Source organism: Micromonospora sp. BL4, from assembly GCF_003667505.1.
Lineage (GTDB): Bacteria > Actinomycetota > Actinomycetes > Mycobacteriales > Micromonosporaceae > Micromonospora.
Genome location: NZ_RCVJ01000075.1, coordinates 1 through 55,082 on the forward strand (window position 1 = coordinate 1; position 55,082 = coordinate 55,082).

Annotated in this window: 55 protein-coding genes and 1 pseudogene (1 of these 56 running past the window's edge); 28 read left to right on the forward strand and 28 right to left on the reverse strand. The window is 71.4% G+C overall.

Features of this window, described 5'->3' with window-relative positions; all coding sequences use genetic code 11:
* The 3 genes and pseudogenes from EAD89_RS05695 to katG all read left to right on the forward strand — a co-directional run.
* Window positions 1-383: pseudogene (locus tag EAD89_RS05695) on the forward strand (pectate lyase); the annotation flags it as partial.
* Between the two features lie 204 nt (window positions 384-587).
* Complete coding sequence (locus tag EAD89_RS05700; RefSeq protein WP_121655279.1) at window positions 588-1,016, forward strand: Fur family transcriptional regulator; 429 nt, start codon at window positions 588-590, stop codon at window positions 1,014-1,016.
* Window positions 1,017-1,039: 23 nt separating this feature from the next.
* Window positions 1,040-3,316, forward strand: coding sequence for a catalase/peroxidase HPI (gene katG, locus EAD89_RS05705; protein WP_121674983.1), 2,277 nt, complete (start codon window positions 1,040-1,042; stop codon window positions 3,314-3,316).
* 89 nt (window positions 3,317-3,405) lie between these two features.
* On the opposite strand, the gene EAD89_RS05710 is transcribed toward katG, so the two are convergent.
* From EAD89_RS05710 to EAD89_RS05715, 3 genes are all read right to left on the reverse strand, one after another.
* Window positions 3,406-3,654 (reverse strand): hypothetical protein, encoded by a 249-nt coding sequence (locus EAD89_RS05710; protein ID WP_147457430.1) that lies wholly within the window; start codon window positions 3,652-3,654, stop codon window positions 3,406-3,408.
* A gap of 15 nt (window positions 3,655-3,669) precedes the next feature.
* A complete protein-coding gene (locus EAD89_RS31225) occupies window positions 3,670-3,798 on the reverse strand; it encodes a hypothetical protein (protein WP_255421258.1) in 129 nt (42 codons plus the stop codon).
* Between the two features lie 73 nt (window positions 3,799-3,871).
* The gene (locus EAD89_RS05715; protein ID WP_147458762.1) at window positions 3,872-4,312 is read right to left on the reverse strand and encodes a TetR/AcrR family transcriptional regulator; all 441 of its coding nucleotides are present in this window, start codon (window positions 4,310-4,312) and stop codon (window positions 3,872-3,874) included.
* Window positions 4,313-4,374: 62 nt separating this feature from the next.
* Between EAD89_RS05715 and EAD89_RS05720 the strand changes: the two genes are divergently transcribed.
* Together EAD89_RS05720 and EAD89_RS05725 are read left to right on the forward strand one after the other, a co-directional pair.
* Window positions 4,375-5,136 carry a GNAT family N-acetyltransferase gene (locus tag EAD89_RS05720; RefSeq protein WP_147458763.1) on the forward strand — a complete coding sequence of 254 codons (762 nt, stop codon included), beginning with the start codon at window positions 4,375-4,377 and terminating at the stop codon, window positions 5,134-5,136.
* 77 nt (window positions 5,137-5,213) lie between these two features.
* Complete coding sequence (locus tag EAD89_RS05725; RefSeq protein WP_121674986.1) at window positions 5,214-5,942, forward strand: tetratricopeptide repeat protein; 729 nt, start codon at window positions 5,214-5,216, stop codon at window positions 5,940-5,942.
* A gap of 109 nt (window positions 5,943-6,051) precedes the next feature.
* Here EAD89_RS05725 and EAD89_RS05730 read toward each other — a convergent pair whose 3' ends face one another.
* The 3 genes from EAD89_RS05730 to EAD89_RS05740 form a co-directional block, all read right to left on the reverse strand.
* Complete coding sequence (locus EAD89_RS05730; RefSeq protein ID WP_121675029.1) at window positions 6,052-7,554, reverse strand: IMP dehydrogenase; 1,503 nt, start codon at window positions 7,552-7,554, stop codon at window positions 6,052-6,054.
* 129 nt (window positions 7,555-7,683) lie between these two features.
* Window positions 7,684-9,531 carry a glycoside hydrolase family 15 protein gene (locus tag EAD89_RS05735; protein ID WP_121655285.1) on the reverse strand — a complete coding sequence of 616 codons (1,848 nt, stop codon included), beginning with the start codon at window positions 9,529-9,531 and terminating at the stop codon, window positions 7,684-7,686.
* Between the two features lie 108 nt (window positions 9,532-9,639).
* Window positions 9,640-10,350, reverse strand: coding sequence for a DNA alkylation repair protein (locus EAD89_RS05740; RefSeq protein ID WP_121674987.1), 711 nt, complete (start codon window positions 10,348-10,350; stop codon window positions 9,640-9,642).
* A 179-nt stretch (window positions 10,351-10,529) separates the two neighbouring features.
* Between EAD89_RS05740 and EAD89_RS05745 the strand changes: the two genes are divergently transcribed.
* Entirely contained in the window at window positions 10,530-11,144 is a 615-nt protein-coding gene (locus EAD89_RS05745; protein ID WP_121674988.1) for a dihydrofolate reductase family protein, read from the forward strand.
* A 162-nt stretch (window positions 11,145-11,306) separates the two neighbouring features.
* On the opposite strand, the gene EAD89_RS05750 is transcribed toward EAD89_RS05745, so the two are convergent.
* The 6 genes from EAD89_RS05750 to EAD89_RS05775 form a co-directional block, all read right to left on the reverse strand.
* Window positions 11,307-11,882 (reverse strand): hypothetical protein, encoded by a 576-nt coding sequence (locus tag EAD89_RS05750; RefSeq protein ID WP_121674989.1) that lies wholly within the window; start codon window positions 11,880-11,882, stop codon window positions 11,307-11,309.
* Between the two features lie 19 nt (window positions 11,883-11,901).
* Complete coding sequence (locus EAD89_RS05755; RefSeq protein ID WP_121655289.1) at window positions 11,902-13,050, reverse strand: zinc-dependent alcohol dehydrogenase; 1,149 nt, start codon at window positions 13,048-13,050, stop codon at window positions 11,902-11,904.
* Between the two features lie 151 nt (window positions 13,051-13,201).
* Window positions 13,202-13,384, reverse strand: coding sequence for a hypothetical protein (locus EAD89_RS05760; protein WP_121675030.1), 183 nt, complete (start codon window positions 13,382-13,384; stop codon window positions 13,202-13,204).
* Between the two features lie 110 nt (window positions 13,385-13,494).
* On the reverse strand, window positions 13,495-14,289 hold the full coding sequence (locus EAD89_RS05765; RefSeq protein ID WP_233578224.1) for a protein phosphatase 2C domain-containing protein: 795 nt from the start codon (window positions 14,287-14,289) through the stop codon (window positions 13,495-13,497).
* Window positions 14,290-14,399: 110 nt separating this feature from the next.
* Window positions 14,400-14,744, reverse strand: coding sequence for a DUF1330 domain-containing protein (locus EAD89_RS05770; RefSeq protein ID WP_121674990.1), 345 nt, complete (start codon window positions 14,742-14,744; stop codon window positions 14,400-14,402).
* 59 nt (window positions 14,745-14,803) lie between these two features.
* Window positions 14,804-15,172, reverse strand: a complete 369-nt coding sequence (locus tag EAD89_RS05775) for a nuclear transport factor 2 family protein (protein ID WP_121655292.1) — start codon at window positions 15,170-15,172, stop codon at window positions 14,804-14,806.
* A 132-nt stretch (window positions 15,173-15,304) separates the two neighbouring features.
* Here EAD89_RS05775 and EAD89_RS05780 point away from each other — a divergent pair, with 132 nt between their 5' ends.
* Window positions 15,305-16,120, forward strand: coding sequence for a helix-turn-helix domain-containing protein (locus EAD89_RS05780; protein ID WP_121675032.1), 816 nt, complete (start codon window positions 15,305-15,307; stop codon window positions 16,118-16,120).
* Between the two features lie 135 nt (window positions 16,121-16,255).
* Here the strand turns inward: EAD89_RS05780 and EAD89_RS05785 are convergent, their stop codons facing one another.
* Together EAD89_RS05785 and EAD89_RS05790 are read right to left on the reverse strand one after the other, a co-directional pair.
* Window positions 16,256-18,499 carry a penicillin acylase family protein gene (locus tag EAD89_RS05785; protein WP_121674991.1) on the reverse strand — a complete coding sequence of 748 codons (2,244 nt, stop codon included), beginning with the start codon at window positions 18,497-18,499 and terminating at the stop codon, window positions 16,256-16,258.
* A 432-nt stretch (window positions 18,500-18,931) separates the two neighbouring features.
* Window positions 18,932-19,315 carry a DUF6223 family protein gene (locus tag EAD89_RS05790; RefSeq protein WP_233578226.1) on the reverse strand — a complete coding sequence of 128 codons (384 nt, stop codon included), beginning with the start codon at window positions 19,313-19,315 and terminating at the stop codon, window positions 18,932-18,934.
* Between the two features lie 276 nt (window positions 19,316-19,591).
* Between EAD89_RS05790 and EAD89_RS05795 the strand changes: the two genes are divergently transcribed.
* From EAD89_RS05795 to EAD89_RS05805, 3 genes are all read left to right on the forward strand, one after another.
* On the forward strand, window positions 19,592-20,710 hold the full coding sequence (locus EAD89_RS05795; protein WP_121674993.1) for a sensor histidine kinase: 1,119 nt from the start codon (window positions 19,592-19,594) through the stop codon (window positions 20,708-20,710).
* A complete protein-coding gene (locus EAD89_RS05800) occupies window positions 20,707-21,369 on the forward strand; it encodes a response regulator transcription factor (RefSeq protein ID WP_121655296.1) in 663 nt (220 codons plus the stop codon). The genes EAD89_RS05795 and EAD89_RS05800 overlap by 4 nt, the downstream gene beginning before the upstream one ends.
* An 85-nt stretch (window positions 21,370-21,454) precedes the next feature.
* Window positions 21,455-22,003: a hypothetical protein gene (locus EAD89_RS05805; RefSeq protein WP_121655313.1), complete on the forward strand. Its 549-nt coding sequence runs from the start codon at window positions 21,455-21,457 to the stop codon at window positions 22,001-22,003.
* Window positions 22,004-22,068: 65 nt separating this feature from the next.
* On the opposite strand, the gene EAD89_RS05810 is transcribed toward EAD89_RS05805, so the two are convergent.
* The 4 genes from EAD89_RS05810 to EAD89_RS05825 all read right to left on the reverse strand — a co-directional run bounded on the left by EAD89_RS05810 (window position 22,069) and on the right by EAD89_RS05825 (window position 25,599).
* Entirely contained in the window at window positions 22,069-23,205 is a 1,137-nt protein-coding gene (locus tag EAD89_RS05810) for a glutamate--cysteine ligase (protein WP_121655297.1), read from the reverse strand.
* A 183-nt stretch (window positions 23,206-23,388) separates the two neighbouring features.
* Entirely contained in the window at window positions 23,389-24,306 is a 918-nt protein-coding gene (locus tag EAD89_RS05815) for a manganese catalase family protein (RefSeq protein ID WP_121674994.1), read from the reverse strand.
* A 261-nt stretch (window positions 24,307-24,567) separates the two neighbouring features.
* Window positions 24,568-24,954, reverse strand: a complete 387-nt coding sequence (locus EAD89_RS05820) for an STAS domain-containing protein (RefSeq protein ID WP_158609819.1) — start codon at window positions 24,952-24,954, stop codon at window positions 24,568-24,570.
* A 243-nt stretch (window positions 24,955-25,197) separates the two neighbouring features.
* On the reverse strand, window positions 25,198-25,599 hold the full coding sequence (locus tag EAD89_RS05825) for a ChaB family protein (RefSeq protein ID WP_121655300.1): 402 nt from the start codon (window positions 25,597-25,599) through the stop codon (window positions 25,198-25,200).
* 234 nt (window positions 25,600-25,833) lie between these two features.
* Between EAD89_RS05825 and EAD89_RS05830 the strand changes: the two genes are divergently transcribed.
* The 5 genes from EAD89_RS05830 (at window position 25,834) to EAD89_RS05850 (ending at window position 31,695) form a co-directional block, all read left to right on the forward strand.
* Window positions 25,834-27,627, forward strand: a complete 1,794-nt coding sequence (locus EAD89_RS05830; RefSeq protein ID WP_121674995.1) for a thiamine pyrophosphate-requiring protein — start codon at window positions 25,834-25,836, stop codon at window positions 27,625-27,627.
* 134 nt (window positions 27,628-27,761) lie between these two features.
* Complete coding sequence (locus EAD89_RS05835; RefSeq protein WP_121674996.1) at window positions 27,762-28,295, forward strand: HPP family protein; 534 nt, start codon at window positions 27,762-27,764, stop codon at window positions 28,293-28,295.
* Window positions 28,288-30,723, forward strand: a complete 2,436-nt coding sequence (locus EAD89_RS05840; protein ID WP_121674997.1) for a molybdopterin oxidoreductase family protein — start codon at window positions 28,288-28,290, stop codon at window positions 30,721-30,723. The genes EAD89_RS05835 and EAD89_RS05840 overlap by 8 nt, the downstream gene beginning before the upstream one ends.
* A gap of 3 nt (window positions 30,724-30,726) precedes the next feature.
* Window positions 30,727-31,185, forward strand: a complete 459-nt coding sequence (locus tag EAD89_RS05845) for a hypothetical protein (protein WP_121655304.1) — start codon at window positions 30,727-30,729, stop codon at window positions 31,183-31,185.
* Window positions 31,186-31,290: 105 nt separating this feature from the next.
* Window positions 31,291-31,695 carry a four-helix bundle copper-binding protein gene (locus tag EAD89_RS05850; RefSeq protein WP_121655314.1) on the forward strand — a complete coding sequence of 135 codons (405 nt, stop codon included), beginning with the start codon at window positions 31,291-31,293 and terminating at the stop codon, window positions 31,693-31,695.
* Here EAD89_RS05850 and EAD89_RS05855 read toward each other — a convergent pair.
* The 3 genes from EAD89_RS05855 to EAD89_RS05865 all read right to left on the reverse strand — a co-directional run bounded on the left by EAD89_RS05855 (window position 31,688) and on the right by EAD89_RS05865 (window position 35,009).
* Window positions 31,688-32,647 carry a TIGR03557 family F420-dependent LLM class oxidoreductase gene (locus tag EAD89_RS05855; RefSeq protein WP_121674998.1) on the reverse strand — a complete coding sequence of 320 codons (960 nt, stop codon included), beginning with the start codon at window positions 32,645-32,647 and terminating at the stop codon, window positions 31,688-31,690. The two genes, EAD89_RS05850 and EAD89_RS05855, sit on opposite strands and share 8 nt — an antisense overlap.
* Before the next feature lie 84 nt (window positions 32,648-32,731).
* Window positions 32,732-33,580, reverse strand: coding sequence for an SDR family oxidoreductase (locus tag EAD89_RS05860; protein ID WP_199733419.1), 849 nt, complete (start codon window positions 33,578-33,580; stop codon window positions 32,732-32,734).
* A gap of 76 nt (window positions 33,581-33,656) precedes the next feature.
* Complete coding sequence (locus EAD89_RS05865) at window positions 33,657-35,009, reverse strand: metallophosphoesterase (RefSeq protein WP_158610715.1); 1,353 nt, start codon at window positions 35,007-35,009, stop codon at window positions 33,657-33,659.
* Window positions 35,010-35,174: 165 nt separating this feature from the next.
* Here EAD89_RS05865 and EAD89_RS05870 point away from each other — a divergent pair, with 165 nt between their 5' ends.
* Genes EAD89_RS05870 through EAD89_RS05910 form a run of 9 tightly spaced genes read left to right on the forward strand, consistent with a single transcriptional unit; the run spans window position 35,175 to window position 45,549 of the window.
* Entirely contained in the window at window positions 35,175-36,827 is a 1,653-nt protein-coding gene (locus EAD89_RS05870; RefSeq protein WP_121675000.1) for a carbamoyltransferase C-terminal domain-containing protein, read from the forward strand.
* Window positions 36,824-37,894, forward strand: coding sequence for a glycosyltransferase family 2 protein (locus EAD89_RS05875; protein WP_121675001.1), 1,071 nt, complete (start codon window positions 36,824-36,826; stop codon window positions 37,892-37,894). The genes EAD89_RS05870 and EAD89_RS05875 overlap by 4 nt, the downstream gene beginning before the upstream one ends.
* Window positions 37,891-39,480, forward strand: coding sequence for an HAD-IIIA family hydrolase (locus EAD89_RS05880; protein ID WP_121675034.1), 1,590 nt, complete (start codon window positions 37,891-37,893; stop codon window positions 39,478-39,480). Before EAD89_RS05875 ends, EAD89_RS05880 begins: the two co-directional genes overlap by 4 nt.
* Before the next feature lie 41 nt (window positions 39,481-39,521).
* Window positions 39,522-40,505: a glycosyltransferase gene (locus EAD89_RS05885; protein WP_121675002.1), complete on the forward strand. Its 984-nt coding sequence runs from the start codon at window positions 39,522-39,524 to the stop codon at window positions 40,503-40,505.
* Window positions 40,490-41,707: a glycosyltransferase gene (locus EAD89_RS05890; RefSeq protein WP_121675003.1), complete on the forward strand. Its 1,218-nt coding sequence runs from the start codon at window positions 40,490-40,492 to the stop codon at window positions 41,705-41,707. The genes EAD89_RS05885 and EAD89_RS05890 overlap by 16 nt, the downstream gene beginning before the upstream one ends.
* Window positions 41,707-42,465, forward strand: coding sequence for an SIS domain-containing protein (locus EAD89_RS05895; RefSeq protein WP_121675004.1), 759 nt, complete (start codon window positions 41,707-41,709; stop codon window positions 42,463-42,465). Before EAD89_RS05890 ends, EAD89_RS05895 begins: the two co-directional genes overlap by 1 nt.
* A complete protein-coding gene (locus EAD89_RS05900) occupies window positions 42,462-43,874 on the forward strand; it encodes a PfkB family carbohydrate kinase (protein ID WP_121675005.1) in 1,413 nt (470 codons plus the stop codon). Before EAD89_RS05895 ends, EAD89_RS05900 begins: the two co-directional genes overlap by 4 nt.
* Window positions 43,875-43,882: 8 nt before the next feature.
* Window positions 43,883-44,566 (forward strand): SDR family oxidoreductase, encoded by a 684-nt coding sequence (locus tag EAD89_RS05905; RefSeq protein WP_121656077.1) that lies wholly within the window; start codon window positions 43,883-43,885, stop codon window positions 44,564-44,566.
* Complete coding sequence (locus EAD89_RS05910) at window positions 44,563-45,549, forward strand: glycosyltransferase family 9 protein (protein WP_121675006.1); 987 nt, start codon at window positions 44,563-44,565, stop codon at window positions 45,547-45,549. The genes EAD89_RS05905 and EAD89_RS05910 overlap by 4 nt, the downstream gene beginning before the upstream one ends.
* A gap of 12 nt (window positions 45,550-45,561) precedes the next feature.
* Here the strand turns inward: EAD89_RS05910 and EAD89_RS05915 are convergent, their stop codons facing one another.
* The 5 genes from EAD89_RS05915 to EAD89_RS05935 all read right to left on the reverse strand — a co-directional run bounded on the left by EAD89_RS05915 (window position 45,562) and on the right by EAD89_RS05935 (window position 49,228).
* Window positions 45,562-46,272, reverse strand: coding sequence for a GAF and ANTAR domain-containing protein (locus EAD89_RS05915; RefSeq protein ID WP_121675007.1), 711 nt, complete (start codon window positions 46,270-46,272; stop codon window positions 45,562-45,564).
* A gap of 275 nt (window positions 46,273-46,547) precedes the next feature.
* Complete coding sequence (locus EAD89_RS05920) at window positions 46,548-47,057, reverse strand: anti-sigma factor antagonist (RefSeq protein ID WP_121675008.1); 510 nt, start codon at window positions 47,055-47,057, stop codon at window positions 46,548-46,550.
* A gap of 152 nt (window positions 47,058-47,209) precedes the next feature.
* The gene (locus tag EAD89_RS05925; protein ID WP_121656081.1) at window positions 47,210-47,509 is read right to left on the reverse strand and encodes a hypothetical protein; all 300 of its coding nucleotides are present in this window, start codon (window positions 47,507-47,509) and stop codon (window positions 47,210-47,212) included.
* 83 nt (window positions 47,510-47,592) lie between these two features.
* On the reverse strand, window positions 47,593-48,462 hold the full coding sequence (locus EAD89_RS05930) for a manganese catalase family protein (RefSeq protein ID WP_121675009.1): 870 nt from the start codon (window positions 48,460-48,462) through the stop codon (window positions 47,593-47,595).
* Between the two features lie 331 nt (window positions 48,463-48,793).
* On the reverse strand, window positions 48,794-49,228 hold the full coding sequence (locus tag EAD89_RS05935) for an STAS domain-containing protein (protein WP_121657046.1): 435 nt from the start codon (window positions 49,226-49,228) through the stop codon (window positions 48,794-48,796).
* Window positions 49,229-49,658: 430 nt separating this feature from the next.
* On the opposite strand from EAD89_RS05935, the gene EAD89_RS05940 reads away from it, so the two are divergent.
* Together EAD89_RS05940 and EAD89_RS05945 are read left to right on the forward strand one after the other, a co-directional pair.
* On the forward strand, window positions 49,659-50,399 hold the full coding sequence (locus EAD89_RS05940; RefSeq protein WP_121675010.1) for a GAF and ANTAR domain-containing protein: 741 nt from the start codon (window positions 49,659-49,661) through the stop codon (window positions 50,397-50,399).
* Between the two features lie 95 nt (window positions 50,400-50,494).
* Window positions 50,495-51,451: a nucleoside hydrolase gene (locus EAD89_RS05945; protein WP_121675011.1), complete on the forward strand. Its 957-nt coding sequence runs from the start codon at window positions 50,495-50,497 to the stop codon at window positions 51,449-51,451.
* A gap of 55 nt (window positions 51,452-51,506) precedes the next feature.
* Here EAD89_RS05945 and EAD89_RS05950 read toward each other — a convergent pair whose 3' ends face one another.
* A complete protein-coding gene (locus tag EAD89_RS05950; RefSeq protein WP_121657049.1) occupies window positions 51,507-52,172 on the reverse strand; it encodes a ThuA domain-containing protein in 666 nt (221 codons plus the stop codon).
* A complete protein-coding gene (locus EAD89_RS05955; protein WP_121675012.1) occupies window positions 52,169-53,359 on the reverse strand; it encodes an endo-1,4-beta-xylanase in 1,191 nt (396 codons plus the stop codon). The genes EAD89_RS05950 and EAD89_RS05955 overlap by 4 nt, the downstream gene beginning before the upstream one ends.
* Before the next feature lie 210 nt (window positions 53,360-53,569).
* Between EAD89_RS05955 and EAD89_RS05960 the strand changes: the two genes are divergently transcribed.
* Together EAD89_RS05960 and EAD89_RS05965 are read left to right on the forward strand one after the other, a co-directional pair.
* Complete coding sequence (locus EAD89_RS05960) at window positions 53,570-54,643, forward strand: Gfo/Idh/MocA family protein (protein WP_121675013.1); 1,074 nt, start codon at window positions 53,570-53,572, stop codon at window positions 54,641-54,643.
* 123 nt (window positions 54,644-54,766) lie between these two features.
* A protein-coding gene (locus EAD89_RS05965; protein ID WP_121675014.1) for a phytanoyl-CoA dioxygenase family protein crosses the window boundary here: on the forward strand, window positions 54,767-55,082 show its 5' end (the start). 419 nt of this gene lie beyond the right edge of the window; only the first 316 of its 735 coding nucleotides appear in the window; it begins with the start codon at window positions 54,767-54,769; its stop codon lies beyond the right edge, outside the window.

A 55,082-nucleotide genomic window follows, 5' to 3' on the forward strand; every position in this document is an offset into this window, starting at 1 on the left:
CCCCGCCACCGCCCAGCGGGACGAATCTCAGCCTCGGCGCCGGTGCCGACGGCTCCAGCAAGGCCGACGGGACAAGCTACGGCAACGTGCGGGACGGCAGCATCAGCACCTACTGGTCACCGGCCGGCTCGACCGGCTCCATCTCGATCAAGTGGGGCTCCGCCACCCGGGTGTCCCGAGTGATCATCCGCGAGCCGTCGGGCACCCAGAATTCCATCGGGTCCTGGCAGCTCATCAACCACGACACCGGGGCCGTCCTGGCCTCCGGCAGCGGCGCGGGTTCCATCACCTTCTCCGCCACCGCGCTGAGCAAGATCACCTTCAAGATCAACAGCTCGAGTGGTACGCCACGGGTCGGCGAATTCGAGACGTACGCCAGCTAACAGCCGGCACGGAGGGCGGGATCGGCAGGCGCCGCCGGTCCCGCCCCCTCGCGTGCGGGCAGGCTTCGGCCTGCCGGGCGCGGCGCCGGTGGGTGAGCGGTACCGTGTCTGTTATCGCGGGGTTTCGCCGTTTCGCTGGGCTCCTACCGGGTTGAGGCTGAGCCAAACTTGAACTATTCCAGAAGAGTGGACTATGTTCGGCACGTGGCGTCCGACTTCGAGGCTCAGCTTCGGGCGGTCGCGTTGCGCGTGACCCGGCCCCGGTTGGCGGTGCTCGCCGCGCTGCGCGACCATCCGCACGTCGACACCGACACGGTGATCCGGCTGGTCCGGACCGATCTCCCCGCGGTCTCCCACCAGGCGGTGTACGACGTCCTGCGCGCGCTCACCGACGCCGGTCTGGTGCGACGCATCCAGCCCGCCGGCGCCACCGCACGCTACGAAGCGCGGGTGGCGGACAACCACCACCACATCGTGTGCCGCTCCTGCGGTGCGATCGCTGACGTCGACTGCGCTGTCGGCCACGCTCCCTGTCTCACCGCCTCGGACGACCACGGCTTCGTGGTCGACGAGGCGGAGGTCGTCTACTGGGGCGCCTGCCCCGACTGCGCGACCGAACGCACCGCCCAGTGATCCGTCAGTTCGGAAGGAAGTACATGAGCGACACCCAGGACAACGCTCCCTCCAGCGCCCAGGGCGTGGACAAGAAGGCGGAGGCCGGCTGCCCCGTCGCGCACGACTCCGTTACCGCGCACGGCAGCGAGAGCGAGAACCCGGCGATCGACTCGCCGACCCCCAAGACCGGAGGTCGTCCGCGGACCAACCGGGACTGGTGGCCCAACCAGCTCGACCTGTCGGTGCTGCACGCCCACTCCTCCAAGGGCAACCCGCTGGGGGAGAACTTCAGCTACGCCAAGGAGTTCGCCAAGCTCGACGTCGAGGCGCTCAAGCAGGACATCGTCAACGTCCTCACCACCTCGCAGGACTGGTGGCCGGCCGACTTCGGCCACTACGGCGGTCTGATGATCCGGATGAGCTGGCACTCCGCCGGCACCTACCGCATCCACGACGGTCGTGGCGGCGCCGGCGACGGCGGGCAGCGGTTCGCCCCGCTCAACAGCTGGCCGGACAACGCCAACCTCGACAAGGCGCGCCGCCTGCTGTGGCCGGTCAAGCAGAAGTACGGCCAGAAGATCTCGTGGGCCGACCTGCTCGTGCTCGCCGGCAACGTCTCCCTGGAGTCGATGGGCTTCAAGACCTTCGGCTTCGGCTTCGGCCGCGAGGACGTCTGGGAGCCCGAGGAGATCTTCTGGGGTCCCGAGGACACCTGGCTGGGTGACGAGCGCTACGTCGGCGAGGCCGAGATGTCTCCCGAGGTCGGCTCGACCGAGATGGGCCTCATCTACGTCAACCCGGAGGGCCCGAACGGCAACGCGGACCCGCGGGCGGCGGCGTACTTCATCCGGGAGACCTTCGGCCGGATGGCGATGAACGACGAGGAGACCGTCGCCCTCATTGCCGGCGGCCACACCTTCGGCAAGGCCCACGGCGCGGCCCCCGCCGACAACCACGTGGGCCCGGAGCCCGAGGGCGCCCCGCTGGAGGCGCAGGGCCTGGGCTGGCTGAGCAGCCACGGCACCGGCAAGGGTCGGGACACGATCACCAGCGGTCTCGAGGTGACGTGGACCGACGTGCCGACGCAGTGGAGCAACCGCTTCTTCGAGATCCTCTTCGGCTTCGAGTGGGAGCTCACCACGAGCCCCGCCGGTGCGAAGCAGTGGGTCGCCAAGGACGCCCCGGAGATCATCCCGGACCCGTTCGACGCGTCCAAGAAGTACAAGCCGACGATGCTCACGACCGACCTGGCGCTGCGCTTCGACCCGGCGTACGAGAAGGTCTCGCGCCGTTTCCTGGAGAACCCCGACGAGTTCGCGTTGGCGTTCGCCAAGGCCTGGTACAAGCTGCTGCACCGCGACATGGGTCCGGTCGACCGCTTCCTCGGGCCGTGGGTGGCGGAGCCCCAGCTGTGGCAGGACCCGGTGCCGGCCGTCGACCACGAGCTCGTGGGTGACGCCGACATCGCCGCTCTCAAGGCGAAGGTCCTGGAGTCCGGCCTGACGACCGCCCAGCTGGTCTCCACCGCCTGGGCCTCGGCCGCCAGCTTCCGGTCCACCGACAAGCGCGGTGGCGCCAACGGCGCGCGGATCCGTCTCGAGCCGCAGCGCAGCTGGGAGGTCAACCAGCCCGAGCAGCTCGCCACGGTGCTGGAGACCCTGGAGGGCATCCAGCGGGAGTTCAACGAGGCCGGCGGCGCGAAGATCTCGCTCGCGGACCTGATCGTGCTGGCCGGCTCGGCTGCCGTCGAGAAGGCGGCGCGCGAGGCTGGCGTCGAGGTGACCGTGCCGTTCCGGCCGGGCCGCACCGACGCCACTGCGGAGCAGACGGACGTCGAGTCCTTCCGGGTCCTTGAGCCGCGTGCCGACGGGTTCCGCAACTACCTGCGTCCCGGCGAGAAGACCCAGCCGGAGGTGCTGCTCCTCGACCGTGCCTACATGCTCAGCCTGAGCGCGCCCGAGATGACCGTCCTCGTCGGCGGCCTGCGCGCCCTCGGGAACAACGTCGGCGGTACGCGGCACGGCGTCCTGACCGACCGGCCGGGCGTGCTCACCAACGACTTCTTCGCCAACCTGCTCTCGCCGGGCACCCGGTGGAAGGCGTCGGAGTCCGACGAGCACGTGTACGAGATCCGGGATCTGGCCACCGACGAGGTGAAGTGGACCGCCACCGCGGTCGACCTCATCTTCGGCTCCAACTCCCAGCTGCGGGCCCTCTCGGAGGTCTACGCCAGCGACGACGCGCGCGAGAAGTTCGTGACGGACTTCGTCGCGGCCTGGACCAAGGTCATGGAACTCGACCGGTTCGACGTCGCCTGACCCTGCTCCAACCGCGAGCCCCGGTCGATCCCTCAGCGGTCGACCGGGGCTCGTCCCGCACATCGGGTCCGGACGTCCAGGTCGGCCCTTCAGCTGCCGCTTGTCCGCTCGTCGATCCCGCCCTGTTCGGCAGCGGCCAGGATCTGACGGGCAGAGGCTTCGTCATCGGCGGCGACCAGCACGTGGACCCCTTGCAGTTGCAGGTGCGGCTCCTGCCCGCCGACGTCGTCCGCCGCCACGGCGGCCCGCAGGCCGTAACTGCGCAGCAGGCCGACGATGAGTTCCCCCTCGGTGCGACTGCCGACGACCGTCAACGACACGTTCCTGCCGTCCTTCATGACCATCTCCTTCCTTCATCCAGCTCGCTCGCCGACCAGCGACAGAAGCGCCGACCGACCGGGCACCGGGGCGTCGAGATCGCGCAGCGCCAGGAGGATCGCCTCGGAGGACGTCGGGAACGGCGCGATGACATCGAACAACACCGACCGGGGCGTACGGGCGTGAATCGCCAACGTCGTCGTAAGACAGCCCCCGCGCTCAGCGCAGGCCGGCCACTCAGCGCGCAGTGCGGACGAAAGTACGGCGGGTGACATCACGGTCGTCGAGGAAGCAACCGATCATGAGCGCGTCGCGCAGCATGGCGAGGGTCTCGGACTTGGCGTCGACGTCGTCGCGACCGGCCTCGGCGAGCAGGCGCCGCAGCTCGGCGTGGAACCAGGCGCGGTGCCTGCTGATCACCCGGCGGACCGGGCTCTCCGGGTCGGGGAACTCGCCGGCCGCCTTGATGAACGGGCAGCCGCGCGTGTGGTGTCGGTAGGCGTCGTCGGCCACTCCTTCGATGGCCATCTCGAGCGCGTGGTCGGCGGAGACGGCGCGGCCGAGCCCCTCGTTCCAGAGGGCCCGGATCATCTGGTCCTCGCGTTCGAGGTACGCCACGACGAGAGCTTCCTTGCCGGTGAAGTGCCGGTAGAGCGTGGCGCGGGCATTTGCTGACAAGCGGGGCGAGGGCCTAGGTTGGTGGCCCGACAAAGAACGACCGTTCTTTCTGGAAGGCGGCCATGAACGAAACCGCTGATCGGATGGCGGCGGCGTACTTCGATGCGATTGAGGTCCTCTGCCGGGTGACTCCGAAGGGCTGGTACGCCGAGCGGGGCACCGCCCGTGCGGCGGTGACCCATGCCGGCGTCGCGACGCTGAACGCGGCCTACGACACGACGTCGGAACCGGATCTTGGTGCGCTCGACGAGATGGCGACCGAGGTCAGCAGGCAGGCCGCCCGCTGGTCGATCATGGTTCGTGGCGAGGCGGGCGATGAGGTCACCGATCTCGCGGCCCGGCACGGGCTGCTCGAACGCGGTGATCTGCCGCTGCTGGCCTGCAACGCGGGCGACATCGTGTACCGGGCCGACACCGCGCAGGGGAAGCTGGTGCGCCAGGTCGACGCGGTCGAAAGCGACCTCTACACCGAGGGTCTCACCCGGAGCTTCGACGCTCCCGAGGGCGTCTTCGGCTCGCTGATGGGCGGTGCCGTACTCGACGCCGACCCCATCACCGGTTATCTGGCCGAGGAGTTCGGCCGACCCATCGGCACCGGGCTGGGAATGCGGACCGCCGGCGTGGTCGGCGTGTTCAACATCGCCGTCGTTCCGTCCGCCCGGGGTCGGGGCCTGGGCCGGGCGGTCACCGAGGCCGTGCTGCTCGACGGCGTGGCAGCCGGCGCCGACGCGGCCTACCTGCACGCCAGCGCGATGGGCCGGCCGCTCTACGAGTCGATGGGCTTTCATCTCGTGGAGAACTGGACCGTGTTCCAGGCACGGTGACGGACGAGACGGCCAGGTCGACGATGACGGCGCTGACCTGATGACCGACCACGACGGACATCCAGGGGAGAGGTCCCATGAACTTCAGTGCGAACGTGCGCTCGGCCTTCCGGCGCGGCGAGACCGACGCCGTGGTGCGCATGAGTGAGGCCGAGATCGAGCGCGCCCGGGCGGCCGGCGACCCGGCGGGCGAGGTGGAGGCCCGATACAGCCTGGCCCGGGTCGCCATCCGTGGCGGTGACCTGCCCGGCGGAGAGGCCCGGGCCGGGGAGGCCCTTGCGGTGGCGCTGCGCTCCGGCGACCGCCGCCTCGAGGAACGGCCGAGGCACGTGCTGGCCGCCGTGGCCCGCATGTCCGGCGACCTGCTTCGCGCTCGTGACCTGTACCGGGAGAGCATCGCCCTCAACGAGTCGCTCGACCAGCCCAAGACGGTCAACTCGGAGTATCACAACCTCGCATTCTGTGAGCTGGGTCTGGGCAATCTCGACGTGGCGAGGAAGCTGTTCGCCGAGGGCCGCGAGCGGGTGTTCCGTAACGGCTGGGCCGACTTCGTGCCGTACGTCTGCGTGGCCGGTGCCGCACTCGCCTCGGCCGAAAGTGATCATTCGCGGGCGGCGCGCATGATCGGTGTCGCGGACGCCGCGTTCGCGTCGCTCGGCCAGGTGCCGGACCCCGACGACGCGGCCGACCTCGCCAGGACGCGCGCCGCCGCGACCGAGGCGCTCGGCCCGGCCGCCTTCGACGAGGAGTACGCGAGGGGTCAACTCCTCGACCCGCGTGCGGCCTTCGCCGACGAACGGGACTGACCCGACATCTGGCCTCGGCCCGGACGACTCCCGGGCCCTGGGACGGTGACGGGGCGGAAAGGGACCACCGGGGCCGCGCACAGTTGCGCCCCGGTGGTCCCGGATGCCGCTAGCGGCCGGTGTCGCTCGGCCGGTCCCGGAGCCGGATCTCTGCGGTGTTCTGCAGGAAGCTCTGCTGCGAAACCGGCACCAGCACGGCGTTGTCGTGAAACTGCGGCAGGTCGGTCGCACCACAGCTGATCATCGTCGCCTTCAGCTTGGCGATGGTGGTGCCGACGTTGTCGTAGAGGCTGCCCGCGTACGGGACGTAGCCGTCGACGCCTTCCTCGAACGCGAGTTCGGTCCCGCCGCCGTGCTCGTAGCGGGTGACGTTCCGGGCCCGGTTCGAGCCTTCGCCCCAGTACTCCTTGAAGAACTGACCGCCGACCCGGACGAGCGGCGCCGGGCTCTCGTCGAAGCGGGCGAAGTAGCGGCCGAGCATCACGAAATCTGCGCCGAGGGCGAACGCGACGGCCATGTGTGAGTCGGTCAGCAGGCCGCCGTCGCAGCACAACGGCACGTAGACGCCGGTCTCGCGCAGGTAGGCGTCGCGGGCTTCGACGACGTCGATCAGGGCGGAGGCCTGCCCGCGACCGATGCCCTTCTGATCGCGGGTGATGCAGATCGAGCCGCCGCCGATGCCGACCTTGACGAAATCCGCGCCGGCTTCGGCGAGGTAGCGGAATGCACGTCCGTCGACGACGTTGCCCGCACCGATGCGGACGTCCTCGCCGTAGGTGTCCCGGACGAACGCGAGCGTGTCGGCCTGCCAGACCGAGTAGCCGTCGGACGAGTCGATGCACAGCAGGTCGGCGCCCGCGTCGACCAACGCGGGGATTCGTTCGCGGTAGTCGTGGGTGTTGACGCCCGCGCCGACGCGGAACCGCTTGTCGGCGTCGATCGACTCATTGCGGAACTGCTTGTGCAGCTCGTAGTCGCGGCGAAGCACGATGGAGTGCAGCAGGCCCTCGTCGTCGACGACGGGCAGCACGTCGAGGCGGTGGTCCCAGATCAGCGTGTTGGCCTCGGACAGGGACACCGTCGGAGGGGCCGTGACCAGGTCGGCGGCCCGACGCATGCGGGACTCGACGGAGTCGCCGAGGTCGTGCCGGCGAGGGTGGAAATCATCGGTCGAGATGAGGCCGACGAACAGTCCGTGCGGGCTGCCGTCGTCGGTGACGACCGCGACGTCGCGTTCCGCGGAGGCCAACAGGGCCGCAACCTCGCCCAGGGTCGCCGACGGCTTGATGTTGATGTCCGAGAAGCGGAAGCCGGCCTTGTGCCGCTTGACCGCTGTCACCATGGCCGCCTGCGCCTCGACGGACTGGTTCTGGTGGACGAAGCTCAGTCCGCCGCACTGGGCCAGGGCGATCGCCAGCCGGGGCGAGGAGACGGCGCTCATGACGGCGCTGGTCAGCGGGGTGGCGACACGGATGGCCGGTTCCTCGCCGAGTCGGTGCCGCACGAGAGGCACGCTCAGGTCGACGTTGTCCGGGGTGCAGTCCGCGGTGGTCAGGTTCGGTACCAGCAGGTATTCGTTCAGCGTGCGCGACACTTCGTCGAGGATCCTCAAGAACACTCCTGAGCAGTGGGTCGAGCCGGGTAAAGCCTAGAAATTACACCTCCCCGCCCCGCGCCCGGCGTCGTGGCCGGCCGCCCTCAACGGCGGCGCCGGGCGCCCTAACGGCAGCGCCGGCCGCCCTCAACGGCGGCGCCGGGCGTCGGCCTCGGCGTCGAGCAGGTCGTTCAGCGCCAGCGCCGAGTTGATCAGGGAGAGGTGGCTGAACGCCTGCGGGTAGTTGCCGATCTGCTCACCGGTCGCGGCGATCTCCTCGGCGTACAGGCCGAGGTGGTTGCTGAAGGTGAACATCTTCTCGAAGGTGAGCCGGGCGTCGTCCAGGCGACCGGTGCGGGCCAGCGCCTCGACGTACCAGAACGTGCACATGTTGAAGGTGCCCTCGTGCCCGGGAAGGCCGTCGGGGGAGTGGACCGGGTCGTACCGGTGGACCAGGCTGTCCGAGACCAGCTCGCGTTCGATCGCGTTCAAGGTGGACTGCCAGAGGGGGTCGCTCGGCGTCATGAAGCCGACGGCCGGCATGGCGAGCAGTGCCGCGTCCAGCACGTTCTCGTCGTACGCCTGCACGAAGCTGCCGCGTTCCCGGTGGTATCCGCGGGCCATGACCTGGTTGTAGATCTGGTTGCGTTGCTCCGACCAGCCGGCGACGTCCCCGGGGCGGCCGGTGCGGGTGGCGAGGCGGATGGCCCGATCCAGCGCGACCCAGGACATCACCCGGCCGAAGGTGTAGTTGCGGGGGTGGTGGCGGCTCTCCCAGATGCCGGCGTCGGGTCGGTCCCAGTGGCGGCAGAGCCAGTCGACGAGCCGGACGGTGCTCTTCCACACCTGGTGCGAGACGCGGATGCCCTGCTCGTCGGCGAGATGCATGGCGTAGAGGGCCTCGCCGTGGATGTCGAGCTGGAGCTGGTCTGCCGCGCCGTTGCCGATCCGCACCGGCCGGGAGCCGCGGTAGCCCTCCAGGTGGTCGAGAGTCTCCTCGTGCAGGTCGGAGGAGCCGTCCACCCGATACATGATCTTCAGCGGGTCCTGGTGGTCACCGGCCTCGCGGATCCGCTCGTCCAGCCAGTTCATGTACCGGCTGACCTCCTCGGTGAAGCCGAGGCCGAGCAGCGCGTGCACCGAGAACGACGTGTCGCGTACCCAGGTGTAGCGGTAGTCCCAGTTGCGGGTGCCGCCGACCAGCTCGGGCAGCGCGGCGGTGGGCGCGGCGATCATGGCGCCGGTCGGCGCGTACGTCATGAGCTTCAGCGTGATGGCCGAGCGCTCGACCATCTCCCGCCACCGCCCGGTGTAGCGGGAACGCTCGACCCAGCGCCGCCAGTAGTCCCGGGTCCACTCGAACATGCCCTGGACCTCTTCCGGCGGGACGATCCGGGGCTCCGTGCCGGACGTCTCCAGGACCACCCCGCCGGTGTCACCCTCGTTGAGGGTGCCGTACGCGACCAGGTCACCGTCCTCCAGGCTGATGTCGCCGCCCTGGGAGAGCAGCTGCCGCACCGGGTCGACCGGGTTGAAGGTGAGCGACGCCGACCGGCTGCGGAAGACGTACCCCTGGCGGTGGCGCTCCAGCTGGTGCTTCTCCCGGGCGTAGTCGAACCGGGGCCTGCACTCCACCCGGAACCGCATGGTGCCCCGGACCATGTTGACCATGCGGACCAGGCGGTGCGTGTCAGTGGCCAGATCGCCGGTGACCGGCATGAAGTCCATCACCTCGGCGACGCCGTCCGCGCTGATGAACCGGGTGATCAGGATCGGAGTGCCCGGCAGGTAGAGCTGCTTGGTGACGTACCGGACGTCGTGCGGCGCGATCCGGAAGTAGCCACCGCGCTCGCGGTCCAGCAGCGCGGCGAAGATGCTCGGCGAGTCGAAGCGCGGCGCGCAGAACCAGTCGACCGTTCCGTCGCACGTCACCAGCGCGGCGGTCTGCAGGTCGCCGATGAGCCCGTGATCCTCGATCGCCGGATAGCTCTCCACGGTCGCCTCCCGGTCTCGACAGCCCCTGCGCAGTAACCTAAGGGACGGATTGTCGAGTTCGCCTGGATTCGTGGCCAGCCACCCTCTCGCGCGCCCCGGCGCCCCCGGCTAGACCACGCCGGTCAGGTACTCCCGGCGACGCTCCGGTTCGAACTTCTCGATCGCGTAGCGCAGCATGACCCGCGGCATGACCCGGTAACGCCCGGCCAGAAACGCCTCCTCCGCGGCTCTGTCACGGTTGCCCACCTCGCGCAGCATCCAGCCCACCGCCTTCTGAACCAGGTCGTGCGGGTCGCGCAGGAGCCGTTCACCGAGCCGGAAGGTCCATTGGTAGTCGCCGGCCTTGATGAAGGCGAAAGTCGCCATGACGGCGATGCGTCGATCCCACACCACGCTCGACTCGGCTAACCGATCCAGGACGCCGCGGTCCTTGTCGATCAGCCAGGGGCCGACGATGTACGGCGCGGACGAGTCCACCAGGTCCCAGTTGTTGATGCGGTCGGTGTTGGCCAGGACGAGTTGGAAGATCCGGCCCCGTTCCTCCGCGTCTGCCTTGGTGAACTTCCGAACCAGGATGAACAGCGACGTCAGCCTCTCCTCGTGCACGCCGCTGCTCAACAGCTCCGCGGTGTCGGCCAGCGAGAGGTCCCGCCAGTAGCGGGCGGCCACCCTGCGCTGCTCCGGCACGGAGACACCGATGGCCCGGTCGCCCTCGCCGTACCCGCCCGGCGTCATCTGGAGAAACCGGCTCGATCCCTCCGCCCGACGCGGGTCGGCGAGGCTGGCGAGCTCGTGACGGACGTCGGCGGTCGTGGCCATGACTGTGCAACCTACCGCGACCGCCGGTGCGCACGGTGCTGCGCCACATCTGAGCCGACGCCTCGTACGAGCGGAAATATCGACCTTCTCGGCGCGGACGGACCCAGGGCTGGTCGATGAGTTTGGGATGATGCGCCGGTCCACCCACCGACACCACCTGACACGAAGGGATCACCTCAATGGCAAAGGTCATCTCCACGTTGTTCATCTCCGCCGACGGTGTGGCCGAGATCGACCCCGACTGGCACTTCCCCTACTTCGACGACAACATGGGCCGCGCCGTCGGCGAGGACTATGACACCGCCGACGTGCTGCTCATCGGGCGCGAAACCTACGACAGCTTCGCCGGAGCATGGCCCGACCGTGAGGCCGCGGGTGGGGACGACGCGCCGTTCGCCAAGCAGCTCGGGGACGTACGCAAGGTGGTCGTCTCGCGCCAGCCCCTGGAGTTCTCCTGGCGCAACTCCGAGCTGATCAACGGCGATCTGCTCGAAGCCGTCGCCTCGCTCAAGGCCGATGCCGGCATCAAGGGCATCCTCATCCCCGGGTCGATCTCGGTGGTGCAGCAACTGCTCGCCGCGGGGCTGGTCGATGAGCTGCGCCTCCTGGTGCATCCGGTGGCCGCGCGTAAGGGCCGCAAGCTGTTCGACGAGGGGGACGTGCCGTACCACCTGAAGGTGACGGCGACGGAGACGTTCCCGACGGGCGTGCTCCGCGTGATCTACTCGCCGACCGCGGCGCCCGCCAAGGTCGGCTACGACGAGGTCAAGGACCAGGTACCCACCAGCAACTGATCCGCCTCGGGGGGAGGGAGCCCGATCGTCGTGCACCGCGCGCGCATCGACCCGGATCGGGCTCCTGAGGGGGAACCGCGTCGAGTGCGTCGACCGACGTATACCGGACCCCGGTGGCGGAGACGGACAGGGCCGGTCACACTCGTGCGGCGGCCGACCGCCCTAGCTCCGTCTGCGCCCGACGACCCGCCTGAGGGTCAGGTAGGCGACCCCTCCGGCCAGGACCCAGGGCGCGGCGACGATGATCGGGTCGAGCGGGTGGTGCACGCGGTCCACCCGCCTGCCGCGCAGCCGCGACGCGAGCCCGTGATGGCTGAACTCGCTCAGGACGCCGGTCTCGGTGAGCGGGTTGTCGGGGTGGCGGGACAGGAACGACCCGACGGTGCTCTCCACCGCGTCCACCCGGTCCGCCGCGAGCAGGAGCAGCCAGTGGGCGGCGCGGCCCTCGCTGTACCGGCGGTAGGAGTAGCGGCGGATCATCCCGGACAGGCCCTTCGGTGGGCACGAGGTCCCGAAGACCGGGGTGAGGAACTTGTGCTCGATCGACCTCTCCCGCGGCCACTTCTCGGGCTGCCGGTCGGGGAACTCCCAGTGTGCGCCGTTGAGGTTCGGGTCGAACCGCTCCTTCGGCACCGAGGGTCGGTCCTTCGGGTCCAGGTCGGCGCCCCACCCGGGAATCCGGGCACGCAGCTCGTCGCTGGATTCGGCCAGTTTCGGCTTGTCCGGTGTGTAGGGCATCGTCGGGCTCCCGGTCAGGTCAGGCGGCGTTCGGAATGATGAGCGGCTTGATGCAGCCGTCGAGCTTGGCGGAGAAGATGTGGTAGGCCTCGGCGATGTGCTCCAGCGGGATCCGGTGGGTCACGATGTCGCTGGGCTTGAGGTAGCCGTTGCGGATGTGCTCGAACAGGCGCGGCCACTGCCGCTTCACCGGGCACTGGTTCATCCGGAGGGTCAGTCCCTTGTTCAGCGCGTCGCCGAACTTGACGGCGCTGAACATCGGCCCGTACGCGCCCAGCACGGAGACCGTGCCGCCCTTGCGGACCGAGTCGATCGCCCAGTTGAGGGCGACGGGGGAGCCGCCCTGGAGCTTCAGCTTCGCGGCGGTGACGTGCTGGAGGAAGTTGCCGTCCGCCTCAGCTCCGACGGCGTCGATGGCCACGTCGGCGCCCAGGTGATCGGTGATCTTCTTCATCTGCACGACGATGTCGTCGTACTCCGCGAAGTTGTAGGTCTCGGCGTGGGCGAACGAGGCCGCCTTCTCCAGCCGGTAGTCGAGATGGTCGATGACGATGACCCGGCCGGCGCCCATCAGCCAGGCCGACTTGGCGGCGTACAGACCGACCGGCCCGGCACCGAAGACCACGACCACGTCACCCTCGACGATGTCGCCCAGCTGCGCCCCGAAGTACCCGGTGGCCAGCGCGTCGGTGAGCAGGACGGCGTCGTCGTCGTCCATCCACTCGGGGATCGGACTCGGGCCGACGTCGGCGAACGGCACCCGGACGTACTCGGCCTGACCGCCGTCGTAGCCGCCGCAGGTGTGTGAGTAGCCGTAGATGCCGCCCACGGCGGTGGCGTTGGGGTTGACGTTGTGGCAGTTGCTGAACAGCCCCCGAGCGCAGAAGAAGCACGACCCGCAGTACACGTTGAAGGGAACCATCACCCGGTCACCGGGCTTGACGTTCCGCACCGACGGACCCACCTCGTCGATCACGCCGATGAACTCGTGACCGAAGGTCATCCCGACCCGGGTGTCGGGCATCATCCCGTGATACAGGTGCAGGTCCGACCCGCAGATCGCGGCGCGCGTCACTCGTACGATCGCGTCGTTGGGGTGCTCGATGACGGGACGGTCCTTCTCCTCCACCCGGAGGCGGTACGGACCGCGGTAGACCATTGCTCGCATTCGATGCCTCCTGGACCAGTGCGTCGACGGACGACTTGCCCCGGTACCGCCCGAAGCACTGAAATCCCTACCCCCGCGGTCCGAGGGCAAACCGCGACCCGGCGCCGGGGCGACACCGACGGTGTCGTCCGGTCGCCCCCGGCGCCGGCCGTCAGTCGGCGCTGTCGGTGTCGGCCACGCGGTCGGCCGGCGCCTCGCTGATCGGGTGGCCCGTGTCGTCCACCATCCCCGGCGCCATGCTGCCGCCGTGCGCATCCTGCGCCGCCCGCTTCGCCGCCGCGTCCTGCGGCACCCCGGTACGGTCGCCGTCGCGGTGCTGTTCCCGCTCACTCATCCGGTGCGCCCCTCCCTCGGTCCTGCACAGCGGCGGTACCCCGGCGACCGGCGTGGAAACCGGACCGGCCAACCGGGCCACGACCGGCGGCTCCTCGGTGTCCCACCGGATCAAGCCCCGCCCAGATCGGTGCAGTGGGCGATCGTCGCGTCGTCCGCCGCCACCGCGTCGCGCGCCTCCGCCTGCCGGACTCGACGGATGATCTCGGCGGGTCCGTTCGACGCGAGGACGGCCAGGACGCCTGGCCAGTCGGCGAGCCGGAACCGGTCCACCACGCGGCTGGCTCCATTGCTGAGCAGGACGGCGCCGGCCAGCTCGGAGACCGGACAGTTGCCGGTGATGGCCTCCTCCGCCGCCCGCGGGTCGTCCTTGGCCACCCAGAAGCCGCCCGGTTGGTTCCGGTTGGCGCGCAGGTCCCGCAGGATCCGGTGGTACTCGTCGCTGTCCGCGACGACGGCCTCCAGCGCGGCCTCGTACGACCGGCTGATGATCACCTCCCGTGGATCGGTGACGACGAGGGGCGCGTCAGCCGCTCTGTCGAGCACGACGACCGAGTCGCCGAGCACCAGGTGCTCGAAGACGTCGTCGGACCGGCGCAGGATGGCCACGGTCGCCGACGGGCTGATGGGATCGGCGACGTCACAGGTGCCCCGGTGATCGTCCGTCACCTGCTCGATGGCGTCGGCGAGCAGCGCCGGAAGACTGCGGTCCCGCGCGACGGACAGGAGGCTGAGGAGGCGGCCGCCGAGGCGGTTGGCGTACCAGGCCACCCCGTGCCGGCAGACCGATTCGGCGCCGGGAATGCCGGCGCCGTCGATCAGCACCGCCCCCGTGGGTACGGCGCCGGTGAAGTCCTCGTTCACGCGGCCGGGCCGTGCCGCGGCGCTCGCCATCGTCACCCGCATGTCCCGCGCCGCCCTTCCACCGACCGGTGCCTCGACATCAACGACCGCCGACGCGCCCGCCGCGCCCACCTCCGCCGCGCGGACGCGTCGGGCTCGCCCGATCAGCGACGCTACAGACCGTGGGCTTGACGGAGTCCGGCAGCCATCTGCGACGAGCTGTGGTCGGCTCCGACCCCGGCGACCAGGATCACCTCGCCGGCGAGGTGCCTTGTCCGCAGCGTCTTGATCTCCTGGTAGGCGCCGGAGCGGTACCAGGAGCGGGCCTTGGCCAGGTCGGGAAATTCGATGATCACTACGTCACCCGGCCAGTCGCCTTCCAGGACGTCGATGATTCCGCCGTGCACGATGAACCGGCCCTCGAAGGGTGTGAGGGTGGACTGAATGCGCTCCAGGTACTCCAGCACGTCGGCGTGGACGGGTGCCTTACGCAGGTGTGCGAGCGCGTACGCCGTCATGGGTCTCCGTTCGGGTCGGACCCGGCTCTCGGGGCCGGTGGTGGGACAGCGGGAGGTTCTCAGGCCGCTGGGAGTCGGTCCAGGAAGCCCAGCACCTGGGTCAGACGCCCGTTCCCGTCGGTGACGACGACGTCGAAGCCGACGATCGGCGCCTCGACACCGTCCGGCCCGAGCTCCCAGGTGAAGCGCGCCTGGTTGTGGTGGCCGTCGACCGGCCCGGCCAACCGGAACGTCATGCCGGGGAACTGGTTCTGCACGGCGGCGATCGTCGCGTCGAGCGCGTCCCGGCCCTCGGCGACGGTCAGCGGGTCGATGTAGCGGCCCTCGGGGGCCCACAGGTCGTCGATGTCCCGGCGCCGCCTGCCCGGGTCGGTCTCGTTCCAGACCGCGATGTAGCGCTCGGCCAACTCGTCGAATGTGGTCGTCATGGATCTCTCCTCGTTCGCCGGAGGTCGTTGCGTCTGGAGGAGATGATTTCCGGCGTGCCGGCCGGCTGTCGATTACGTCGCAGGTAATGGCCTGTGCGACGGTGCGGTCCTAGGGTCGATGGCGTGACGACCATGACCAGGCCGGGGCGACCAGTGGGGGAGTTGCTGCGTGACTGGCGCCGAACTCGCGGGATGAGTCAGCTCGACCTGTCGATCGAGGCGGGGGTGTCGGCCCGGCATCTGAGCTTCGTCGAGACCGGGCGATCCCGGCCCAGCCCGGAACTGATCCTGCGGCTGGCGGAGCAGCTCGAGATGCCCCTGGCGGAGCGCAACACGATGCTGCTCGCCGGCGGCTACGCGCCCGCCTACCCCAGCCACGAGCTGAGCGATCCGGAACTGGCGCCGGTACGCTCCGCCGTACGGCAGATCCTCGACGGGCACTGCCCGTACCCGGCGGTCCTCGTCGACCAGCATTGGCATCTCGTCGACGCCAACCCCGCGGTCGCCCTGTTCACCGCCGGCGCGCCGCCCCACCTCGTCACCCCACCGATCAATGTGCTGCGGCTCAGCCTGCACCCCGACGGCATGGCGCCGCGAATCCTCAATCTGCCCGAATGGCGCGCCCACCTGCTCAACCGGCTGCGCCAGCAGGCCGCGACGACCAACGACCCGGTGCTGTACGACCTGCACGAGGAGCTTCGCGGCTATCCGGGCGACGACGCCCACGCGGCGCCGATCAGCGATGCCCTCTCGCGCGTCGTCATTCCGCTCCGGTACCGCCACAACGACCAGGCGCTGTCCTTCGTCAGCACCACGACCCTCTTCGGCACTCCGCTGGATGTCACCGTGTCCGGGCTGGCCATCGAGGCGTTCTTCCCGGCCGACCCGGCGACCACCGAAACGCTGCACACCCTCGCCACACCCGGCGCGCGTCCGTCGCCGCGCTGATCGTGCGGCGCCGACACCGACGCGTGCCCCGGCCGGGTGGCCGGCCGCGACACGCGACGGCGTCGACAACGGTCCTACGTCCGCGCCTCCGGTCTGCGCGAACGCCGCGCCGATGAGGTCGCCTGTGGCAAAAGGTCAGCTACCCGGCCGGTAGCGTCGCTCGACATGACCCTTGAGGTCCTCCGGGTAGAAGTAGACGGGCCGGAGGTTCCCGCTCGCGTAGCGTTCGACCTGGTCGTTGAAGTGCGGCGAGTCCGGGTGGCCGCTCGCGCCGCCCGCCGTCACGGCCCAGGCGCGTAGCCTCGGCCCGAACTCCACGACCGCCACGAAGCTGTTGCCGCTGGTGCCGTAGTAGCGCTTCGTTCCCGGGTAGCGCCTCGCCCCGAACGAGGCGAGTGAGCCCCACTGCGCGGAGGTGAAGGGCACCGGGCTGCTCGGCTTGGCGTCGTCGAACGTCTGGACGATCGCGCCGTCGTTGCGCTGGAAGCGGTTGATCTCGCCCCACGGCACCTGCCAGCTGCCGAAGTCCTGCGTCAACCGCCCCGCCGCGGCTTCGAGCGCCGTGAGCCGCTGCTCGTCGGTGGCGCCCTCGGCCAGGTAGTCCCACATCGACATGCCCGCGTCCCGTGCCGCCTGAGCCAGGGGCGCCCAGAGCGCCTCGCCCCAGAACACCGCCAGCGACGTCGCGGTCGACTGCGCGCCCCAGCGGTAGTCCCAGCCGCGCAGCAGGCCGATGGGGCCGGCGAGGGTGGCCTTCTGCTGGTTGCCCGCGGGGAGTTCGTCCCAGGCCGCGACCAGCCCGGGCACGAGCCGGGCGAAGGCGGTGAGGTAGGTGTCGAAGGCCGCTGCGATGAGCGTCTGCGGGGTGAAGTCGTCCCGCGCGCTGAGCACCCGGATCGCCTGCGGTCCGCGTGGGTTCTCCCCGGCCTGGTCGAAGTAGCGCGGATAGTCGGCGGCGTCGGGGCTGTCCGGGCCGGCCGCGGTCCACGGCCAGTTGTTCGTGTTGAACGCCCAGCCGTTTCTCGGATTCACCGCCTGCGGGAGACTCCGGAGGCTGTGCAGCCCACGCCAGTCGGTGGCCGGGTCGCTGCCGTCGACGGGCCTGCGGTAGTCGAAGCGATCGTCGCGCACCGGCATGAACTGCGGCACCAGGAAGGCGACCTCACCCTTGGAGTCCGCGAAGAGCGTGTTGTTCGAGCTGTTGGCCTTGAGGCCCGCCACCTGGATGAAGTCCGCGTAGTCCCGGGTCTTGGTGCGCAGGAAGCTCTGCTGCAGCGCCTCGACGGGCCGGTTCATCAGCGCGAACGCGATCCACTTGCCGTCCGCCTCCCGGACGATCGGACCGTGGTGCGTGGCAAGGGTGGCGAAGCTGCGCCGAGCGCGCCCGCCATCGGCCGTGCGGTACGACAGCGTGATCGTCTTCGTCCGCACCGGCCGCAGCGCGTTGCCGTAGCGGTAGGAGTGCCGCCCATCCGCGCCGGTCACGATCGTCTCGGCGAACTCGTCGACGTTGTCCACGCCGCTCGACGTATGCATCCAGCCGGTGTTCGCGTTGAAGCCCTGGTAGATGAAGAACTGCCCCCAGGTGGCCGCGCCGTACGCGTCGAGCCCTTCCCGGCTCGTCACGTGCTGCTCGGAGCGGAAGAAGAAGCTGGTGTGCGGGTTGATCAGCAGCAACGCGTGGCCGTTGCGCGTGTGGCTCGGCGCGATCGCCATGCCGTTCGAGCCGCTGGGCTCGCGGAACAGCAGCCCGCGCTCCTCATCGGTCATCGGCACCGAGCGCCCGCTGTAGAAGGCTTCGAGCTGGCTGAGTGGCACCCGCTCGATGTCGCCGCCGATGCTGCCCTCGGAGAAGCTCAACGGCATCCACGGCTCGAACCGCCTGATCACACGCGGCTGCACCTCGGCGTGGGTCGCGAGGTAGTAGTTGAGGCCGTCGGCCCAGGCCTGCATCAGCTTGCGCAGCCAGGACGGGCAGTGCGCGTAGTCCCGCTTGAGCGCGGAGGGGTCGACGTACAACCGCTGGCGCAGGTCCTGCCAGATGGCGCTCTCGCCCTCGGCCTCGGCGAGGCGACCGAGGCTCACCAGGTAGTTTCGCTCGATCCGGTTGAAGTCGTCCTCGGCCTGGGCGTACATCATCCCGAACACCGCGTCGGCGTCGGTCCTGCCCACCACGTGCGGGATGCCCCAGTCATCCCGGGTGATCGTGACGTGCGCGGCCTGCCTGCGCCAGCGGGCGACGTCGGGCGCGGTCCGCGCGGGAGCGGCGGCGGCGCCGGATGGCAGCCCCGCCGCGACCACCGTGGCTCCAGCGGCCAGTCCGGCGGCTCCGCCCAGCACGCGGCGCCGGCTCAGCCCTTCGTTCTGCGGGTGGTTCATGAATGGGTCCACCTTTCTCGGGGGTGCGGGGGGTCGTGCCGAGGTGCCCGATCGCGCGGCGGGGACCGCTCCCGAGTTACGCAACGGCTGCTCGTGCCCCGGGTGGACGCGCCCCGCACGTCGAGGGCAGGGCCGCTCCTCGTTGCGCCGCCGCGCCGGCTGCGGGAATCACCGCTGCCCGCGCGGCGGCGCCCGCCACCCGTACCCCGATGTCTCGGGGCAATGGACGGGTCGCGGGTTTCGAACACTCGCCGGTCGGTCCCTACCGGATAGACGCGGTCGTGGCGCCGACCGGGTCGCGGCCGTTCGGCCACCGCCTGGCAACGATCATCGCCGCCTCCCGGGTCGCTTGGTGATCAACCTTCTCCAAGATGACTACCACTCGTTCTGCGGCGCGGCAATAGACACCGGTCGTGCGGTCGACCTCGCCGGTCAGCCGGTGCGGCGGGCGCGGGCCAGAGCCAGGCCACCGAGAACCATGGCGATCAGGCCCACCACCAGGGCCACATAGGCCCCGGCTCGCCCGTTGCCGGTGCCGATGCCACTGTCGGAGGTGGCCACGACCAGGCCGCCGAGGGCGATGCCGATCAGCCCCACCGCCAGGGTGATCGCGGCTCCGAGTCGCCCCTGTCCGGTGCCGATACGACTGGTGGGGCGGGCCAGGGCCAGCCCACCGATGACCACGCCGGCCAGCCCCAGCAGGGCGCCCACGGATGCCCCGAGGCGCCCGGCACTCATGGTGCCCACATCTGCGGCGACCGGTTGACCGGAGACGTGTGCGGCGGCCGGCGCGGCGAGCCCGAGGGCTCCGGTCACGGCGGCTCCGGTCGAGGCAAGTACACGTCGGACCGACGTCAGGGCTGTTGATCGACTCATGTTCCGCTCCTCGTTGGTGCTCTCGTCAGGAGCTTGAGCATGTCGCCGGGAGCGCCGCCGGTCGTCCCGCAGCGGGACGCTCTTCGCGCTGCCGCCGGTGGCCCACCCGCCTGCCGCGGATGCGGCAGACGCGGCGACGGTACTGCGGGTGCGGTAGGCGGACGCTCCTCCGCGAGCAGGAGTCGCACCGCGGCGACATCGGGCTATGGTGCGCGCATGAGCACAGGACGGGCCGGTGCCAGAGACTGGGCGATCGCGGTCTGCGTGGCTGCGGTGCTGCTGGTCGCCGGGCGGTCCGGTGGCCACCTCGGCACGGAGACCGACCTGCTGGGCTATGCGTTGTTGGCGGCCGGTGGCCTGGCGCTGGCCGCGCGCCGCCGGGCGCCGGTTCCCGTCCTGGCCGTCACCGGGCTGTGCGCGGTGGGTTACCAGGCGGTCGGCTTCGATGTGCCCGCCGTCGCGTTCCTGTTCGCGGTCTACGCGGCGGTGCGGGCGGGCCACCACGTCACCACGGTCGTGGCCGCCGTGCTGATGCTGGCCGCTCTCCCGCTCGCGGCTCTCGCCCTGCCGCAGGATCTGTCCGTGGGTGAGGCGTTCGCACAGGCCCGGGGCGCCCTCGAGCTGGCGTGGCTGGTGGCCGCCGGTGCCGCGGGTGAGGCGCTGCGGCAGGCCGAACGGCGGGCGGACGAGGCCGAGCGCACCCGGGAGGAGACCGCGCGGCGGCGCGCCGACGAGGAGCGGCTGCACATCGCGCGGGAGTTGCACGACTCGCTCACCCACCAGATCTCCATCATCAAGGTGCAGGCGGAAGTGGCCGTCCACCTGGCCCGCAAGCGTGGAGAGCAGGTGCCGGAGGCCCTGCTGGCGATCCGCGAGGCCGGTCGTGAGGCGAACCGGGAGCTGCGCGCGACCCTGGAGACGCTGCGCGACGACGACACGACACCGCCGCACGGGCTCGACCACCTCCCGGAGCTGGTGGAGCGGGCTCGCATGACGGGCCTGGACGCCACGTTGACGATCGAAGGACAACGGCACGACGTGCCGGCCGCGGTGGACCGGACGGCCTATCGGATCGTTCAGGAATCCCTGACCAACATCGCCCGTCATGCCGCCGGCGCCACGGCGTCGGTCCGGGTCGACTACCGTCCGGACGCCCTCGCGATCCAGGTGGACGACGACGGTACGGCCACGCCGGCCGCCGCCCCGATTCCCGGCGTCGGGCTGCTCGGGATGCGCGAACGAGTCACCGCCCTCGGCGGTCGCCTCCGCGCGGAGCCACGCAACGAGGGCGGCTTCACCGTCCACGCCGAACTACCCGTGGGCCGGGCGTCATGATCCGCGTCCTGCTGGTCGACGACCAGCCGCTCCTTCGCAGCGGCTTCCGCGCGCTCCTCGACGTCGAGGACGACATCGAGGTGGTGGCCGAGGCCGCCGACGGAAAGGAGGGCCTGGCTCTCGCCAGGCAGCACCTGCCCGACATCGCGCTCATCGACATACAGATGCCGGTCATGGACGGCATCGAGGCGACCCGGCGCATCGCCGCGGACCCGGCCCTGGCCCAGGTGCACGTCGTGATCCTGACCAACTACGGCCTCGACGAACACGTCTTCCACGCCCTGCGCGCCGGCGCCGCCGGATTTCTCGTCAAGGACATCGAGCCGGAGGACTTCCTGCACGCCATGCGCGTCGCCGCGCGCGGCGACGCCCTCCTCGCACCGTCCATCACCCGCAAGCTGATCAACCGGTACGTCACCGAGCCGCTCCAGGCAGCGGCGGACGCGCGGTTGGAGGCGCTGACCAACCGCGAACGGGAGAGCGTCGCCCTCGTCGCGCAGGGCCTGTCCAACGATCAGATCGCGGAACGCATGGTGATCAGCCCACTCACCGCCAAGACCCACGTCAACCGGGCGATGGCCAAGCTCCATGCCCGTGACCGCGCCCAACTCGTGGTCCTCGCCTACGAATCGGGCCTGGTGGCGCCCCGCAAGCGGTGACGTCGAGGCCAGAGGGCCGAAGGCCTGGCTCCTGCCACCACCGTTCGGCGGGTGTAGGCGCAAGACCGGTGGGTAGGGGGTGGCCATGCTGAAGCGTGCGGTGTGGCAGGGGCTGGTGGCCGGGTTGGCGGGAGCGGCGGTGATGACCGCGGCGGAGAAGCTGGAGCAGCGGGTGACCGGGCGGCCCGACTCCCATGTGCCGGCCCGCGTGCTGGCGCGGCTCACGGGCATGCCGGAGGCGCCGAAGCGTCAGCCGCGGTGGCGGAACCTCGCCATGCACTACGGGCAGGGCGCGCTCGTGGGCGTGCTGCGCGCCACCATGGCACAGGCTGGCCTGCGGGGTCCGTTGGCGTCGGGGATGTTCACCGTGGTGCGGCTGACGAGCGATCAGATTCTGGAGAACGCCACCGGAGTGGGAGCCCCGCCGCAGACCTGGCCACGGTCCGAACTCGCCGTCGACGTCCTGCACAAGTCCATCTACGGATTCGCCACCGGGGCGGTCGCGGATGCCCTCGCCGCCCGTGACGGCGCCGGTCCCGGCCAGCGGCACGCGGCGTTGCGCCCCGGTCGCCGTTCCGACGTCGGCCCCCTGCCGCGCGCCGCAGCCCACGCCGTTCCGGTACGGCGGAGGTAGGGCCGGTACCGGGTTCCGACAGCTGTCACCGTCCAGGCGGAACCCGCGCGGCGCGCAGGAGGCCGTCACTGGGCGGTGGTCTGCGCCGCCAGCAGATCCAGTACGGCGTGGACGTCACCGGTGCGCTCCAGCGTTCGGCGCTGTCGTCGGGCGCCCGTCCCGTCTCGGCGTAGCCGGGCCAACTGCGCCAGCACGTAGCCGAGGTTGCCGTGCCGCAGGAGCGCCGGCGCGACGGTGGCGAAGAGGTCGTCGACGAGTTCCCAGGCCGGGCGGGCTCCGCCGGCGCGCAGGTCGATGAGAGTGCCGTCGAGCCCGTCGTGCGCTGCCCGCCAGTGCGCGGCGGACACCAGGCAGCCTCGGACGCGAGGCGCGGCGACGCCGGCCTGGATGTCCTCGATCAGGGTCGCGACCAGCGCGCGGACCAGCCCGGCGACCAGCACCGTGTCGTCGACGGTGGCGCACACGTCGCCGACGCGGATCTCCACGGTGGGGTAGGCGGCGGACGGGCGGGCGTACCAGTAGACCATCGCCTCGTCGAGCATCACTCCGGCCGTGACCAGCGCGGCGACGGTCTCCTCGTAGTCGGCGGTGGAGGCGAAGTGCGGGGTGGGGCCGATGCTGGGCCAGCGTTCGAGCTGCATGGAGCGCCAGCTGGCGTGGCCGGTGTCGCCCCCGTCGTGCAGGGGTGAGTTGACGGTGATGGCCTGGATGACCGGCAGCCACACCCGGAGGTGGTTGCAGACCTGCACGGCCAGTTCCCGGTCGGGGATGCCGACGTGGATGTGGCAGCCGCAGACGGCCGGGTCGTGGGCGACGGGTCCGTAGCGGTGCGACATGGCGTGGTAGCGCGGTTTGTCCGGTACCGAGCGGTGTGGTTCCGCGACGGGGGTCGCACCGACCGCCATCAGGCGGGCGCCCGCGTTCGCCGCGGCCCGCGCCGCGGCTGCCCGTAGCTCCACGAGCTGGTCCCGGAGCTGGTCGAGCTCGGTGCAGACGGGCGTGACCATCTCGATCATGCTGTGCCGGAACTCCTGGCGGCTCTGTTCGCGGGCGCCGCCGTGCAGGGCGGTCAGGACCTGGTCGGCCACCGGCATGTTCACGCCCGTCTCCGGATCCAGGAGCAGGTACTCCTCCTCCACGCCGAGGGTCAGCACGTCCGTGCCGGGTCGGGCGGCGGTGGCGACCGTTGGACGTTGCGTCATCGTGCGTCCGCTCCTGTCATGGCCAGAGGTCGCCGCGATTTCCCGGTCCTCAGGGGGACAAACCCCGCAGGGTCGACCGACCGCCGGTCCGGACGCGTCGCCCGACCGCGTTGTCACGGCCGCCGAGGCCGCCCCGCCCCGGCCTCCCGCCCACGGAGACCGGGACCGGCCCGTACGCCCGCGTCAGTCCAGGGCGTCCTTCACCTTCTTGACCACGTTGGTGACTCCCTGGGCGTGCGCTCCGGCGGCGTCACCGGTCTTGCCCGGACCGCGGGAGCCGTCGTAGGTGGCGTACAGCTTGGGGTCGGGCGGCGGGGGCAGGGCCGTGTCATCGGTGAGCGGCGTCGCCTGTGCCAGGTAGGTCAGGTCGGGTCCGCCGATGAGGCTCGGCCCCTGCGCCCAGCGGCCCTCGCCGGCCTGACTGTCGGTGCCGAAGCTCCAGAAGGTGTGGTTGTGGTCCTTGTTCTCCTCGTCGAAGTTCGAGTTCTCGATCCCGTGGTCGGAGTAGCCGTCGGCGATGAGCTGCTCGATGCCCAGGAGCCACTGCTGCTGGTGGTAGGTGTCACGGGCCAGGTTGAACCGCAGCATCTCCTTCACACCGGGGTCGTCGGTCATGTTCATGACCCGGCTGGTCTGGAGCCGGCTCTGCGCTTCCGCGGCGACGTTGGAGCGGAAGTCCGCCAGGAGATTGCCGCTGGCGACGATGTAGCCGGCGTTCCACGGGACGCCCTGGCTGTCCCGGGGCAACGGGCCGCCTCCGCCGACGATGGCGTGCTGCGGGTTCATGCCACCGATGACCGCGGCCAGCACCGGGTTGGCGGCGACCGCCTTCTCCGTCGTCTCGGCGGGGGCGCCCTCCAGGAGCCGGGCCAGCATGGTCGTGAGCATCTCGACGTGACCGATCTCCTCGGTCCCGATGTCCATGATCATGTCTTTGTACTTGCCGGGCACACGGCAGGTCCAGCCCTGCCAGAGGTACTGCATCATCACGGTCATCTCGCCGAACTGCCCGCCCAGCACCTCCTGGAGCTTCGCCGCGAACAGGGCGTCCGGCTTCTCGGGCCTGGCTTGGAACTGCAGATATCGGTCGTGTCTGAACACGGCGGCCTCCTGTCGGAATGGACGAGCGTGTCGCCCGCCGGCGACGTGCCGTCCGCATCCCCACCACGCCGGCCCGCCGGTGCCAACCCGTGACCCCTGCGGGCCACGGCATCGGCGGCTCGTCGCGGGCCGAACGTCGGTGTCCAGCGTGGCTCGGTGGACGACGAGTGTTCCGCGCTCCACCCTCGGATCGACCCTGCCGGGTGCTACCCCTCCGCGCTGACGGACACCTGTGGCGCCGCATCGTGGTTGGGGTGACGCTCAGGCCGCACCGACCGACCGGCTCTCGCGGCAGCTTGGGCGGGGAGTGCCGTCACGGGCCTGGGCTGGTCTCCGCCCGCTCGACGAGCCTGGGCCCCTGGTGAGCGTGAAGCTCTCCAGGGCGCCGGTCGTGGCGAGGATGTAGGTGACGCACGGTGCGGGGTCGCGCAGGACGATCGCGGCTTCCGCTTCAGCGGCGATGTCCTGGGCCTGAAGCAGCGCGCTTACGCCATGTGCGCCGAAGAACCTCACCGCGGACAGGTCCACCGCGATCACCGGCGAAGGTGGGCGGCAGACGAACTCCATCAGCTCGGTGAGCAGGTGCGCGTTGCTCATGTCGATCTCACCCGAGACGGTGATCAGCTTGGTCGAGCCGTCGCTGGTCAAGGCCAGAGACATGATCGGGTCGCGAAGCCGGTCGCCGTCTCCGACGGCAGTAGGCCGGTGACTCCCGTGGGTGCGAGATATTCCGTCGGTCAAGATGGCGCCTCCGCGCTCCGTAGAACGGGCCCGTCGCCGTGTTGCGATCCGCGGCAGGGGCGGGCATTGGAGGGCACCTGTCTTGACCCGAGATCGTCTCTACCCTGAGAGGCCGGCCTTACGCGTCACCGATCTGGCGGATTTCCTGTGTCACGCGCGGCTGGCGGCGCTGGTGCTCCGCCTGTTGGCCTTCTGGATCGCCTCGACGAGCTGGGGCTTGGTCATTCGGGACCGGCCTCGGATCTCCAGCTTCCGGGCGACGTTCATCAGGTGCTCCTTGCTGGCGTTGGCATCGACGCCACCGGCCGTTCGTCCTGCCTTGGACCCTCGGCCGCGCGCGGCCTGCCTGTCGCTGGGACCCTTGCGAGACTTGGCCTCCCAGTGATCGCCGACCTTCTCGAACGCGTGTTTGACGGCGGCGAAGGCGGTCCGGTGAGCGCGCTCGCCCTCGCCGTACTCCTCGACCGCCGAGTCGTGCGCCTTGACGTAGGTGTCCTGCGCCTTCTTGGGCGACCGCTTCAGCGTCGCCGGCATGTCCTTGCTCGCGGGCATCACATACCTCCTCCGGATGCGTTGCCACCTCACGTGCCCGACGGTGCGGCCGACCAAACTCGTGACGAATTGTCACGTCCAGGCCGCCGGAGGCTCCGTCATCGTTCCGGGGCGCGCGCACGGGAGAGCGGGCGGGCCACCACCGAAACCCGAACGGTGCTGTCCCTCCGGTTCGCCGCAGCCGCCGGGGGTACCGGCACATGCTGGAGAGCGGTTCGAAACGAGGAGGCGGCGATGGCGAACGCGACAGTGTCGGACCTGGTGGTCGCCCGACTGGGGGACTGGGGTGTGGACCGGGTCTTCGGATACTCCGGCGACGGCATCGACGGGGTCATGGGCGCGCTGCGCCGCGCTGGCCGGCCGGAGTTCGTGCAGGCCCGGCACGAGGAGACGGCGGCGTTCATGGCCTGTGGGCACGCGAAGTACACCGGCGGACTGGGGGTGTGCCTGTCCACCCAGGGTCCAGGTGCGGTGCACCTGCTCAACGGCCTCTATGACGCGCGGCTGGACTCCCAGCCGGTGCTCGCGATCGTCGGCCAGCAGGTGACCTCGGTGCTGGGCAGCGGCTACCAGCAGGAGATCGACCTCGTCCGGCTCTACGGCGACGTCTGCTCCCAGTTCGTGCAGACCGCGTACACGGCCGAGCAGCTGCCGATGCTGCTCGACCGGGCGATCCGCTCCGCCCTGGCGACCCGTAGCCCGACCTGCGTGATCCTGCCGCACGACGTGCAGACCGCGCCCGCCCCCGATCTGGGCGCGCGTCAGCACGGGATCATGGTGACCAGCCCTGGGATGCCGGTGCCCGAGCTGCGCCCCCGCGCCGACGACCTTCGTGCCGCAGCCGACCTGCTGGACGCCGGCCAACGGGTGGCGATTCTGGTGGGACAGGGCGCCCGCGCCGCCGCCACCGAGGTGAATGAGCTGGCTGAGGCGCTCGGCGCGGGGGTGGCCGCGTCGCTGCTGGGCAAGCCGGTGCTGGACGAGGCCCTGCCGTTCCACACCGGCGTGATGGGGCATCTGGGCAGCACCGCCAGCAGCGTACTGATGGGGGAGTGCGACACCCTGATCATCGTCGGGAGCAACGACCCCTGGTCGGAGTTCTACCCCGCTCCCGGTCAGGCACGGGCGGTGCAGATCGACATCGACGGGCGACGCATCGGCATGCGGTACCCGGTGGAGGTGCCGCTGCTCGGTGACGCCGCCACGACCATCCGTGCCCTGCTGCCGTTGCTCACGCCCAGACCTGACCGGAGCTGGCGGCAGCGCATCGAGGGCGAGGTGACCCGCTGGCGGGACATCGCCCAGCAGCGGGCCACTGCCGACGCCGACCCGCTCAACCCGCAGTACGTGCTGCACGCCCTCACCGACCGGCTGCCCACCGACGCGCAGGTGTCGGTGGACGTCGGGTCGGTGACCTACTGGTACGCGCGGCACCTGCGGTTGCCCGTCGGCGTTGACGCGCACCTGTCCAGCACCCTGGCCTCGATGGGCTCGGCGCTGCCGTACGGGCTGGCCGCGAAACTCGCCACCCCGGACCGCCCGGTGGTGGCGCTCGCCGGTGACGGGGCGATGCAGATGAACGGACTGGCCGAGCTGCTGACCGTCGCGCACCGGTGGCGGGACTGGGCCGACCCGCGGTTCGTGGTGCTGGTGCTGCACAACCGGGATCTGGCCGAGGTCAGCTGGGAGCAGCGGGAGATGGAGGGCGATCCCCGCTTCGTCGAGTCCCAGCGCCTGCCCGACGCCCCGTACGCGCGTTGGGCCGAGCTGCTGGGCCTGCACGGAGTTCGCGTCACCACACCCGCCGAGGTCGACGCGGCCTGGGACCGCGCCCTGTCGGCGGACCGGCCCACGCTCATCGAGGCGATGGTGGATCCGGCGATTCCGCTGCTCCCGCCGGCACAGCCGTACGAGAAGGTCGAGGCGATGTACCAGGCGCTCGGCCGCGAGGACACCGACCTGGGCCGTCGGGCACTGGCGCACCTGCGCCGGGAGCGAGCCACGGAGGGCTTCGACGACCCGCAGTGACGGCGGCGTCCGGGGACCGGACGGGCCGTTCGAGCCCACCGTTGGGTGGTCCCGCAGCGAAGTGCCATGACTGTTGGGTGTTTGCGCGGACCAGGACGGGAGAAGTGTGACGATCAGGGGCGGAGGGGAGTCTGATGAGGCAGCCGCGGCAGTCGGTGCACGCTTTCGTGGGCACTGCGCTGACGGTCGGCGTTGCCGGCGTGGTCGCGGTCCTCACCCATCAGCCGTGGTTGTTTCCCAGTCTCGGGCCGGCGGTGATGCTGCACGTGGAGAAGCCGGGCGCGCCCCAGTCGTCGCCGCGCAACACCCTCATCGGGCATGGGGTGGCACTGCTGGCCGGGTACGTGTTCCTCGTCGTCTGCGGACTGTCCGACGAGCCCTCGGTGCTTCAGGAGGGAGTCGACGGGCTGCGGATCGTCGCGGCGGCCGGGTCGCTGGCGGTGACCGCGGCGGTGCTGGTGCTGCTGAAGGCGTCGCATCCCCCGGCGGGCGCGACGACGCTGATCGTGAGTCTGGGCCTGCTCCGCACCCCGACGCAGTTGCTCATCGCTGCCGGCGCCGTGGTGCTGGTCACCGTGGTGGACTGGCTGTACGGGCGGGTGTCGGGCCGGCCCATGCCGGTGTGGGCGGCGTTCGAAGAGTCGACGAGGGGAGCGCGGAATGGTTGACCGGATTGCTGATCCGTGGGGTGAGCGGACCCCGTACGGGCCGGGGCAGGAGTGGCCGGTCCGGGTGGACCGGTTCCTCGACGGTGACCGCACCGAGGCGGACGTCGATCGGTGGGCCCAGTCGGCGTCGATCCTGCACTCCAACGGAGACGCGATGGACATCGCGGTCGCTGGCGGCAGGATCGTCGGAGTGCGTGGCCGCGCGGTCGACCGGATCAACCGGGGACGGCTCGACCCGAAGGACCTGTACGGCTGGCAGGCCAACCACAGCTCGGACCGGCTGACCCGCCCGCTGGTCCGCGACGGTGACCGCCTGGTGGAGACGGACTGGGACACGGCGATGGGCCGGGTCGTCGCCCGCTCGAAGGAGCTGCTGGACGGGCCGGGCGGCTGGGGTCACTTCGGCTTCTACACCACCGGGCAGCTGTTCCTGGAGGAGTACTACACCCTCGGCGTGATCGGAAAGGCCGGTCTGGGCACACCGCACATGGACGGCAACACCCGGTTGTGCACCGCCACGGCCGCGGCGGCGCTGAAGGCCAGCTTCGGCACCGACGGGCAGCCCGGCTCGTACACCGACGTCGACCACTGCGACGCGATCGCGCTGTGGGGCCACAACGTCGCCGAGACCCAGACGGTGCTCTGGATGCGGATGCTGGACCGGCGGCGTGGGCCGAACCCGCCGGCGATGCTCGCGGTCGACCCGCGGGCCACGCCGGTCGCGCGGGAGGCCGACCTGCACCTCGCCGTCCGCAACGGCACGAACATGGCGCTGATGAACGGGCTGCTCCGCGAGATCATCCAGCGGGGTTGGTACGACCCCGACTACGTCGACGCGCACACACTCGGGTTCGAGGAGCTGTGCCGGACGGTCGACGGTTATCCACCCAGTCGGGTGGCCGACATCTGCGACGTTCGGGCCGCCGACGTGGAGCGGGCCGCCGAGTTGCTCGGCACCTGCCAGCGGCTGCTGTCGACGGTTCTCCAGGGCTTCTACCAGTCCAACCAGGCCACCGCCGCCTCCTGCGCCGTCAACAACGTGCACCTGGTCCGGGGCATGATCGGTCGCCCGGGCGCGGGGATCTACCAGATGAACGGCCAGCCCACGGCACAGAACACCCGGGAAACCGGCGCCGACGGCGACCTGCCCGGCCTCCGGAACTGGGACAACGAGCAGCACATCGCGGAGCTGGCACGGCTGTGGAACGTCGAGGTCGACACCATCCCGCACTGGGCGCCGCCGACGCACGCCATGCAGATCTTCCGGTACGCGGAGCAGGGCTCGATCAAACTGCTCTGGATCTCCGCCACCAACCCGGCGGTATCCCTTCCCGACCTGTCGCGCATCCGGCGGATCCTCAAGCAGCCGGAGCTGTTCGTGGTGGTGCAGGATCTGTTCCTGACCGAGACCGCCGAGCTGGCCGACGTGGTGCTGCCCGCCGCGACCTGGGGTGAGAAGACCGGCACCTTCACCAGCGTCGACCGCACCGTGCACATCTCGGAGAAGGCCGTCGACCCGCCCGGCGAGGCCCGCGCCGACCTGGACATCTTCCTCGATTACGCGCGACGGATGGACTTCCGCGACCGCGACGGCGCGCCACTGATCCGGTGGACCGGGCCGGAGGAGGTGTTCGAGGCGTGGAAGGAGTGTTCCCGGGGGCGTCCCTGCGACTACAGCGGCATCACCTACGAGCGGCTGCGCGGCGGCTCCGGCATCCAGTGGCCCTGCAACGACGACCACCCTGACGGCACCGAGCGGCTCTACACCGACGGCCGGTTCAACACCGACCCCGACTACTGCGAGACGTACGGCCAGGATCTCGCCACGGGCGCCGAGTTCACCGAACCCGAGTACCGCGCCAAGGAGCCGAACGGACGGGCGTTCCTGCACGTCGTCGACTACCAGCCCTCACCCGAGGTGCCCGACGAGGAACACCCGATGCTGCTCACCACCGGGCGTACCGTCTACCAGTTCCACACCCGTACCAAGACCGGCCGAGCCCCGCAGCTCAACCAGGCCGCCCCGGAGGTGTGGGTGGAGCTCAACCCGGCCGACGCCGACCGGCTCGGCATCGTCGAGGGTGACCTGGTCGGCGTCTCCTCCGCTCGCGGCGCGATCCAGGCGCGCGCCCGGCTCTGCGGCATCCGCCCCGGCGTGGTGTTCCTGCCGTTCCACTACGGCTACTTCGACCAGGACCCGGCCGAGCGCACACCGCGCGCGGCCAACGAGCTGACCATCACCGCCTGGGACGCCGTCTCCAAGCAGCCCATCTTCAAGGTGGCCGCCGTCGCGGTGGCGAAACTCGCCGACGGGCGGGGCGTACCCTCGCCGGCGCCGACGGTCGGCGGCAGCGAGCCGCCCCCGGACGCCGACGTGCCGGCGACCGTCGGCGGACCGGCCGCCCAGGCCACCAGCGGGAAGGAGTGAGTCGTGCACCTCGCCCACTACCTCGGTCTGCTGCACCGCGCACAGGTCAACCTCGCCGACGCGTTCCGGCAGGTCGCCGAGGCCCACGCCGACGAGCCCGACGTCCAGCACCTCTGCCAGCAGCAGGCCCAGCGCTGCGACGCGCACGCCGAACAGCTGCGCCCGTTCGCCGCCCGCTACTCCGAGGACGCCCCGGCCGAACCCGACCGGCTGCACTCGCAGCTGTTCACCGGCACCCGCACCGGCGGCCTTGGTCTCCTGCGTGACCTCCAGGACCTGTACCTGATGGCGGCCGAGTGCGACATCGCCTGGACCGTCGTCGGACAGGCCGCCTACGGGGTCCGGGACAAGGACCTGCTCGCGACGGTGCAGGGCTGCGAGGGGGAGACGGCGATCCAGCTCAAGTGGCTGCGTAGCCGGATGAAGCAGGCCGCCCCGCAGGCACTTGTCGTCGCCGACTGACGGGGCCGGCCATGCCGGCCCGCACAGGCTCCTCGGCAGCCTCGGGCATGGCCAGGACACAGGCGGGTAGCGCAGGTGGACCGCAAGCCGATCAAGGAGATGACCATGACGATCACCATGTCGATGCTGGAGACCTATCCGAAGTCGATCAACCTCGACCGGGCGAAGCTGGCCGCGACCATCGACACGCTCAACGGCTGCGCGCAGGCGTGCACGGCCTGCGCGGACGCCTGCCTGAGCGAGGACAGCGTCGCCGAGTTGACCAAGTGTGTGCGTACCGACCTGGACTGCGCCGACATCTGCACCACCACCGCCCGGGTGCTGTCCCGGCACACCGGCTATGACGCCAACATCACCCGCACCCTGCTGGAGGCCTGCGCCACCGCCTGCAGGTCCTGCGGTGACGAGTGCGCCAGGCACGCACAGATGCACGAACACTGCCGGATCTGCGCCGACGTGTGCCGGGCCTGCGAGCAGGCCTGCCGCGACCTGCTGGCGACCATCAGCTGAGCGCGCGGAGGCGGTCGGCCAGAGTGTCGCGGAAGAAGTCGAGGAAACCGTCGGGGTCAGGGCCGGCGTTCTGCAGCACGAGGTGGTCGAAGCCCGCGTCCACGAACTTGCGCACGGCCTGGACGTGGGTCTCGGGGTCGGGGCCGACCGCGAACTGCTGCCGGATGTCGTCCTCGGTGACCGTGCCGGACGCGGCGTCGAAGTTGACCGGGTTGGGCAGCTCACTCATCACCTTCCAACCGGTGACCGCCCACCGGCTGGTCTCCCAGGCCGCCTGCACCGCCTGCTGCTCGTCGGCCGCCCACGCCACCGGCACCTCGGCGTAGCGCGGCCCGGTCCCGCCGCCGCGCTGGTAGGCCTGCACGAGGTCGGGTTCGGGCTCGGTGGCGAACAGCCCGTCACCGAGCTCAGCGGCGATCGCCACCGACGCGGGGCCGCTGGCCGCGACGGCGATGACGGGCGCCTGCTCCGGCAGGTCGAACACCCGCGCGTCCTCCAACTGGAGGTGTTTGCCCTCGTAGGACTGGTAGCCGCCGGACCACAGCAACCGGATGATCTCCAACGCCTCCCGCAGCCGCTCGTGCCGCCCGCGCGCGCTGGGGAAGCCCTGGCCGACGACGTGCTCGTTGAGCCGTTCGCCGGCGCCCACGCCGAGGGTGAACCGGCCGTCGGAGATGATCGCCAGAGTGGCAGCCGCCTGCGCGATGATCGCCGGGTGGTAGCGCACCGTCGGGCAGGTCACCCCGGTGGCCAGGCCGATCCGGTCGGTCTGCGCGGCGATCGCCCCGAACACCGTCCAGGTGAACGACGAGTGACCCTGGACATCCAGCCACGGGTGGTAGTGGTCGCTCATCTCCACGAAGTCGAAGCCCACCTGCTCGGCGCGGACCGCCTGCCGGATGATCTCCTTCGGGCCGAATCCCTCGGTGGACAGCTTGTATCCGATCCGCATGCCGTTCTCCTTGACCGGTCCGTGCCGCTGCTGTCCGTCACCATCTCACCGATCGGGCTCGGAGAAGCGGGGTTCCGCCGGTCGTCAGCCGGGAAGGATGATGCCGCCGATCGGGGCGAGCACTTCGCCCGTGTAGTAGGACGACAGTTGGTCGCTGGCGAAGAACACGTACGAGGGCGCGATCTCGTCCGGTTGCGCGGCGCGTCCCATCGGCACCTGCTGGCCGAACTCCTGCACCTTGTCCGCGGGGAACGTGGCCGGGATCAGGGGCGTCCAGACCGGTCCGGGGGCGACACAGTTGACGCGGATTCGCTTCTTGATCAGGGATTGGGCGAGGGAGTAGGTAAGGGCGATGATCGCGCCCTTGGTGGCCGAGTAGTCGATCAGATGGCCGTTGCCCTTGAGGCCGTTGATCGAGGCCGTGTTGATGATCGCCGAATTCTCCGGTAGGTGGTCGAGGGCCGCCTTGGTCACCCGGTAGTAGCTGTGGATGTTCACGGCGAAGGTCCGCTGCCACTGCTCTTCGGAGATTTCGGTGAGCGAGTTGGCGTTCTGTTGGTAGGCGACGTTGTTCACCAGGAGATCCAGACCGCCGAGTTCTCGCACCGCACGGGTGACCACCTCCGCGCAGTGCCGGGGGTCGGCCAGGTCGCCCGGGAGCAGCACGCACCGCTGTCCCGTCGCCTCGACCAGTTCGGCGGTCCGTCGGGCGTCGTCGTCCTCGCTGAGGTAGGCCACGGCGACGTCCGCGCCTTCCTTGGCGAAGGCGACCGCGACGGCACGCCCGATGCCCGAGTCACCACCGGTCACCAGGGCTCGCCTGCCTCGGAGCAGGTCGCGGCCGGTGTATTCGGCCATCTCGTCGCGGGGCCGCGGGTCCATGCCGGCGGTCTCGCCGGGGTAGGGCTGCTCCTGCGGGCTGGGATTGGGCATTTGATCGGCAGCGGTCACCTTCTGCCGTTACCCGATGATTGCCGGATAAACCTGTGCCGACCCGCTGGCTTCCGACTCACGGCAGGACGGCGAGCAGTGCCTGGCGAGCCCCGACGCTCGCCAACTCGCTGTCCAGGGGGCGGTCGAGCAGTTCGGCGAGACGAGGCACGAGAAACGGTGCCACCGCGACCGTGGTGGGCTCGGCGGCGCCGGTGCTGATGCCGGGCGGCATCCGGCCCCAGTTCCACCAGACATGATCGCCGGCGGAATTGGCCGGGTCGGCCACGGCGGTCACGGCTCGCAGGAGCGTGCGGTACTCGCCCGGCCGTAGGTGGATCACCGCTGGGCGGTCGTCCGCCTGCCCGAACAGGCGCATGAGGTCCAGTTCGGTGACCGGCCCGGCGGGCAGCGCGGCCACCGCGCCGTCCACCGCGCCCTGGTTGGTGTGCTCGCTGGCGAGGACCAGCCCGGCGTCCGCCCCGGTGCTCTCGTGCAGCGCGCGAGCGATGAGGCGGGGAAGGTAGTGCGTCGCGCCGGTACGGCCCAACCAGTCGTGTCGGCTCTGCCCGAGAACGTTCGCGGCCGCCGCATCGAGGGCGTCGACGGCCGGATCGCGTCGCGGCGGTCGTCGGCCGGGCACCGGGTGAACGCCACGGATCCGGGCGCGGCCGGCGCCGGACGGCAGGTCGGCCACGAGGACGGACGCCGCGAAGATGTGCGGATGCCCGAACGGGACACCACCGAGTGTGCCCACCCAGGAGCCGGGGGTGTGCCCGCCCAGGACGAGATCGACGCTGCTGATCCAGGGCCTGGTGAGCTCGGCCAGCCGGTCGCTCCGGGCGCCCGTGGCGGTGCTGCCCGGCTGCGGCCACCAGTCCACACCGTCGTGCAGCAGGACGACCACCCAGCGAGCGCCGTCGGCGCGCAGGTCGACGCATAGCTCGGCAACTCGTTGTGGCCAGCCGTCGAGCGGCGGCGGGGCGATGGCGAACCGGTGCGTGAACGGGTGGGTCACGCCGACCACACCGACGGGACCGCCGGAGGTGTCGATGATCGTGGACGCTGGTAGGCCGACGTCGACGTTCGCGCACAGCAGCGGATAGGGCAACAGCCCGGCAGCCACCCGCAGCGCCGGCACGCCCTCGTCGAATTCGTGGTTGCCCGCGGCGGCCGCGTCGACAGGCAACTGCGCCAGCTCCTGCCATGGCCGGCGCCCGAGCAGCGGTTGCACCGGCCCGACGGCAAGATCACCCGCGTCCAGCCACAAGGTCGGTTGCGACTCCCGCTCCCACTCCAGCAGCTCCGCCAGGCCAGCGCAGGTGCCCGCGGTGCCGTAGCTCGTCCGCAGTGGCACGAACGCCGCGCCCAGGTCGGTGGTGGCCAGGATCCGCACAGCGGTACCGGGCCGCGCCGTCGGCAAGGCATCCATCATGTCGAATGTAGGCGAGGTGGCGGGGCCACGCGAACTGTTCGCCCAGGTTTGAGCCGTGATCAGGGCGCCGTCGGGGGCCGCAATCTCCACACCGGACGCACCCCCGCGAAGAAGTCGATGATCTACAGGTTGGGGCGGATCCGAGGGGGTAGGGGTCTGCCCATGCGCGTTCTTGGCATCAATGCGATCTTCCACGATCCCGCAGCTGCCCTGGTGGTCGACGGTCGGGTGGTCGCCGCCGCCGAAGAGGAGCGGTTCAGCCGCCGCAAGCACGGCAAGCGACCCGTTCCCTTCTCCGCCTGGGAGCTGCCCGAGTTGTCCGCCGCCTGGTGTCTGGCCAGCACCGGGGTGGACGTCGACAGCCTCGACGCGGTCGCGTACTCCTTCGACCCCGGACTCTGCGGCGACATGGCCGAGCTGGGACTCAACGACCCGTGGGACTGGTTGCGCGTCGACTACGCGCGGCGGGCCCCGCAGTTCCTCGCCGCCGCACTGCCCGGGCTGGACCCGGGAAAGGTGCGGTTCGTGCCGCACCACGTGGCACACGCCGCGTCCGCCGGGTTGGCTGCCCCGACGGCCGGCGACGACACCGCAGTGCTGGTGCTTGACGGGCGCGGCGAGGTGGCCAGCCACCTGGCCGGCGTCTACCGCGACGGACGGTTGTCCTCGCTGTACTCACAGCAGCTCCCGCACTCGCTCGGCCTGCTCTACGAGGACCTGACCCGCCACCTCGGTTTCCTGCACTCCAGCGACGAGTACAAGGTGATGGCACTGGCGTCCTACGGCCGGCCACGGCACCTCGGCACACTCCGTGAGATGGTCCGGGTCACCGATGACGGCGGCTTCCGCATCGAGACGATCGACTGGGCCAGCCTCGCCAAGGCGCGGACCGTCGACGGGGAGATGGGCGACGACCACGCCGACCTGGCCGCCAGCGTGCAGGCCAGGCTGGAGGAGATCATCCTCGACCTGTCCCGCTGGCTGTACGAGGCCGCGGGCGGCCCCACCACCCTGGCGATGGCGGGCGGGGTGGCGCTGAACTGCGTGGCCAACGCGCGGATCGCCGCCGAGGGGCCGTACCGGGACGTCTGGGTCCAGCCGGCGGCCGGCGACGCGGGCACCGCGCTGGGCGCGGCCCTGCACGTGGCCGGCGAGCTGGGCGACCGGTCGACGCCCATGGCCGGGGTGGACCTCGGTCGGGGTTGGTCGGACGAGGAGTTGGAGGCCGAGCTGCGCCGGGCGGCGCTGCCGTACACCCGGCCGGATTCGATCGCCGCCGAGGCCGCCCGGGTGCTCGCCGACAACGGGATCGTCGCCTGGTATCAGGGACGCAGCGAGTACGGCCCTCGGGCACTGGGCCACCGGTCGTTGCTCGCTCACCCCGGTGACCCGGCGACCACCACCCGGATGAACGACGTCAAGGGCCGGGAGCAGTTCCGGCCGATCGCCCCGATGGTTCACGCGGACCGTTTCGCGGACATCTTCGAGGGGGCGTACCCCAGCCCCTACATGCTCTTCGTGCACCGGGTGAAGCCGGAGTGGCGCGATCGGATTCCGGCCGTCACCCACGTCGACGGCACGGCCCGGGTGCAGACCGTCCACCCCGAGACCGAGCCACTGGTGGCCGAGCTGCTGGCCGGGTTCGAGCGGCTCACCGGGCTGCCGGTGGTGGTGAACACCTCGCTGAACACCGCCGGCCGTCCCATGGTGGACACGCCCCGCGAGGCGATGGAGCTGTTCGGCTCCGCGCCGGTCGACCTGCTAGCCCTGGGACCGTTCGCGGTGCACCGGCGCGCGCTGGCTGGCAACCGATGATCAGCATCGTCGTGCCCACGCTCGGCCGGCCCAGCCTCGCCATCCTGCTGGACGCCCTCGCCGGCCAGCTCGCCGAGCTGCCGGAGGTCGAGCTGCTGCTGATCGACGACCGCCGCGACGACACCGGCGAGCTGGCGGTGCCGGGCGCCCCGGCGGCGTACACGAAGGTGCTGCACGGTCGCGGCGCCGGCCCGGCAGCGGCCCGCAACCTGGGCTGGTTGGAGTCCTGCGGCCGGTGGGTGGCCTTCCTCGACGACGACGTGGTGCCGGCCCCGGACTGGGCCCGGCGGCTGCGCGACGACCTCGCCGTGGCCGACCGGGTGGGGGGCGTGCAGGGCGTGGTGGTGGTGCCGCTGCCGGCGGGCCGCCGCCCGACCGACTGGGAACGCGGCACCGCCGGCCTCGCCGAGGGGCGGTGGATCACCGCCGACATGGCCTACCGGCGGGCGGCGCTGGCCGCCGTCGGGGGCTTCGACGAACGCTTCCCCCGCGCCTACCGCGAGGACGCCGAGCTGGCCCACCGGGTCCGGCTCGCCGGCTGGGACCTGGTCCGGGGCGAGCGCCGGGTGACCCATCCGGTACGCCCGGAGAGCCGCTGGGTCAGCCTGCGCACCCAGCGGGGGAACGCCGACGACGCGCTGCTGCGCCGGCTGTACGGCCGTACCTGGCGCAGGCAGCTCGACCTGCCCCCCGGCCGGCGGTTGCGGCACGTCGCAGTCACCGCGGCCGGCGCGGTCGCGCTGGTCGGCCTGATGCTGCACGCCCTGCGCCCTCCGCAGGGCCGGCGGCGCGCTGTCGGCGTGGTGGCCGGTGTGGCGGCGCTGGGCTGGGCGACCGGCACCGCCGAGTTCGCCCGGGTCCGCGTCGTGCCGGGCCCCCGAACCCGGGACGAGGTCCTCACCATGCTCGTGACCAGCGCGCTCATCCCGCCGCTCGCGGTGGCCCGTTGGGTGGGCGGATGGTGGCGGACGCGCGCCGTGCCCGCCGGGGCGGTGGTCGCGGCAGGCCGGCCGGTGACGACGGACGGGCCCGCACCGCGCCCGCACGATGCGACGGATGCGGCATGACGCCGCTCGGTCCCGCACTCTACGACGCGGTGCTGCTCGACCGGGACGGCACGCTCGTGGAGGACGTGCCCTACAACGGCGACCCGGAGAAGGTCCGGCCGGTGCCGGGCGCCCGACCGGCCCTCGACCGGCTGCGCGCCGCCGGGCTCCGCCTCGCCGTGGTCACCAACCAGTCCGGACTGGCCCGTGGCCTGTTCACCGAGCGGCAGATGCACGCGGTGCACGCGCGAATCGAGGAACTGCTCGGTCCCTTCGACGACTGGGCGATCTGCCCGCACGACGAGACCGACCGCTGCGCCTGCCGTAAGCCGGCCCCCGGCCTGGTGTACGCCGCCGCCCGGTCGCTCGGCACCACCGCGCGGCGCTGCGTCCTGGTCGGCGACATCGGCCGGGACATGTCCGCGGCGCTCGCCGCCGGGGCCACCGGCATCCTGGTGCCCACCCCGGTCACCCGCCCCGAGGAGATCGACGCGGCGCCCACGGTGGCCCCCGACCTCCCCGCAGCGGTGGACGAGATCCTGCGCCGGATGCGCGCCGTCCGTCCGTCCGGAGCCCGTACCGGGCGATCCGGCACCATCCTGGTGGTCCGCAGCGACTCCATCGGGGACCTGCTGGTCACCGGCCCGGGGATCCGGGCCGTCGCAGCCGGCGCGCAGCGGGTCGTGCTCCTCTGCGGGCCACGCGGCCGGGCCGCAGCCGAGCTGCTGCCCGGTGTCGACGAGCTGATCGAGTGGCCGCTGCCCTGGATCGACCGCTCACCCGGACCGGTCGACCCGGCGGACATCCGCGCGCTCACCGGCCGACTGGCCCAGGTCGGCGCCGGCGAGGCGGTCGTCTTCACCTCGTACCACCAGTCGCCGCTGCCCCTCGCGCTGCTGTTGCGGATGGCCGGCGTCCCCCGGATCAGCGCGATCAGCGACGACTACCCGGGCTCCCTGCTGGACGTCCGGCACCGGGTGCCCGTCGGTGTGCCCGAGCCGGAACGCGCGATCTCCCTCGCCGCCGCAGCCGGATTCGCGCTCGCACCGGGCGACGAGCCGGCACTGCGGCTGCGAGACGACCTCCCCGTGGCCCCGACGACGGTGCTGCCGACCGGCGACTACGTGGTGGTGCACCCCGGCTCGTCGGTGCCCGCCCGGGCCTGCCCGGCCCACCACTGCGCCGACATCGTCGCCGCCCTGGTCGCCGACGGCCACCGTGTCGTCGTCACCGGCGGAGCGGACGAGCGGGAAGTCACGGCCCGGGTCAGCGCGGCCGGCGGCACCGACCTCGGCGGGGCGGTCGACCTGGCCGGGCTCGCCCGGATCCTGGCCGGCGCCCGCTGCGTGGTGGTCGGCAACACCGGGCCGGCCCACCTCGCCGCCGCGGTCGGCGTACCGGTGGTCAGCCTGTTCGCCCCGACCGTCCCGTTCGGGCAGTGGGCGCCGTACCGGGTGCCGACCGTCCGCCTCGGCGACGCCGGGGCGGCCTGCCGCGACACCCGGGCGGCTGTCTGCCCGCTCGCCGGCCACCCCTGCCTGTCCAACGTCGACCCCGCCGAGGTGGTCGCGGCCGTACGGGTCCTCGCCCCTGGCCCGCCTTGCTGACCCGCCACGCTCCGCCCCGACAGCCGCCATCGAGGAGAGAGATGAACGTACTGCTGTGGCACGTGCACGGCTCCTGGACGACGTCGTTCGTGCACGGAAGACACCGGTACCTGGTCCCGGTCACCCCCGACCGTGGCCCGTACGGGCTGGGCCGGGCGCGGACGTACGTCTGGCCGGCGAACGCTCTCGAGGTGACCCCCGACGAGTTGGGGCGGACCGAGGTCGACCTGGTCGTGCTGCAACGGCCCGAGGAACTGGAGCTGGCCGAGCGGTGGCTCGGACGCCGACCCGGCCGCGACCTGCCGGCGGTCTACGTGGAGCACAACACCCCCAAGGGCGACGTGCCGAACACCCGGCACCCGATGGCCGACCGCGACGAACTCCTGCTGACCCACGTCACCCACTTCAACGAGCTGTTCTGGGACAACGGCGGCACCCGCACCGCCGTCATCGAGCACGGCATCGTGGCACCGAGCGTGGAGTGGACCGGCGACCTGGACCGGCTCGCGGTGGTGACCAACGAGCCGGTACGGCGCTGGCGGGTCACCGGCACCGACCTGATGCCGCGGTTCGCCGCGGTGGCTCCACTGGACGTCTACGGCATGGGCGTGGCGGGCCTGCCCGACGCGCTGGCCGCCGCCGGTGACCGGGGCGGCCCGGTGACCGGCCACGAGGACCTGCCGCAGGACCGCATGCATGCCGAGCTCGCCCGGCGACGGGCGTATCTGCACCTGTGCCGGTGGACGTCGCTCGGGCTGAGCCTGATCGAGGCGATGGCCATCGGGATGCCGGTGATCGCCCTCGCGACCACCGAGGCCGTCGACGCCGTCCCGCCGGACGCGGGGGTGCTGTCCACCAGGGTCGACACGCTGGTCGAGGCGGCCCGCTGGCTCGCCGGTGACCGCGACGCGGCACACCGGCTGGGAGCGCGGGCCCGCGAGATGACGAAGCAACGGTACGGGCTCGACCGGTTCCTCGCTGACTGGGACCGGCTGCTGGAGGAGGAGACATGCGGGTCGCGATGATTTCGGAACACGCCAGTCCACTGGCCGTCCTCGGGGAGGAGGACGCCGGCGGCCAGAACACCCACGTGGCGGAGTTGGCGGCTGCGCTGGTCGGTGAGGGCCACGAGGTGCGGGTCTACACCCGCCGCGACTCCGCCGCCCTGCCCGAGGCGGTGTCCACGCCCGACGGCTACCAGGTCTGGCACGTGCCGGCCGGCCCGCCGTCCCGGGTGCCCAAGGACGAGCTGCTGCCGTACCTGGGCGAGTTCGGCAGCTGGCTGGCGGACACCTGGCGGCGCGGCGACTGGACTCCGGAGGTCGCCCACGCGCACTTCTGGATGAGCGGGCTGGCCACCGTGCACGCCGGGCGCCGCATCGGGGTGCCGAGCGTGCTCACGTACCACGCGTTGGGCACGGTGAAACGGCGTCACCAGGGCAGCATGGACACCAGCCCGCCGGGGCGGATCGGCTACGAGCGTGCGCTCGGTCGGGCCGTCGACCAGGTCATCGTGCAGTGCGCGGACGAGGTCCGGGAGCTGGTGCGGATGGGAGTGCCGCGATCCCGGATGACGCTGGTCCCCTCCGGCGTCAACCAGCAGGTGTTCCGTCCGGACGGCCCGGTCGCGCCGCGTGGCCCGGCTGGCGCACGCATCCTCACCGTCGGCCGCATGGTGGAGCGCAAGGGCTTCCTGGAGGTGGTCCGCGCGCTGCGCACGGTGCCGAACGCCGAGTGCGTGGTGGTCGGCGGCCCGCCGGCCGATCTGCTCGCGGCCGACACCTTCGCCCGTCGGCTCTCCGCGCTGGCCGAGTCGTGCGGGGTCGCCGACCGGGTCAAGCTGGTCGGCGGCGTGCCCCGGGAGGAGATGGCCGCCTGGTACCGCTCGGCGGACGTGCTGGTCGCCGCCCCCTGGTACGAGCCGTTCGGGCTCACCCCCCTGGAGGGGATGGCGTGCGGGGTGCCGGTGATCGGCACGAACGTCGGCGGGATCGCCGACACCATCGTGGACGGGTTGACCGGTGACCTGGTGCCACCGCGCGATCCCCGCGCGCTGGGCGCCGCGATCCGGCGGCTTCTCGCCGACAACGTTCGCCGCTTCGCGTACGCCTCGGCGGCGCTGGACCGGATTCGTTGCCTGTACTCCTGGAAACGCTGCGCCGAGCAGCTCGGCGGCGTCTACGCGGCGGTGGCCACGCTCACCCGTCCCGCCGGGGCGGTGGCGTGATGACCCGCCACGACACCCTCGACGCGCACCTCGCCGGGCTCGCCGCAGCGCTGCTGCCCTATCGCAGGGAGGCCGAACGACTCGCGGTCTGGGGCGACGAGCTGGCCTGGACCCTCGCCCGGGGCGGGCGGATCCTGGTGGCCGGCAACGGTGGCAGCGCCGCCGAGGCCCAGCATCTCACCGCCGAACTGGTCGGAAAGCTCCGCGACGACCGGGAGCCGCTGTCCGCCATCGCCCTGCACGCGGAGACCTCCGCGTTGACCGCGATCGGGAACGACTACGGCTACGAGGAGGTCTTCGCCCGCCAGGTCCGCGCCCACGGCCGCCGCGACGACATCCTTCTGCTCATGTCCAGCAGCGGCAGCAGCAGGAACCTGCTCACGGCCGCCCGCGCCGGCCGCCAGACCGGCCTGCGCTGCTGGGCCTTCACCGGCCCGGCCCCGAATCCCCTCGCCGATCTGTGCGACGACGTGCTCGCCGTGCCGTCCCCGGACAGTCAGGTGGTGCAGGAGCTGCACCTGGTCTCGACGCACCTGCTCTGCGAGTTCGTCGACCAGGCGCTGCCGTTGGTCCGACAGCTGCGGACCGTCCCCGTGCCGCCGGTGCGGACCGATCCGGCCGCGCCGGTCCAGGTCGGGTCGCCGGCACCGGAGACGGTGGGCCACCGGACGAACGGACATCCGCACAACGGCAATCCGCACAACGGGCATCCGCACAACGGGCGGGGTTTCACCGGCACCGGCTGGGCGGCGTCGTGACCGGGCGGCTCGTCGTGGTCGGCGACACCCTGCTGGACCGGGACGTCACCGGGACGGTCAACCGGATCTGCCCGGACGCCCCCGCGCCGGTGCTCGACGAACGCTCGGCCGTGGACCGCCCCGGTGGCGCCGGCCTGGCCGCCCTGCTCGCGGCCGCGCACGGCACCGAGGTCGCGTTGGTCACCGGGCTGGCGGGGGACGCCGGTGGCGCCCGCCTGGCCGACCTGCTGAGCACCGCCGGGGTCGACGTCTATCCGCTGCGCCTGCCCGGCGCGACCGGCGAGAAGGTCCGGCTCATGGCCGGCGGACAGACCCTGCTCCGCCTGGACCGGGGCGGTGAGCCACAGCCGCCGGACGAACCGCCGGAGGCCGTGCTGGAGCTGCTGTCCCAGGCCCGAGCCATCCTGGTCAGCGACTACGGCCGGGGGCTGGTACGGCAACCCGTGCTGCGCGCGGCGCTCGCCGAAGCATCCGCGCCGATCGTGTGGGACCCGCACCCGCGTGGCCCGGCCGCCGTGCCGGGGGTCCGGCTGACCACGCCGAACCTGGCGGAGCTGCGGCACCTCACCGGCGACGCGGGCGGCGGTTCCGCGCTCTCCACCGCCACCCGGGCCGGGCAGGAGTTGCGGCGCCGCTGGCGGGTCGGAGCGGTCGCGGTGACGATGGGACCGGACGGCGCGGTGCTCTGCCACTCCGGCAGCACGCCACTGGTCGTCCCGCCACCAACCCCCCTCGACCGCGTCGAGGACACGTGCGGCGCCGGGGACCGGTTCGCCGCCTCCGCCGCCCTCGCGCTCGGCGACGGCGCGGCGATCTCCGAGGCGGTCGGCATGGCGGTCGCCGCCGCGTCGGAGTACGTGGCGACGGGCGGGGCCACGGGGTTGCACCGCGCGCCGGACCGCGACCCGAGGCCGGCCGCGGCGCGTACCGCCGAACAGGTGCTGGCGACGGTACGCGCCGACGGCGGGACCGTCGTCGCCACCGGCGGCTGCTTCGATGTCCTGCACGCCGGGCACGTCGCCACCCTCCAGGCGGCCCGCCGCCTCGGCGACTGCCTGGTGGTGTGCCTCAACTCCGACCGCGGTGTCCGGGGGCTCAAGGGACCGGATCGTCCGGTCAACCCGGAGGAGGACCGCGCCCGTCTCCTGGCCGCACTCGACTGCGTCGACGCGGTGGTGGTCTTCGACGAGCCGACCCCGCACCAGGTGCTGGCACGGCTGCGGCCGGACGTCTGGGTCAAGGGCGGCGACTACGCCGGGGACGGCAGCCCCGAGCTGCCCGAGGCGGAACTGATCCACCGCTGGGGCGGAAAGGTCGTCACCGTCCCGTACCTCGCCGGCCGGTCGACCACCGCCACCATCTCCGCCGCGCGTCAGCGCGGCCTTCACCTCGTCAGGGGAGCGGTATGAGCAGGGACATGAACGGCAGGACCATCCTGGTCACCGGCGGATCCAGCGGCCTCGGCGCGGCCGTGGTGACCGCGGTGGCCAAGGCCGGCGGACGGCCGTACGTGCTGGACCGCCGGCCTCCGGGCGTCGAGGTGCCCTGGGTCGAGTGCGACCTGGCCGACGCCCGGGCCGCCGAGGACGCCACCCGGCGCATCGCCGAGCAGGCCGGTGGCCTGGACGGCGTGGTGACCGCCGCCGGCATGGACGTGCCGGGCCGACTGACCGACGTGCCGGGCGAGACCTGGGACCGGATCGTCGCGATCAACCTGCTCGGCACGGCCGCGGTGGTCCGGGCGGCGGTGCCGCACCTGGAACGCTCGCACGGCACGGTGGTCACCGTGGCGTCCACACTGGGTGTCAAGGCGGTCAGCGACGCGACCGCGTACTGCGCCGCGAAGTTCGGCGTGGTCGGCTTCACCCGGGCTCTCGCGGCCGAGCTGGCCGGCGCGGTGGGCGTCACGCTGCTCATCCCCGGCGGCATGCGGACCGCGTTCTTCGACGACCGGGACGACAGGTACAAGCCCGGGCCGGACGCCGTGCTCAACGACCCGGCGGACACGGCCGAGGCGGTCCTGTTCGCGCTCGGGCAACCGCCCGGCTGTGCGGTACGCGAACTGGTGGTCTGCGCCGAGCAGGAGTCGTCGTACCCGTGATCCTGGTGCTGCGGGCGCTCGGCGTCGGCGATCTCGCCGCCGGGGTGCCGGCCCTCCGCGCGCTACGCGCCGCGTACCCCGACGAGGAGCTGGCGCTGGTCGCGCCCCGGTGGCTGAGCCCGCTGATCGACCTGGTGGGCGGCGTGGACCGGTTGGTCGAGGCGGACGGGCTGGGCCACCTGAGGTGGCCCGGCCCGCCGCCGGAGCTGGCGGTCAACCTGCACGGCCGAGGGCCGCAGTCGCACCGCATGCTCGCCGGGGTCGGGCCGCGCCGGCTGCTCGCCTTCGCCAACCACGAGGCCGGGCACGAGGACGGGCCACCGTGGCGCGCCGACGAGCACGAGGTGGACCGCTGGTGCCGGATGCTCGCCTGGTACGGCATTCCCGCCGACCGCGGTGATCTGGCGCTGGCCCGGCCCGTGGCCGGTGGACTGCCGGCCGGGGTCAGCGTCGTGCATCCCGGCGCCAAGGCGTCGCAGCGGCGCTGGCCACCGGAGCGCTTCGCGGCGGTCGCTCGGACGCTGGCCGGGCGGGGGCACCGGGTGGTGGTCACCGGCAACCCGGGGGAGCGAGGCATTGCTGAGGAGGTCGCGCGCCGGGCCGGGCTTCCCGACGACGCGGTGCTGGCGGGGCAGACCGGTCTCGGCGAGCTGGCCACCCTGGTCGCCCACGCTCGTCTGGTGCTCAGCGGTGACACCGGCATCGGCCACCTCGCCACCGCGTACGCCACCCCGTCGGTGCTGCTGTTCGGCCCGGTGTCACCCGCGCACTGGGGCCCACCGCCGGGCCGGCCCTGTCACGAGGCGCTCTGGGTCGGGCCGCGTCCGGCGGGCGACGGCACGGCGGTGCACACGGCGCTCGCCGAGCTGGACGTGCCGGCGGTGCTGGCCGCCATCGACCGCGTGACCCGGGCTTCCGCTCGTGCTGCCCCGCCGGCCCAGCCGGCACCCTCCGCCGTCCTGTGGGCGGAGGCTGCGCCCTAGCCGCCCGAGCGTTCAGGACCGCCGCCTGTGGGTGGCCTGCTCCACCAGTGTCTCGGCGACATCACGCAGCTTCTGGTTGGAGTCCTGGGAGATCTTGGCGAGCACCGCGAAGGCCTCATCGGCGCTGCACCGCCGGCGTTCCATGATGATGCCCTTGGCCTGCTCGATGACGGCACGGCTGCGCATCGCGTTGCGCATCTGCTCCGCCAGCGCGGCAGCGCTGTCATAGCGCTGTGCGTTGGCCACGGCGACCGCCGCGTGGCCGGCGAAGGTCTGGGCCAACTGGACGACCTCGGTGAAGGCCCGCGGCGCCCGGCCATAGATGTTCAGCGCGCCGACCACCGCCTCCTGGATGGGCAGAGCCACCGACAGAGAGCTCGCGGCCCCGGTGGCGCGTGCGCTCGCGGCCCAAGTCGGCCAACGGCGCTCCGTGGCCATGTCCTCGACCATGATGACGGTGCCGCTGCTGGCGGCATCCAGGCACGGGCCGCGGCCCTGCTCGTACTGCAACTCGTCGAGCCGCAACGCCAGGTCCCCGGTGTACGCCGCGGTGTACGACCTGGAGCCCTGAATCAGGGTCACCGACACGTCCTCGGACCCGGGCACCGTCTGTTTGGCGATCTCCGTGATCCTGACCAGGACGGCGTTGAGGCTCGCTTCGCCGTACCGGATCGTACCCAGCTCGATGAGGGCCTGGGTGAGATCGAGGGGTGTCTGTGGCATGCGTCTGGCGTCCTTGCGGAACGGGCGCGGTCGACCTCGAACGAAGCTGGACAGCGCGGGGCGGGCGGCCCGCGTGCAACGGACCGCTGTAGGACCCGACGTGGGGTCAGGACCAGCGCCGCTGCTTGACGCTCGTTCGCGACGTCTGTGCAGACGCGCTACCGAAGAGCATTTTACGATCCACACCGCACGGAGGGGCACTCGGGCAGCACGTGTGATCGGTTTGCCGGGACCTGCCCGACCGCGGGACCTCCGAGCCGTGACGCGAGCCGATCTCAGGCATGGCGGGCAAGGGGCGGCCCGTCACCGCTGCGGCCGGGGACCGGTCGGCATGGCGTCCTGGGGGCCGTGTCGTCGGCCGCCACCGGCGGGACGAGGCCCTCTCGTCGGATGGGTGGAGCCTGGATGCCGAGGAGGTCGCCGACGCCCGTCACGCCGAGGATGTACCGGACGGTCGGCGATACGGCGGGCAGCGTGAGGACGCCGCCGGCACACGTGACCAGGTGCCGAGCCCGGAGCAGGGCGCTGATTCCGTGCGCGCCGAAGAAGGTGACCTCGGACATGTCCAGCGCCACCTGCTGCGGAGCGGGGCGTGCCGCGACCAGCGCGACCATGTCGACGAGCAGGTGGGCGCTGCTCATATCGACCTCGCCGGACGCGCGGATCAATGTGATTGGTCCCGCACTCGTCGCGGCGACGCACAGAATGGGTTCGCCCGCTGGCACGAGCCGTCCGAATGGCAAGTTGTGGCCCTCAGGCCCAGAACGCTGCATTGTGTGCGACATGTTTTTCTCCGGGCAGGACTCGAATTTCTGTCGCCTTCGCCACGGCAGTTGCGGCGGGACGGCCGGTCGGGCACATGTCTTGACCCGTCGTCGACGGTACCTCTTTCCCGCCTCACACGCATCACGCGGCAACCGGCTGTGAACCTCCGTCACTAAAGATCGGCTTGAGACCCGCCAGACACCTGGCACCCTTCGGCCCGCGTTGTGGTGGGCGTCGTCGGTACGTGCCGTCCCGCTTCGGTGAGCCTCAAACGCAGCAGTTCGCGCACGAGAACTTGTCCTCCGGCGAGGGCTACGGCGACGGGGATCATCAGGCTGGTCAGTGCCAGGGCGGCGACAGTCCAGCCCGGCAGCCCGGCGGCGAGCGCGACGACGGTCAGCGCGGTGAAGACGGCCAGCTTGCGGCGGGTCCGCGACAGGGGGACGAGACGTGGCGTGGCGACGGAGGACATGGACTACTCCCTTGCCGAGAACTACAGGACGACAAGCTGCGTGCCGGGCCGCCCGGCGTACCGGGCGGCCCGGCGAGGTGGGATCAGGTGAGCTTGCTCTTGACCTTGTTGGCGACGCCCCGCGCCATGCCCGGGTTGGTGCCGTACAGGCGGGGGTCGCCGGGTGCGAGTACGGGTTCGGGGGCGTGGGCGCGGGGGCTGTGGTCGTAGGTGAATTCGCCCTTGCCGTCGGGGGTGGGGCCGGAGGCCCAGCGGCCTTCGGCGGCGTCCTGGCCGGGGGAGAAGTCGAGGTAGGTGTAGCTGAACTCCTTGGTGAACTCCTTGGAGTCGGTGAAGGCGTCGGGCACCGGCATGTCTTCCAGGCCGTCCTGTTTGAGTTGTTCGATGGCGGCGAGCCACATGTTCTGGTGCATGGTGTCGCGGGCCAGCAGGAAGCGCAGCATCTGTTTGACGCCGGGGTCGTCGGTCATGTTGAACAGTCGGGCGACCTGGAGGCGGCCTTGTGCTTCGGCGGTGGCGTTGAGGTGGAAGTCGGCCATGAGGTTGCCGCTGGCGGTGATGAACGCGGCGTTCCAGGGCACGCCGTTGCTGTCGGTGGGCAGGGCGCCGCCGCCGCCGTGGATGAAGTGCGCGGGGTTGGAGCCGCCGTAGACGGCGGCGACCATGGGGTTGTCGTCGGCGGCTTCCTGCAGGGACAGGGGGGCGTTCTCCAGCAGGCGGGTGATCATGGTGGCGATCATTTCGACGTGGCCCATCTCCTCGGTGCCGACGTCCAGGAGCAGGTCCTTGTACTTGCCGGGCAGTCGACAGTTCCAGCCCTGGTAGAGGTACTGGTTGGCGACGGTCATCTCGCCCCACTTGCCGCCCAGGATCTCCTGCAACCGGCGGGCGAACGCCGCGTCCGGGCCGTCCGGCTTCGCCTCGAACTGCAGGTCCTTGATGTGGCTGAACATGGGTCCTCCTCGGTGCCGTTGCTGTGGGCAGGGAGACTTCCCGCCGCGGTGGCCCGCCCAGGCCAATCGGCGGCCCCGGCGGGCCATCCGTGGGCATGGTGGGGGCAGCACCCCGATCGCGCCCCTGAGGTGGCGGCCGGCGTACGCAGAGACGTTCGCCGGCGGCGGCGAGCAGATGAGCGAGCGGTGGGCGGCACCGGTTGGTCATTGTCGGCCGCCGCAGGACCGTGGAGACGTCGCTGACGGGCTGCGGCGCGAACCCGGTCGGTCGCGGTGCACATCCCGGACGGCCGGGCCACGGCGAAGGGCGCCTCAGCCGGCGCCGTGTCCGTCAGACACTGGACAGCGCGGACACCCGGGGGGCCAGTTGGGCGACGGGCCGCGCTGTCTGCTCGCCATGGCGGTGGCCGCGGCCCGGACAGAGACTCGTCAGTGTGCCGGTCGCCGTCAGGATGGCGATGACGCAGGGGGCCGCATCGCGCAGGATCAGCTCAACCTGGGCGTGGGCCGCGGTGCTCTGTACGCGCAGCAGGGCGCTGATGCCATGGGCGCTGAAGAAGGTCACGCCGGACAAATCGAGCACGAGTCGCGCGGGCCGCCGACCGATCCCGTGTTCAGCCAGGTCGGTGATGAGGTGCGCGTTGCTCATGTCGATTTCACCGCTGACGGTGATCACTATCAGCGGTCCCTCGGTGTCCAGGGACAGCGTCATGATCGGCTCGGCGGGCCGGATCTGATGGCGGACGGGGTGCTTGAAGGTCGACAACGCGCCTCCCGATGGTGCATCGGTCAGTTGCGGTCAGCCCCGCGTTGGCGGCGGCGACCTTGGGCGCATGTCTTGACCCGTTGACCACCCTACCCGCAGTGCTGGTCGTCAGCACCTGGGCAGTGCGAGTGGGGGACTGCCTGCGACGCTGATCACGACCCGCACGCCCGGCTCACTCGCCACGCCGCTCCGGACGGCGGCGGGATGTCACGCCCATCGCGCAGAGGCGTTCAACAGCCGGGAAGAGTAGATTGGTAGTCCTGTAGCCCGCATCCCCCAAATTGGTGCGGCGAGCCGGCGTCGAAGAAGCGGCGTGGGTCCCGGTTCCGCCCTCGCGGCTCCGTGCAGCGGCCCGCCACCGTGGGCTGCCATCCGCGCGTTCACCCGGCTTCGGCCCGCGGCCGCGCGCCGCTCGTGAGGATGTGGCGCCATGGCCCGACCCTCCATCGACCCCGCAGACGCCTTCGCCGAACTCGGCCGCATCAAACTCCAGGACAACAGTCTCGACGGCGTCCTTCAGCGCGTCGCCAATCTCGCCAGACGAGCCCTGCCCATCCCGGTGGAGGTGTCGGTCACGCTGGTGCGCGGCGAGACCGCGCACACCGCCGCCTATACCGATGACCTGGCCCGAGACCTCGACGAGCGGCAGTACGCGCAGGGTCGTGGCCCCTGCCTGGAGGCCTCGCTCAGCGGCACCGTCGTCACGGTGCCGGACCTCGCCGCCGAGGACCGCTGGCCGGACTGGGCCGACCGCGGCCGCAAGGCCGGAGTGGGAAGTTCCGTGTCGATCGGCCTGCCGATCCAGGAGGCGGTCGTCGGAGCGCTGAACGTCTATGCGCGTACGCCGCACGCCTTCGACGACGAGTCGGTCTCGATCCTCAACACGTTCGGCGCCTACGCCGCTGTGGCCCTGGCCAACGCGCAGCTCTACGACAGCACCACCACCCTCGCCCGGCAGATGCAGGAGGCGATGGCGAGCCGAGCGGTCATCGAGCAGGCCAAGGGCATCATCATGGCCGAGCGCCGCTGCACTCCCGAGCAGGCGTTCGCAATCCTGTCGAAGGTGTCGCAGGACTCCAACCGCAAGGTCCGCGAGGTGGCCCAGGCCATGGTCGAGCGGGCCGCCCGGCCTTCCGGGGTCGAGCGAGCCGCCCGGCCTTCCGGGGTCTGAGCGCGCCGAGGCCCCGGAGCTCCCGGGTGGCCGCAGCCGGCCGGGAGACGATGTCCTCTGGCGTTCGGCGTGCCTGCTTGGATAATGGGTTCCCCATGGATAATCGCCATCTCGTCCTGCTGGACACCGACATCGGCAACGACATCGACGACGCGGTGTGCCTCGCCTATCTGCTGGCGCAGCCCCACTGTGATCTGCTCGGCATCACGACGGTCACCGCCGAGCCGGAACAGCGGGCCGCCCTCGCCAGCGTGCTCTGCCAGACGGCGGGCCGCCGCGTGCCGATCTTTCCGGGGGCGCCGGCGCCATTGGCCAGCCCACCGGTCCAGGGTCCACCCCCGCAGGCCGCCGCGCTCGCACGATGGGCTCACAAGGATTCCTTCCCCGCCGGCGAGGCGGTGGAGTTCCTGCGGCGGACGATCCGCGCGCACCCCGGTCAGGTGACGCTGCTGGCGATCGGCCCGCTGACGAACGTCGCGCTGCTGTTCGCCGTCGACCCGCAGATTCCGTCGTTGTTACGGTCGCTGGTCATGATGGGCGGGTCGTTCGCCGAAGGCTCCGGCCCGGAATGGAACATCCACTGTGATCCGTACGCGGCGGCCCGCGTCTATGCCGCGGCGGTACCGGTCCACCGCTCGATCGGCCTCGACGTCACGACCCGGGTCCAGATGAAGGCCGACGAGTTTCTCCGGCGGTGCGGTGACATCCCGCTGCTGCGCCCGGTCGCCGACATGGCCGCGTCCTGGTTCGCTGATCGCCCAGAGGTCACGTTCCACGACCCGCTGGCGGCGGCGACGCTCTTCGACCCCGCGCTCTGCTCCTTCGCCGCCGGCGAGGTGGCCGTCAGGTGCGAGGGCGGGCCGGCGGCGGGCATCACGACCTGGCGGCCCGCCGACGACGTCGAGCCCGGCCCGGAGGCCGGCTCCGGCGCCCGGACGGAAGGCCGGGTGCCGGCGCCGCACGAGGTCGCACTCGACGTGCGAGAGCAGGCGTTCCTCGATCACTACTTCGCGGTCGTGGAGGCGTTCTCGTCCACCGGTGCACAGGACTGACCCGACCACGCCGGGCGCCGATCCTGGCGTCAGTGCCCGTGACTCCCGGCGTCGGCTACCGGCTGGCCCACAACAGCCCGCGCTCGGTCAGCGTCCGCACCTCCTGGTGGTCGAGATCCTCGGGCCGGTGCCCGATCGTCGAGACGAAGACACGGCCGAGGCCCCACTGCCGGGTCCAGACCGCCGGGGACACCACGTCCTGGCGCCACGGCGTCTCGGGCGTCGCGCGGAAGCGGGTCGTGGCCAGCACGTCGTTTCCCGCGTCGGTCAGCATCCAGTACTGCTCGGTGACCTGACTCCACCGCCGCTGGATGCCGGCGACGATCGGATGGTCGGCCCGTTCGGGCACCACCTCGATCTCGTGCTCGACGAAGCCGCCGGGGTGCTCCGCGAACTGGCCCCCGGTCATCTGGAGGTACGGCGTCGATGCGCGGAACGAGTCGACGATCCCGCCGTGCCAGCCGGCGAACCCGGTGCCGGCCCGTACGGCCGCCACGAGCCCCGCGATCTGCTCCTCGGTGGCGGTGCCCATGGTCCAGCACTGCACGACCAGGTCGGTCCGTGCCATCCGGTCGGCGTCCGCGTAGTCGGCGAGATCGTCGCTCACCTCGACGGCGAAGCCGTTGTCGCGGAGGAAGGGCACGAACCGGTCGGTCGTCTCGATCGGCTGGTGCCCCTCCCAGCCGCCCCGGACGACCAGCGCGCGGCGATCGGTCGTCACGGCAGCAGGTTCCGCAGCGGGGAGCGTCGCGGCGCGTTGCTCAGCTCGTTGGCGATCGCCCGGTAGGCGGGCTTCGGCGCCAGCTCGTCGTCGAAGGCGAGTGGCCGGCGCGGTGCGCCGTCCTCGCGGGGGTAGTCCTCTTCGAGCCAGGTGTAGCGGTCGGTCAGGCCGAACGCCATCACCGCCTTGACGGACCGGTGCGAGAGCGCGACGTCGAGGTAGCGCCGGTACACGTCGGCGACGGCGGCGTCGCGGGTGGCGATGTCCGCCGGCAGGCCGTCGTCGAGCACGTCGAGTTCCGTGATGAGGATGTCCAGGCCACGGTCCGCGACCTCGGAGAACCAGTTGAGGTAGGCCCTGGCCCGGAACCGGTCCGCGAACCGGTCGGCGAGCAGGTGCGCCTGCACACCAAGGGCATGCACCGGTACGCCGTCGCGGAGCAGGTCGTCGATGACCTGGAGAGTGGCGCGGCGGCGTGGTTCCGGCTCGTCGCCGTACTCGTTGACGGTCTCGAAGCCGAACTCGTTCAACACGAGCACGGCCGACGGATCGGCGGCGTGCGCGACATGGAAGGCGTCGGCCACGTAGGACTTGCCGATCGTCTCCCACCACGGCACGTCGGTGCGGTAGCCGCGCCGGCCTTCGGGGCTGGTGACCTCATTGGCCACGCTCCAGGCGCCGACCCGGCCACGGTAGCGGCGGACGACGGCCTCGGCCGTGCCGAGGAGCAGGTCGCGTGCCTCCTGCTCGCTCAGGCCCCACAGGTCGTCCTCGGTCCATCCTTCGCCGAAGCCCTCGTCCCAGACGAGGTGGGCGCCGAAGACGGCCATCCGCTGTGCCTCGGCGTACGCGATGATCTGGTCGGCGTAGGTGAAGTCGAGTTCGGCGTCCGGCGTCGGCTTGAGCCGGTACCAGAGCAGGTCGTCCTCGGTGAAGAGCAGGGCGGCTTCCCGGCTGACCAGATGTTGGTAGGCGGTGTCGGTCAGCTGCCAGGTTGCCACCGAGGTGCCGAAGGCGAGGCCGTTCTGTCTGGCCAGTCTCCACAGTGGTGGGCGTTGCCCTCCGGCCGCAGCGAGCGGCCCGGTGCCGGCGGGTGCCGCGGCTGCCGCAGCGGGGCCGCCCAGCGCGCCGGCGGTGGCCAGGCCAGCGGCACCGGCGGCGCCGAGAAGCAGGGATCGGCGGGACAAGGGGTGGACGTCACTTATGGTGCCGCCTCCTTCGATGGACGTACCACGAAGTTGCAAAACGTTTTGCCAAGTCGCTGGTGAGCAGCCTACGGCGCACGGCCGTCCCGGACAAGACATGGTTGCCCCGCTTGATTCGGGGCGGTTAGGCTGCCGGCGACCCGTTGCCAAACGTTTTGCATCGGAAGGGGTTCCGCCTTGAGCCGGCTTTCCATGGGCATCATCGGACTGGGCGAGGTCGCGCAGGTCGTGCACCTCCCCGTTCTGCGGTCACTCCCCGATCTCTACGAGGTGACCGCCGTCTGCGACATTTCCCCCGGCCTGCTCGAGCGCGTCGGGGGCGGCTACGGCGTCGCGCGCCGCTACGCGGACCACATCGAGATGCTCGACGAGAACGGGCTCGACTGCGTACTGGTGCTCAACAGCGACGAGTACCACGCCGAGGCGGTCATCGCCGCCCTCGACCGCGGCATCCACGTGCTGGTGGAGAAGCCAATGTGCCTCAGCCCCCGCGAGGCGCAGGCCATCATCGAGGCCCGGGACCGGTCGGGTGCGACGGTCATGGTCGGCTACATGCGGCGCTTCGCGCCCGCGTTCATCGAGGCGAGCCAGCAGATCGGCGCCCTGGGCCGGCTGAACTACGCGCGGGTCCACGACATCATCGGCCGCAACCAGCTGATGATCGACCAGACGGTCTTCGTGGACCGGCCCTCCGACGTACCCCGGTCCGCGGTCGAGGCGCGCTGGGCCAAGGGGCGGGCATTGGTCACGGACGCGCTGGGCGACGTGCCGGACGTGCTCGCCGGCGCGTACCGGTTGCTCTGCGGGCTGGGTAGCCACGACCTGTCCGCGATGCGGGAACTGCTCGGTCGGCCGCGTGGCGTGGTCGCCGCGCGGCAGTGGCGCGACGGCCGGTTCATCACGGCACTGCTCGAGTACGACGACTTCCTGGTCACCTACGAGACCGGCGTCGACGAGCAACTGCGCTTCGACGCGCACATCGAGGTGTACGGGGAGCACGCCACCATGCGGTTGCAGTACGACACCCCGTACATCCGCCATCTGCCGACCACGCTGGTGACCGAGGAGACCCGCGGCGACAGTCTGCACCGCATCGTCTCCCGCCCGCACCTCAAGGATCCGTACACCCACGAGCTGGAGTACTTCCACGAGATGGTCACCCAGGGCCGCCGGCCGAAGACGGATCCGGAGGACTTTCTCGAGGATCTCGACCTGTTCGCCGAGCTGATCCGCGTGCTGGCCACGAACGCCGATGTCCGGACCTGAGGCAGAGCCGAAGATAGGTCGACTCACGCCGGAGACAGGTGCCGCCCGCCCGGCCGGGGCGCAACTAGCGTCGAGCCCGACGATGTCGCCACGTCAGGCGACCAACCAACAGGAGGTGCACCGGTGCTGGACCAACAGGCGGTCGACTTCTACCGGACGAACGGCTACTACCTCAATCGGGACCAGCTCTTCTCCCCGGAGCGGCTCGACACCCTGGAGCAGATCTTCAACGAACACCTCGCCGACAAGGGTGACAAGCTCTCCGACGAGCTGGACACCCCGCACTTCCGCGACCCGCGGTTGATGGACTTCCTGCTCTCCGACGAGGTGCTCGATCTGGTCGAACCACTGGTCGGGCCGGACATCGCGCTGTGGACCAGTCACTTCATTTCCAAGGACCCGAAGGTGGGCCGGGCCACGCCCTGGCACGAGGACAGCG

What these genes read in the sequence shown, in the direction of transcription:
- katG (WP_121674983.1), top strand. Translation starts at nt 1,040, where the DNA reads ATGAGCGACACCCAGGACAACGCTCCCTCCAGCGCCCAGGGCGTGGAC.
- EAD89_RS05710 (WP_147457430.1), bottom strand. Translation starts at nt 3,654, where the DNA reads ATGAAGGACGGCAGGAACGTGTCGTTGACGGTCGTCGGCAGTCGCACC.
- EAD89_RS05720 (WP_147458763.1), top strand. Translation starts at nt 4,375, where the DNA reads ATGAACGAAACCGCTGATCGGATGGCGGCGGCGTACTTCGATGCGATT.
- EAD89_RS05725 (WP_121674986.1), top strand. Translation starts at nt 5,214, where the DNA reads ATGAACTTCAGTGCGAACGTGCGCTCGGCCTTCCGGCGCGGCGAGACC.
- EAD89_RS05740 (WP_121674987.1), bottom strand. Translation starts at nt 10,350, where the DNA reads ATGGCCACGACCGCCGACGTCCGTCACGAGCTCGCCAGCCTCGCCGAC.
- EAD89_RS05745 (WP_121674988.1), top strand. Translation starts at nt 10,530, where the DNA reads ATGGCAAAGGTCATCTCCACGTTGTTCATCTCCGCCGACGGTGTGGCC.
- EAD89_RS05750 (WP_121674989.1), bottom strand. Translation starts at nt 11,882, where the DNA reads ATGCCCTACACACCGGACAAGCCGAAACTGGCCGAATCCAGCGACGAG.
- EAD89_RS05755 (WP_121655289.1), bottom strand. Translation starts at nt 13,050, where the DNA reads ATGCGAGCAATGGTCTACCGCGGTCCGTACCGCCTCCGGGTGGAGGAG.
- EAD89_RS05760 (WP_121675030.1), bottom strand. Translation starts at nt 13,384, where the DNA reads ATGAGTGAGCGGGAACAGCACCGCGACGGCGACCGTACCGGGGTGCCG.
- EAD89_RS05765 (WP_233578224.1), bottom strand. Translation starts at nt 14,289, where the DNA reads ATGCGGGTGACGATGGCGAGCGCCGCGGCACGGCCCGGCCGCGTGAAC.
- EAD89_RS05770 (WP_121674990.1), bottom strand. Translation starts at nt 14,744, where the DNA reads ATGACGGCGTACGCGCTCGCACACCTGCGTAAGGCACCCGTCCACGCC.
- EAD89_RS05775 (WP_121655292.1), bottom strand. Translation starts at nt 15,172, where the DNA reads ATGACGACCACATTCGACGAGTTGGCCGAGCGCTACATCGCGGTCTGG.
- EAD89_RS05780 (WP_121675032.1), top strand. Translation starts at nt 15,305, where the DNA reads ATGACCAGGCCGGGGCGACCAGTGGGGGAGTTGCTGCGTGACTGGCGC.
- EAD89_RS05785 (WP_121674991.1), bottom strand. Translation starts at nt 18,499, where the DNA reads ATGAACCACCCGCAGAACGAAGGGCTGAGCCGGCGCCGCGTGCTGGGC.
- EAD89_RS05795 (WP_121674993.1), top strand. Translation starts at nt 19,592, where the DNA reads ATGAGCACAGGACGGGCCGGTGCCAGAGACTGGGCGATCGCGGTCTGC.
- EAD89_RS05800 (WP_121655296.1), top strand. Translation starts at nt 20,707, where the DNA reads ATGATCCGCGTCCTGCTGGTCGACGACCAGCCGCTCCTTCGCAGCGGC.
- EAD89_RS05805 (WP_121655313.1), top strand. Translation starts at nt 21,455, where the DNA reads ATGCTGAAGCGTGCGGTGTGGCAGGGGCTGGTGGCCGGGTTGGCGGGA.
- EAD89_RS05810 (WP_121655297.1), bottom strand. Translation starts at nt 23,205, where the DNA reads ATGACGCAACGTCCAACGGTCGCCACCGCCGCCCGACCCGGCACGGAC.
- EAD89_RS05825 (WP_121655300.1), bottom strand. Translation starts at nt 25,599, where the DNA reads ATGCCCGCGAGCAAGGACATGCCGGCGACGCTGAAGCGGTCGCCCAAG.
- EAD89_RS05830 (WP_121674995.1), top strand. Translation starts at nt 25,834, where the DNA reads ATGGCGAACGCGACAGTGTCGGACCTGGTGGTCGCCCGACTGGGGGAC.
- EAD89_RS05835 (WP_121674996.1), top strand. Translation starts at nt 27,762, where the DNA reads ATGAGGCAGCCGCGGCAGTCGGTGCACGCTTTCGTGGGCACTGCGCTG.
- EAD89_RS05840 (WP_121674997.1), top strand. Translation starts at nt 28,288, where the DNA reads ATGGTTGACCGGATTGCTGATCCGTGGGGTGAGCGGACCCCGTACGGG.
- EAD89_RS05850 (WP_121655314.1), top strand. Translation starts at nt 31,291, where the DNA reads ATGACGATCACCATGTCGATGCTGGAGACCTATCCGAAGTCGATCAAC.
- EAD89_RS05855 (WP_121674998.1), bottom strand. Translation starts at nt 32,647, where the DNA reads ATGCGGATCGGATACAAGCTGTCCACCGAGGGATTCGGCCCGAAGGAG.
- EAD89_RS05860 (WP_199733419.1), bottom strand. Translation starts at nt 33,580, where the DNA reads ATGCCCAATCCCAGCCCGCAGGAGCAGCCCTACCCCGGCGAGACCGCC.
- EAD89_RS05865 (WP_158610715.1), bottom strand. Translation starts at nt 35,009, where the DNA reads ATGGATGCCTTGCCGACGGCGCGGCCCGGTACCGCTGTGCGGATCCTG.
- EAD89_RS05870 (WP_121675000.1), top strand. Translation starts at nt 35,175, where the DNA reads ATGCGCGTTCTTGGCATCAATGCGATCTTCCACGATCCCGCAGCTGCC.
- EAD89_RS05875 (WP_121675001.1), top strand. Translation starts at nt 36,824, where the DNA reads ATGATCAGCATCGTCGTGCCCACGCTCGGCCGGCCCAGCCTCGCCATC.
- EAD89_RS05880 (WP_121675034.1), top strand. Translation starts at nt 37,891, where the DNA reads ATGACGCCGCTCGGTCCCGCACTCTACGACGCGGTGCTGCTCGACCGG.
- EAD89_RS05885 (WP_121675002.1), top strand. Translation starts at nt 39,522, where the DNA reads ATGAACGTACTGCTGTGGCACGTGCACGGCTCCTGGACGACGTCGTTC.
- EAD89_RS05890 (WP_121675003.1), top strand. Translation starts at nt 40,490, where the DNA reads ATGCGGGTCGCGATGATTTCGGAACACGCCAGTCCACTGGCCGTCCTC.
- EAD89_RS05895 (WP_121675004.1), top strand. Translation starts at nt 41,707, where the DNA reads ATGACCCGCCACGACACCCTCGACGCGCACCTCGCCGGGCTCGCCGCA.
- EAD89_RS05905 (WP_121656077.1), top strand. Translation starts at nt 43,883, where the DNA reads ATGAACGGCAGGACCATCCTGGTCACCGGCGGATCCAGCGGCCTCGGC.
- EAD89_RS05915 (WP_121675007.1), bottom strand. Translation starts at nt 46,272, where the DNA reads ATGCCACAGACACCCCTCGATCTCACCCAGGCCCTCATCGAGCTGGGT.
- EAD89_RS05920 (WP_121675008.1), bottom strand. Translation starts at nt 47,057, where the DNA reads ATGTCGCACACAATGCAGCGTTCTGGGCCTGAGGGCCACAACTTGCCA.
- EAD89_RS05925 (WP_121656081.1), bottom strand. Translation starts at nt 47,509, where the DNA reads ATGTCCTCCGTCGCCACGCCACGTCTCGTCCCCCTGTCGCGGACCCGC.
- EAD89_RS05930 (WP_121675009.1), bottom strand. Translation starts at nt 48,462, where the DNA reads ATGTTCAGCCACATCAAGGACCTGCAGTTCGAGGCGAAGCCGGACGGC.
- EAD89_RS05940 (WP_121675010.1), top strand. Translation starts at nt 49,659, where the DNA reads ATGGCCCGACCCTCCATCGACCCCGCAGACGCCTTCGCCGAACTCGGC.
- EAD89_RS05945 (WP_121675011.1), top strand. Translation starts at nt 50,495, where the DNA reads ATGGATAATCGCCATCTCGTCCTGCTGGACACCGACATCGGCAACGAC.
- EAD89_RS05960 (WP_121675013.1), top strand. Translation starts at nt 53,570, where the DNA reads ATGGGCATCATCGGACTGGGCGAGGTCGCGCAGGTCGTGCACCTCCCC.